The sequence below is a fragment of the Polaribacter porphyrae genome (genome assembly GCF_002954685.1).
GTDB classification, from domain to species: Bacteria; Bacteroidota; Bacteroidia; order Flavobacteriales; family Flavobacteriaceae; genus Polaribacter; species Polaribacter porphyrae.
The window spans coordinates 3,464,400-3,522,070 of the sequence record NZ_MSCN01000001.1 but is presented as its reverse complement, the minus strand read 5'-3'; the positions used below and the strand labels follow the sequence as shown (position 1 = coordinate 3,522,070).

At 29.5% G+C, this 57,671-nt stretch carries 44 protein-coding genes and 1 tRNA gene (1 of these 45 only partly in view); 26 read left to right on the top strand and 19 right to left on the bottom strand.

Translation table 11 applies throughout. The features are described from left to right. The 11 genes from BTO18_RS15725 to BTO18_RS15675 form a co-directional block, all read right to left on the bottom strand. On the bottom strand, positions 1-1,074 hold the 5' portion of the coding sequence (locus BTO18_RS15725; RefSeq protein ID WP_105017142.1) for a formimidoylglutamase. 87 nt of this gene lie to the left of the window's left edge; the window shows 1,074 of its 1,161 coding nt (coding positions 1-1,074); the start codon lies at positions 1,072-1,074; its stop codon lies beyond the left edge, outside the window. Between the two features lie 33 nt (positions 1,075-1,107). Continuing rightward, entirely contained in the window at positions 1,108-3,591 is a 2,484-nt protein-coding gene (topA, locus tag BTO18_RS15720; RefSeq protein WP_105017141.1) for a type I DNA topoisomerase, read from the bottom strand. 122 nt (positions 3,592-3,713) lie between these two features. Further along, a complete protein-coding gene (bglX, locus tag BTO18_RS15715) occupies positions 3,714-6,029 on the bottom strand; it encodes a beta-glucosidase BglX (RefSeq protein ID WP_105017140.1) in 2,316 nt (771 codons plus the stop codon). A gap of 4 nt (positions 6,030-6,033) precedes the next feature. Beyond that, positions 6,034-6,876 carry an endonuclease/exonuclease/phosphatase family protein gene (locus BTO18_RS15710; protein WP_105017139.1) on the bottom strand — a complete coding sequence of 281 codons (843 nt, stop codon included), beginning with the start codon at positions 6,874-6,876 and terminating at the stop codon, positions 6,034-6,036. 2 nt (positions 6,877-6,878) lie between these two features. Continuing rightward, positions 6,879-8,459 carry a glycerophosphodiester phosphodiesterase family protein gene (locus BTO18_RS15705; protein WP_105017138.1) on the bottom strand — a complete coding sequence of 527 codons (1,581 nt, stop codon included), beginning with the start codon at positions 8,457-8,459 and terminating at the stop codon, positions 6,879-6,881. Positions 8,460-8,532: 73 nt separating this feature from the next. Beyond that, a complete protein-coding gene (locus tag BTO18_RS15700; RefSeq protein WP_105017137.1) occupies positions 8,533-10,140 on the bottom strand; it encodes a RagB/SusD family nutrient uptake outer membrane protein in 1,608 nt (535 codons plus the stop codon). Between the two features lie 11 nt (positions 10,141-10,151). Continuing rightward, the gene (locus BTO18_RS15695; protein ID WP_105017136.1) at positions 10,152-13,217 is read right to left on the bottom strand and encodes a SusC/RagA family TonB-linked outer membrane protein; all 3,066 of its coding nucleotides are present in this window, start codon (positions 13,215-13,217) and stop codon (positions 10,152-10,154) included. A gap of 291 nt (positions 13,218-13,508) precedes the next feature. Continuing rightward, the gene (locus tag BTO18_RS15690) at positions 13,509-16,298 is read right to left on the bottom strand and encodes a helix-turn-helix and ligand-binding sensor domain-containing protein (RefSeq protein WP_105017135.1); all 2,790 of its coding nucleotides are present in this window, start codon (positions 16,296-16,298) and stop codon (positions 13,509-13,511) included. A gap of 29 nt (positions 16,299-16,327) precedes the next feature. Further along, on the bottom strand, positions 16,328-17,071 hold the full coding sequence (locus BTO18_RS15685) for an MIP/aquaporin family protein (RefSeq protein ID WP_105017134.1): 744 nt from the start codon (positions 17,069-17,071) through the stop codon (positions 16,328-16,330). 17 nt (positions 17,072-17,088) lie between these two features. Continuing rightward, entirely contained in the window at positions 17,089-18,579 is a 1,491-nt protein-coding gene (gene glpK, locus BTO18_RS15680; RefSeq protein WP_105017133.1) for a glycerol kinase GlpK, read from the bottom strand. Between the two features lie 63 nt (positions 18,580-18,642). Beyond that, the gene (locus tag BTO18_RS15675; RefSeq protein WP_105017132.1) at positions 18,643-20,124 is read right to left on the bottom strand and encodes a sulfatase family protein; all 1,482 of its coding nucleotides are present in this window, start codon (positions 20,122-20,124) and stop codon (positions 18,643-18,645) included. Between the two features lie 156 nt (positions 20,125-20,280). Here BTO18_RS15675 and miaB point away from each other — a divergent pair, with 156 nt between their 5' ends. The 9 genes from miaB to BTO18_RS15630 all read left to right on the top strand — a co-directional run bounded on the left by miaB (position 20,281) and on the right by BTO18_RS15630 (position 29,747). Next, positions 20,281-21,735, top strand: a complete 1,455-nt coding sequence (miaB, locus tag BTO18_RS15670) for a tRNA (N6-isopentenyl adenosine(37)-C2)-methylthiotransferase MiaB (RefSeq protein WP_105017131.1) — start codon at positions 20,281-20,283, stop codon at positions 21,733-21,735. Between the two features lie 82 nt (positions 21,736-21,817). Then, positions 21,818-23,041 carry a sigma-54 interaction domain-containing protein gene (locus BTO18_RS15665; RefSeq protein WP_105017130.1) on the top strand — a complete coding sequence of 408 codons (1,224 nt, stop codon included), beginning with the start codon at positions 21,818-21,820 and terminating at the stop codon, positions 23,039-23,041. 2 nt (positions 23,042-23,043) lie between these two features. Further along, entirely contained in the window at positions 23,044-23,235 is a 192-nt protein-coding gene (locus tag BTO18_RS15660) for a hypothetical protein (protein WP_105017129.1), read from the top strand. 9 nt (positions 23,236-23,244) lie between these two features. Next, positions 23,245-23,751, top strand: a complete 507-nt coding sequence (locus BTO18_RS15655; RefSeq protein ID WP_105017128.1) for an LptE family protein — start codon at positions 23,245-23,247, stop codon at positions 23,749-23,751. A gap of 24 nt (positions 23,752-23,775) precedes the next feature. After that, the gene (locus BTO18_RS15650) at positions 23,776-24,528 is read left to right on the top strand and encodes a DUF8458 domain-containing protein (RefSeq protein WP_105017127.1); all 753 of its coding nucleotides are present in this window, start codon (positions 23,776-23,778) and stop codon (positions 24,526-24,528) included. After that, the gene (gene secG, locus BTO18_RS15645) at positions 24,525-24,857 is read left to right on the top strand and encodes a preprotein translocase subunit SecG (RefSeq protein ID WP_105017126.1); all 333 of its coding nucleotides are present in this window, start codon (positions 24,525-24,527) and stop codon (positions 24,855-24,857) included. Before BTO18_RS15650 ends, secG begins: the two co-directional genes overlap by 4 nt. Before the next feature lie 174 nt (positions 24,858-25,031). After that, positions 25,032-25,307: a co-chaperone GroES gene (locus BTO18_RS15640; protein WP_105017125.1), complete on the top strand. Its 276-nt coding sequence runs from the start codon at positions 25,032-25,034 to the stop codon at positions 25,305-25,307. A gap of 116 nt (positions 25,308-25,423) precedes the next feature. Then, positions 25,424-27,061, top strand: a complete 1,638-nt coding sequence (gene groL / locus BTO18_RS15635) for a chaperonin GroEL (RefSeq protein ID WP_105017124.1) — start codon at positions 25,424-25,426, stop codon at positions 27,059-27,061. Between the two features lie 277 nt (positions 27,062-27,338). Then, complete coding sequence (locus BTO18_RS15630; RefSeq protein ID WP_105017123.1) at positions 27,339-29,747, top strand: hypothetical protein; 2,409 nt, start codon at positions 27,339-27,341, stop codon at positions 29,745-29,747. 7 nt (positions 29,748-29,754) lie between these two features. Here the strand turns inward: BTO18_RS15630 and BTO18_RS15625 are convergent, their stop codons facing one another. The 3 genes from BTO18_RS15625 to BTO18_RS15615 all read right to left on the bottom strand — a co-directional run bounded on the left by BTO18_RS15625 (position 29,755) and on the right by BTO18_RS15615 (position 33,061). Beyond that, positions 29,755-30,159, bottom strand: a complete 405-nt coding sequence (locus BTO18_RS15625) for a heavy-metal-associated domain-containing protein (RefSeq protein WP_105017122.1) — start codon at positions 30,157-30,159, stop codon at positions 29,755-29,757. 110 nt (positions 30,160-30,269) lie between these two features. Next, positions 30,270-32,513 carry a TonB-dependent receptor gene (locus BTO18_RS15620; protein WP_105017121.1) on the bottom strand — a complete coding sequence of 748 codons (2,244 nt, stop codon included), beginning with the start codon at positions 32,511-32,513 and terminating at the stop codon, positions 30,270-30,272. Positions 32,514-32,656: 143 nt separating this feature from the next. After that, positions 32,657-33,061 (bottom strand): HYC_CC_PP family protein, encoded by a 405-nt coding sequence (locus tag BTO18_RS15615; RefSeq protein WP_105017120.1) that lies wholly within the window; start codon positions 33,059-33,061, stop codon positions 32,657-32,659. A 51-nt stretch (positions 33,062-33,112) separates the two neighbouring features. Between BTO18_RS15615 and BTO18_RS15610 the strand changes: the two genes are divergently transcribed. From BTO18_RS15610 to rodA, 9 genes are all read left to right on the top strand, one after another. Further along, positions 33,113-35,512 carry a T9SS type A sorting domain-containing protein gene (locus BTO18_RS15610; protein WP_105017119.1) on the top strand — a complete coding sequence of 800 codons (2,400 nt, stop codon included), beginning with the start codon at positions 33,113-33,115 and terminating at the stop codon, positions 35,510-35,512. A gap of 121 nt (positions 35,513-35,633) precedes the next feature. Next, a complete protein-coding gene (locus tag BTO18_RS15605) occupies positions 35,634-36,086 on the top strand; it encodes a GAF domain-containing protein (protein WP_105017118.1) in 453 nt (150 codons plus the stop codon). 24 nt (positions 36,087-36,110) lie between these two features. Continuing rightward, positions 36,111-37,268, top strand: a complete 1,158-nt coding sequence (locus BTO18_RS15600; protein WP_105017117.1) for a PD-(D/E)XK nuclease family protein — start codon at positions 36,111-36,113, stop codon at positions 37,266-37,268. A 119-nt stretch (positions 37,269-37,387) separates the two neighbouring features. Further along, entirely contained in the window at positions 37,388-38,914 is a 1,527-nt protein-coding gene (gene purH / locus BTO18_RS15595) for a bifunctional phosphoribosylaminoimidazolecarboxamide formyltransferase/IMP cyclohydrolase (RefSeq protein ID WP_105017116.1), read from the top strand. A 76-nt stretch (positions 38,915-38,990) separates the two neighbouring features. Beyond that, positions 38,991-40,019, top strand: a complete 1,029-nt coding sequence (locus tag BTO18_RS15590; RefSeq protein WP_105017115.1) for a rod shape-determining protein — start codon at positions 38,991-38,993, stop codon at positions 40,017-40,019. Positions 40,020-40,036: 17 nt separating this feature from the next. Further along, on the top strand, positions 40,037-40,864 hold the full coding sequence (gene mreC, locus BTO18_RS15585) for a rod shape-determining protein MreC (RefSeq protein ID WP_105017114.1): 828 nt from the start codon (positions 40,037-40,039) through the stop codon (positions 40,862-40,864). Beyond that, positions 40,857-41,363 carry a hypothetical protein gene (locus BTO18_RS15580; RefSeq protein ID WP_226789018.1) on the top strand — a complete coding sequence of 169 codons (507 nt, stop codon included), beginning with the start codon at positions 40,857-40,859 and terminating at the stop codon, positions 41,361-41,363. The genes mreC and BTO18_RS15580 overlap by 8 nt, the downstream gene beginning before the upstream one ends. Next, positions 41,363-43,249 carry a penicillin-binding protein 2 gene (gene mrdA / locus BTO18_RS15575; protein ID WP_105017605.1) on the top strand — a complete coding sequence of 629 codons (1,887 nt, stop codon included), beginning with the start codon at positions 41,363-41,365 and terminating at the stop codon, positions 43,247-43,249. The genes BTO18_RS15580 and mrdA overlap by 1 nt, the downstream gene beginning before the upstream one ends. After that, positions 43,230-44,510 (top strand): rod shape-determining protein RodA, encoded by a 1,281-nt coding sequence (gene rodA, locus BTO18_RS15570; RefSeq protein ID WP_105017113.1) that lies wholly within the window; start codon positions 43,230-43,232, stop codon positions 44,508-44,510. The genes mrdA and rodA overlap by 20 nt, the downstream gene beginning before the upstream one ends. Positions 44,511-44,568: 58 nt before the next feature. Here the strand turns inward: rodA and rpsT are convergent, their stop codons facing one another. From rpsT to proS, 3 genes are all read right to left on the bottom strand, one after another. Continuing rightward, positions 44,569-44,820: a 30S ribosomal protein S20 gene (gene rpsT, locus BTO18_RS15565; protein WP_105017112.1), complete on the bottom strand. Its 252-nt coding sequence runs from the start codon at positions 44,818-44,820 to the stop codon at positions 44,569-44,571. Positions 44,821-44,851: 31 nt separating this feature from the next. Further along, a tRNA-Glu gene (locus BTO18_RS15560) sits at positions 44,852-44,923 on the bottom strand. Between the two features lie 85 nt (positions 44,924-45,008). Beyond that, on the bottom strand, positions 45,009-46,484 hold the full coding sequence (gene proS, locus BTO18_RS15555) for a proline--tRNA ligase (RefSeq protein ID WP_105017111.1): 1,476 nt from the start codon (positions 46,482-46,484) through the stop codon (positions 45,009-45,011). Between the two features lie 149 nt (positions 46,485-46,633). Between proS and BTO18_RS15550 the strand changes: the two genes are divergently transcribed. From BTO18_RS15550 to porT, 5 genes are all read left to right on the top strand, one after another. Continuing rightward, on the top strand, positions 46,634-47,755 hold the full coding sequence (locus BTO18_RS15550; RefSeq protein WP_105017110.1) for a hypothetical protein: 1,122 nt from the start codon (positions 46,634-46,636) through the stop codon (positions 47,753-47,755). A gap of 31 nt (positions 47,756-47,786) precedes the next feature. Next, on the top strand, positions 47,787-49,169 hold the full coding sequence (locus BTO18_RS15545) for an OmpP1/FadL family transporter (RefSeq protein WP_105017109.1): 1,383 nt from the start codon (positions 47,787-47,789) through the stop codon (positions 49,167-49,169). 99 nt (positions 49,170-49,268) lie between these two features. Next, positions 49,269-50,177: a NifU family protein gene (locus BTO18_RS15540; RefSeq protein ID WP_105017108.1), complete on the top strand. Its 909-nt coding sequence runs from the start codon at positions 49,269-49,271 to the stop codon at positions 50,175-50,177. Positions 50,178-50,180: 3 nt separating this feature from the next. Beyond that, positions 50,181-50,912, top strand: coding sequence for a bifunctional demethylmenaquinone methyltransferase/2-methoxy-6-polyprenyl-1,4-benzoquinol methylase UbiE (gene ubiE, locus BTO18_RS15535; protein ID WP_105017107.1), 732 nt, complete (start codon positions 50,181-50,183; stop codon positions 50,910-50,912). A 2-nt stretch (positions 50,913-50,914) separates the two neighbouring features. Further along, entirely contained in the window at positions 50,915-51,613 is a 699-nt protein-coding gene (porT, locus tag BTO18_RS15530) for a type IX secretion/gliding motility protein PorT/SprT (protein WP_105017106.1), read from the top strand. A 63-nt stretch (positions 51,614-51,676) separates the two neighbouring features. Here porT and BTO18_RS15525 read toward each other — a convergent pair whose 3' ends face one another. Both BTO18_RS15525 and BTO18_RS15520 read right to left on the bottom strand, forming a co-directional pair. Further along, positions 51,677-52,093, bottom strand: coding sequence for a hypothetical protein (locus tag BTO18_RS15525; RefSeq protein WP_105017105.1), 417 nt, complete (start codon positions 52,091-52,093; stop codon positions 51,677-51,679). A 47-nt stretch (positions 52,094-52,140) separates the two neighbouring features. Next, positions 52,141-52,869, bottom strand: a complete 729-nt coding sequence (locus tag BTO18_RS15520; RefSeq protein ID WP_105017104.1) for a TrmH family RNA methyltransferase — start codon at positions 52,867-52,869, stop codon at positions 52,141-52,143. 69 nt (positions 52,870-52,938) lie between these two features. Between BTO18_RS15520 and tamL the strand changes: the two genes are divergently transcribed. The 3 genes from tamL to accD all read left to right on the top strand — a co-directional run bounded on the left by tamL (position 52,939) and on the right by accD (position 57,647). Continuing rightward, the gene (gene tamL / locus BTO18_RS15515; RefSeq protein WP_105017103.1) at positions 52,939-55,452 is read left to right on the top strand and encodes a translocation and assembly module lipoprotein TamL; all 2,514 of its coding nucleotides are present in this window, start codon (positions 52,939-52,941) and stop codon (positions 55,450-55,452) included. Positions 55,453-55,551: 99 nt separating this feature from the next. After that, a complete protein-coding gene (fbaA, locus tag BTO18_RS15510; protein ID WP_105017102.1) occupies positions 55,552-56,619 on the top strand; it encodes a class II fructose-bisphosphate aldolase in 1,068 nt (355 codons plus the stop codon). Between the two features lie 155 nt (positions 56,620-56,774). Further along, the gene (accD, locus tag BTO18_RS15505) at positions 56,775-57,647 is read left to right on the top strand and encodes an acetyl-CoA carboxylase, carboxyltransferase subunit beta (protein ID WP_105017101.1); all 873 of its coding nucleotides are present in this window, start codon (positions 56,775-56,777) and stop codon (positions 57,645-57,647) included. Positions 57,648-57,671 lie beyond the last annotated feature (24 nt).

Sequence of the window (57,671 nt, the reverse complement as noted above, 5' to 3'; positions counted from 1 at the left end):
TAACGCATGTCTTTTATATTTATTATCTGATAATATATTAATCTCCATCCACCAACGACCTGTTTTATTGCTTTTATAAAAAACTATTGGATCATCGTCTTCCATTAAAACTATATACTTCTCATAATTTTCTTTTCCTGAAAACGGATAATCTTTTGCCCTAAAATTAACACCCTCAATAAAATACCAAATCATCTGTGCTATTAAGTTGGCAGTTTGATGATTGTTATCGTATTTGGAATTGTATTCGTAAATTCCAAATGAGGAAACTTTATCACTTATACCTGCATATCTAGTAATTGCACAGATTTCCTCACCATAAAAACCATTAGGCGATGCATTATTATTTGCAGGAGCCTCACTTTGTCTAATGGCTCCAATATCAATAGAAACAATATCTGCATTTCTAAATGATGGCTCAATATTTTCTAATTCTCTTGCTTTACCAAGTCTACAAGTATCAAAAAACAAGGTATCAAACAATTCAATTTCTTCTTGAGAATTAAAATAAGTTTGATAGCCGACGTTACTGTAATTAAACAAATTACTTGGCTCTTGCATTATTATTTTACTCAAATACGATTGTGAAGTGAGTTCGTTTTCTAAATCACCTAAATCAAAACGACTATCTACTGCAGCAATATTTACAGATTGTTCTAAAGTATCATAAGCTCTATAATTAACATAGGTTATGTCTTGTCCTCCACCAATAATTATAGGAATTATCTCTTCTTTTAATAAATAAGATATAATTTCTTTTACAGCAAAATAAGTATCTGCTACAGAGTTTCCTTTTAAAACATTCCCTAAATCTGCAATTTCTGCACTCCAATTTCCTGGATATAATTCGTAAAGTTTTCTTCTGATAAAGTGTAAGTCATCCCCACAACCAAAATTATTTTCTGAGTTTCTATCTTCTTGAACACCCAAAATAGCTAGTTTTATGCCTTCTAAATCAGGAAATCCATTTTGTTGGGTATGTATTCGAATTCTATTCCCTAAACATAAAGGATGATGTAATACTAAATGTGCAAGAGCAATTTCTTTTACAGGGGATAAAAAATCTTGATTCATTAATTTTAACTTGGCATTAAAGATACAAAATACTTATTTCTTTTTTGTTGTTTTTCTTTTGGTAGTTTTCTTTTTTGGTGTTTTAGCCTCAATCATTTTAATTGCTTCTTCTTTAGATAGTTTTTCGATTTTTGTAGTTTTTGGTAATTCAATTTTAATTTTACCTTTAATAACATTGAATCTTCCCCATCTTGCTTTTTCTACCTTAATCCCAACATCTTCCCAATTATGAATAACTTTATCAATCTCTTTTTGTTTCTTTTCTTCTATAAGAGTAACAATATCATCATCAGAAAGGTTATCAAAATCATATTTTTTATTTACGTTGATAAACATTCCATTCCATTTCAAAAATGGTCCAAAACGCCCTACACCTTTTTGTACTGGTAAATCTTCATGATGATAAATTGGAGCATCAGCTTGCCTTTTGGCTTCAATTAATTCTTTAGCTCTATTAATATCAACTTCGAAAGGGTCTTCTCCTTTATCAAGTGATACAAACATTTTATCGAACTTTACATAAGGCCCAAATCTTCCATTAGCAACGATAACCTCTTTATCTTCGTAGACACCTACTTTTTTTGGTAGCAAAAATAATTCTAAAGCTTCTTCTAAAGTTATTGTGCCTAAATTTTGATCAGGATTTAAACTCGCAAATTCTTTTTCATCATCTTCTGGAGCTCCAATTTGTGCTATAGGTCCGAATTTTCCAAGACGAACTAATACAGTTTTACCACTTTGTGGATGTTTTCCTAAAATACGCTCGCCACTTTCTCTTTCTGCGTTTTCTTTTACATCTTCTACATTATCATGAAATTTTGTATAAAAACCTTTTATCATTTTTATCCAATCTTCATCACCTTCAGAAATATCATCAAAAGAATTTTCAACTTTCGCTGTAAATCCGAAGTCTAAAATATTCGAGAAATTTGCAACAAGAAAATCGTTTACAATATTTCCAATATCTGTAGGTACTAGCTTATTTTTATTAGAACCTGTTTTTTCTGTCAACAATTGACTTTTAACAGCACCAGAAGTCAAAATCATTTGTTCATAATTTCGTTCTTCGCCTTCATTTTGCCCTTTTTCTATATAACCTCTTCTTTGTACTGTAGAAATTGTTGGTGCATAAGTAGATGGACGCCCAATACCTAATTCTTCTAACTGTTTTACCAAAGAAGCTTCTGTAAACCTGTAAGGTGGACTCGTAAAACGTTGTGTTGCATTAATAAAAGCGTATTCTAATTTATCATTCACTTTTAGATTTGGCAACATTCCTGCCTGCTCCTCTTCATCATCATCTTTACCTTCTAAATATACTTTTAAAAACCCTTCAAACTTAATCATTTCACCATTCGCTGTGAAGATTTTATCGTTTTCAGAATTTTCAATCTTAACGTTTGTTCTTTCTAATTGTGCATCACTCATTTGTGAAGCTAATGTTCTTTTCCAAATTAAATCATACAATCTATTTTGATCATATTCAGTAGAAATGGAATGCATTTTCATGTTTGTTGGACGAATTGCTTCGTGAGCTTCTTGTGCTCCTTTTGCTTTTGATTTAAAAACACGTTGTTTACTATATTCTTTTCCATAAGAAGCTGTAATTTCTTCTTCAGCTTCGTTTCTTGCATCTACAGACAAATTTACACTATCTGTTCTCATGTATGTAATTAAACCAGCTTCGTACAAACGTTGTGCAACTTGCATAGTTCTACCCACAGCAAAACCTAATTTACGTGATGCCTCTTGTTGCAAAGTTGATGTGGTAAATGGTGCTGCAGGAGATTTTTTTGCTGGTTTTTTTGTTAAATCAGCAATAGAAAAATCAGCATTTGCACACGATTTTAAAAAATCTTCTGCTTCTTTTTTAGAATCAAAATTCTTTGGAATGGTTGCTTTAAACTTTTTACCTTCGTTATTAGAAAATTCTGCAACTACCTTATAATGTGTTTCTGCTTTAAATTCTTGAATGCTTCTTTCTCTTTCTACAATTAAACGTACTGCTACAGATTGCACTCTTCCTGCAGATAAGCCACCTTTAACTTTTCGCCATAAAACTGGTGACAATTCATAACCCACAAGCCTGTCTAAAACTCTACGTGCTTGCTGTGCATTAACCATATTATAGTCAATATCTCTTGGGTTATCAACTGCTCTTAAAATTGCCTTTTTGGTAATTTCATGAAAAACAATACGTTTTGTATTTTCATCTTTTAAATCTAATTGCTCTTTTAAGTGCCATGCAATTGCTTCTCCTTCTCGATCCTCATCACTAGCTAACCAAACTGTTTTTGCTTTTTTTGCTAAGCTCTTCAGTTTTTTTACAACTGGTTTTTTATCATCTGATATAATATATTTAGGACTAAAATCTCCATCTACATCTATTCCTAATTCTTTTGAAGGTAAGTCTGCAATATGTCCATAACTAGATTCTACTTGAAAGTCTTTTCCAAGAAATTTTTCTATAGTTTTTGCTTTTGCTGGTGACTCAACTATTACTAAATTCTCTGCCATTTATTCTTTTTTTCGCTCTAAAACGCTTTAAATATGCGTAATTTCAGAATGCAAAAGTAGTTAGTTTTTTGTTAAAACCTATTGTTGTATTTTTTTTTAAAGAATTTTTAATACAATTTCAATTACAAAACTGTGATTTTTGTTTTTAGTTTTGTTGATGAATTACCACCTACAAATAATTGAAAATCACCAGATTCTACTTCCCATTTTCTATTTATTGTATAAAAATGGAGTACTTCTTTATTTATTGCAAAAGAAACTTTTTTGGTTTCTCCAGGTTTTAAAAAAATCTTTTTAAATCCTTTTAGTTCTTTTACTGGTCTTACAATACTTGCTACAAAATCTCTGATGTACAATTGTACTACTTCTTCTCCATCAACTTTACCTGTATTTTGTATATCAACAGATAAAATTACCTCATCTTCTTTAGACATTGTTGATTTGGTAAGTGTTAAATTAGTATAAGAGAAATCTGTATAACTTAAACCAAAACCAAAAGGGAATAATGCGTCTTTTCTAGAATCTCTAAAACCAGAAAATGTAACGTGCTTTCCACTGTATGGTCTACCTGTATTTTTTTGATTGTAATACAATGGCTCTTGACCTACGTTTCTTGGAAAAGAAACTGGGAGTTTACCAGAAGGATTGTAATCTCCAAACAATACGTCTGCAATACCATTGCCTGCTTGTGAGCCTAAATGCCAAGTAGCTAAAATTCCAGGTAAAATTTCGTTTGCTCTAGAAATATCCATGGGTCTACCACTCATTAAAACCAAAACAATATTTTTATTTACCTCGTAAACCGCCTCTAAAAGCTCATTTTGCAACCCTGCAAAACCAATATTTACTTGACTTCTTCCTTCGCCTGTTTGGTAAGCATCTTCTCCTAATGCAAGTATTACAAGTTCAGATTTTTTTGCAACCTCAACAGCTTCTGCTATTTTTGATTTGTCTGTTGTGTTAAATTTTAAAGGGTATAAAAATTGATTGTAGCCCGGTTTAATTGTGGGTATAGTTAAGTCTATTCCTTTTGCATAACGTACTTTTGTAGATACAGAGACTTTTTCTTTAATTCCTTCTAATAGAGAAACTGCGGAATTGTATTTCCCTTTCCCTCTCCAATTTCCAAGTGGCGAATTCTTATCGTCTGCTAGAGAACCTATAACTGCAATACTTTTAATGTTTTTTGATACTGGTAAAATATTATCCTCATTTTTTAAAAGTACAATAGATTTTTTTGCAGCTTCTCTAGCAATTTTTAAATGCTCTTTGGTATAAATATTATTTTTTTCTCTGTCTTCGCTACAATATCTATAAGGATCATCAAACAATCCTAACTGAAATTTTAAGTTTAGAATACGTTTTACAGCATCATCTATAACCTCTAAAGCAACGCTATTTTCTGATACTAATTTTTTTAAATAAGCTTCGTAAGCATAAGACTCCATATCTATATCACTACCAGCATTTGCAGCTATTTCTGCAGCATGTTTTTTATCTTTTGCATAGCCATGAGCTCTCATTTCTCCAATAGAACCCCAATCTGAAACCACCACTCCTTTCCAGTTCCAATCATCTTTTAAAATTTTTCTCTGTAAGATTTTATGACCAGTTGCAGGGATACCATCCACATCATTAAACGAATTCATAAATGTAGCAACACCTGCGTCTGCTGCTGCTTTAAAAGGTGGTAAAATACTATTGTGCAGTTCAAATTCTCCTACAGTAACTGTGTTGTAATCTCTTCCAGATTCTGCAAAACCATATCCTGCAAAATGTTTTGCACAAGCTGCAATAGTATTTGGGTTTGATAAATCTGTACCTTGAAAACCTTTGATTCTAGCAACACCAATTACACTATTTAAATAAGGGTCTTCTCCACCACCTTCCATAATTCTGCCCCATCTTGCATCTCTAGAAACATCTATCATAGGAGCAAAAGTCCAATTTAAACCAGATGCAGCAGCTTCTTTAGCTGCTATAGATGCAGATTTTTCTATTAGTTCTAAATCCCAACTTGCAGATTCTGCTAAAGGTATTGGAAAAATGGTTTTTAAACCATGAATTACATCATAAGCAAATAACATAGGAATTTTTAATCGAGAATTCTCCATAACCAATTCTTGCACTTTTCTAACCTCTTCTACAGAAACTACATTTAACACAGAGCCCACCAACCCTTTTTTCATTTTTTCTAACTTGTCTTGTGCGCTTTTTGACGATGCTGGCCCTGTTAAATCCCAACCAGCAGAATATTGAACCATTTGTCCGATTTTTTCATCTAAAGTCATTAAACTTAAAACAGAATCGACCTTTTCTTTGTAGTTGTTGGTATTACCAGAATTTGATGTAGCACTTATTTGTTGTTTTTTAGTAGTACAATTAAAAAAACAACAGAATATTGCTATAATTACTATAGCTGTTTTATAATTTTTCATGTAGTTAGTTGTTGACTTTGAGTTCTGAGTAAACAGGCAAGTGATCTGAAGGATATTTTAAATCTTTAGAATCACTTAATATGGCAAATTTTAACACCTCTAAATTGCTGTTTTTAGAAACCATTATGTGATCTATTCTTCTTTTTACAGGTTCATTGAATTTAAAACCGTTAAAAGTACCTTTTGGACCAAAAATATTATTACCAGCAGCTATTTTTGTATCTTTAAAATTAGTAGATAATTGTTGCATTAGTTTAGAGGATGGTTCTACATTAAAATCACCCATGATAATTACTGGATATTCTTTAGTATTAATTTGCCTAATTTTATCTTCTATAAGCTTCATCCCTTTTAATTTTGCTTCTTTACCTACATGATCTAAATGCGTATTAAAAACCCAGATTTTTTTATCAGAATCTAAAATCGTCATTAAACCATAAGTGCAAATTCTTGGATACGCTGCATCCCAACCTTTAGAAAATTTTTCTGGTGTTGTAGATAACCAAAATGTATTTTCTTTACTAAAACTTACCTTTGTTTTGTCGTAAAATATAGCTGAATATTCGCCCTTATTTCCTCCATCTCTACCATGACCTATAAAATTATAATTGGATAAACCAGCACTCATTTCTGCTATTTGATTAGGTCTACCCTCTTGTGTACCTAAAACTGTAGGTTCGTAAAACTTGATTTGCGATAATAAAAAATCTTTACGATTAGACCATGCATTTTCTCCATCTGAAGCAACATCTAATCGAATATTATAAGTCATTACTTTTATAGTATTTTCTTTTTTAACTGTGGTACAACTTGCACATATTGCAATTAAGAAAAATAATCTCTTCATACTTATTTGTAGTTTTCTTTTTGATAAATACGAACATAATCTACCACCATTCTTTGAGGAAAAATACTATCATCAATCCCTTTTCTGCCTCCTAACATGCCTCCAACAGCAACATTTAAAATTAAGTAAAATTTCTGATCAAAAGGCCACTCTGCAGTTGTTTTGTGTTCGTTTGCAAAAGTATTGTACACTATATCGTTTAAAATAAAATCTATTTTTTCTGGAGTCCATTCTATGGCAAAAGTATTAAACTTATTATTTGGGTTATTGATAAAGATACTTTTCCCTTTCTGGGTATTTTTCATATGATTGAATGCTTTTGTATGCACTGTACCAAAAATAGAATCATTATTAAAACCCACATGCTCCATAATATCTATCTCACCAGCTTCTGGCCATCCAACTTTTGTTTTATTATCTCCCAACATCCAAATAGCTGGCCACATACCAGTTCCTTTAGGGAGTTTTGCACTAACCTCAATTCTTCCATATTTCCAGGAAGCCAAATCTTTTGTTGTTAATCTTGCAGAAGTATATTTACCCACTTTTCTTTCTGCAGCATATTTTTTCCATGATTTTTTTAAAATTTCTGAATTGTTGTAATCTTTATTTTTTATAGTTTCTTTGTGAGCTTCTATAATCAAGGTTCCTTCTTCTACCCTAGCATTTTTTAAACTATCTGTGTAATATTGATTTTCTCTATTGGCTATAAAACCGTATTGAAAATTCCATTTTGTTGGGTATGGTTTACCTATGTAATTAAATTCATCGCTCCAAACTAGTTGATATCCTTTTTGGGTGGGAGATTTTTTTAATCTTTCAAAAACCAATTCTGGCTCATTAGTAGTTATATAATTAAAATTATTTGCTAATAACCAATCTATATCTTCTGTTGTGTTTACTGTCCAAGCATTTAGTGTTAAATTATGTTCTTTTGCAGAATTTATCCAATGTGGACGCTTTTTAAATTTATAGGCTAAATAGTCTAATCCAGAGATTCCTAATTTTTTTAATTGTTCTGGAGATTTTGAACCATCTAAATATTGGGTTTTTGCATTTGGTTGTTGCTCTACAATTCTTTTTAAAATATCTAAACTAAAACTTATATAAGATGCTATATACTTGTCTGCTTCTAAATCTTCTACTAACGCTAAAACTCTATCTGTAATTGCTATATTTCTTTCTTTAGAAGTTGTTGGTTTTATTTCTAAAACTAACCCTGTAGAGGTATTGTTTTTCATACCAGCAAGAATAAACTCTTTTAACGTTGGCAATACTTCTCCATTAGACAGTTTTTTTTCTGCTAATTCATTATAATTGGTTTTTGCAATTAATAAATTATTATACTCATTATCATGTGTTACAATTAGCACACTGTCTTTGGTCATTCTTACATCAAACTCGCTACCATAACAGTTTAATCTGATGGCTTCTTTTAGGGCAGCAATAGAATTTTCTGGAAGATTTTTAGTTTTCCAGGCACCTCTGTGAGCTATTACTGGGTTATCAGCAAAATTTAGTTGATTGTCTTCTTTACAAGAGAAAAAAACCATCAGTATTATAAATGTAGAGAATATGCGCATTTAAGAGTTTTTAAACAAAAAAGTATTGATGCATTTACTAAACATCAATACTTTTTAAGCAAATTAACAAAATTTAATATCCTGGATTTTGTGGATAATTAGGTCCTAATAGATCTAAATCTTCTTGAAAAATTGGCCAGTTGATATAATGATCTTTCCAGTTTGTTCTTGGGTCTTTTGCACCTCTGTTTGCTGGGAAAAAATCGCCATCTCCAGCAAAACTTGTTATTTGACGATTTATAACAGTTTGCCCCATTCTTTTTAAAGTAAACCAACGTTGGCCTTCAAAAGCCAATTCTCTAGCTCTTTCGTCTAAAATTACTTGCTCGTTAACAGTAGTTACTGGTGCAGCTTTTGCTCTTGTTCTAATTGCATTAATATATGGTAATGGATCTCCAGAAGAACGCATTATTGCTTCTGCTGCTATTAAATAGGTTTCTGCTAATCTGTAAACCATAATATTACTTCTTTGTAAATACGACTCTGCATTATCGTCTTCTTCTGCAAATTTAATACAAGAAGGATGCAATCTTTGGTAGTATCTTTGGTACTGAACTCCATTAGGATTTGCAGGAGATATTGGCTTGTAAATTTCTATTTTTTGACCTGCATTTGGTCCTGATGTATAGAAATATTCTAATCTAAAATAAGTGTCATCATCTCTTGTATCATTTGGGTCATCTGCTAACAACCCTAATAAATAATTATTTGGCAATACTCTAGAAAAACCTCTACCTCCTTGCTCTACATTAGATTCTATTCCTGAAATTTGGAAATATTGAGTTACAAAATTTGCGTTCATCATTGTTGTGTTTCCTCCACCCAAAACATCATCTTGAGATTGCACAACAAATAATTGTTCTGAATTATTTTTATTGCCTTTAAAAACATCTGCAGTGCTAGAGACTAAACTATGAGGACTCATAGGATTTTCTATTACATCTAATGCTTGATTTTTTGCTTCTAACCAGTCTCCCTGCCACATAGCTACTTTAGCTTTTACGTGTTTTGCAGTTCCTTTAGAAACTCTTCCAAAAGTAACATCCCAGTCTAAATTTTCTATTGCGTAATCTAAATCGCTATTTAGTATTGCAAATATTTCTTCTTTCGTAGAACTTGTTTCAACAACATCAAAAGCATTATCTACAGTAATTGTTTCTGTGCTTACGTAAATGTTATTATACATTCTATACAAGAAAAAGTAAGAATTGGCTCTAAAAAATTTTGCCTCTGCAATTATTTGTTTTTTAGAATCTTCGTTTAAACCTTCTAAATTTTCTGCAGCATTAATAATACTTGTTGCTTTGTTTGTTATGTTGTAGAAATGTTTCCAGAATAATCTTGATGTAAAATTTGTTCCTAAATCAATAGGAGAAATTCCTCTTTGGTATCTGCCCATTAACCCAGTATAACCAGTTCTGCTAAAAGCTAAATCGCTTCTAGATTGCAACAAAACTGCTCCCATAAAATCTTGGACTCTAGTGTCATACCTATCTCTATTAAACTTATACAGACTTACAACTCCAGATTTTAAACCATCTTCTGTAGTATAGATGTAATCTGAATCTATTAATGTACCTGGATCTTCATCAAGAAAACCTTCACAAGACGTTAGTAAAAGTGATACTGATAAGAACAGCATTACTTTATAACTTATTTTATATAACATATTTGTTTTCATAATTTCTTTTATTATAATTTTAGTTTTAAACCTACTGTAAATGCTGTTGCATCTGGATACCCAGTATCTGCGTTAGAAAATGTACTTCTAATATTTACTTCTGGACTATAACCAATATAATCTGTTCTTGTAAATAAGTTTGTGCCTGTTACATAAATTCTTACGTTATCTATATTTAATTTAGAAGTGATAACATCTGGTAATGTATATCCTAAACTAACTGTTCTTAATCTTAAGTATGAAGCATCTTTTACTGCCAAAGCATTTAAATACCTTGGAGCGTTATCAAAATTTGGTCTTGGAAAAGTATTTGATGGGTTTTCTGGAGTATAATAAGGTACTTTTACACCATTTAATTTACCAGATAATGTACCTCCATTATTAAATTCTGATAAAAAAGGATTTACTTTTGTAGCTCCTTCTACAGCATAAAAATCTAAAAACAAATCAAAACCTTTGTAAGCTAAAGTAGTTGAAAAAGAAGCAAACCAATCTGGGTTTGGATCTACAAAAACTCTATCTTCTTGTGTTATTTTTCCATCTGGCACACCTGTAATATTTCCATTTGCATCAACTCCATTTACATCTCTAATTTTAATATCTCCTGGTCTTAAATCTGGTTGAGGGAACTCTGAATCTGGATTTGCTTGAGGTGCATTTGCAAAGTCATCTCCAACTTGCCAAATACCATCAAATTGATACGTTCTTATTACGTTTGTAGGCTGACCTACAAAATAATTGAAAACATCATCTTCTAAAACATTGTTTCCATTACCATCTGTATATAAATCTAGGAGTTCATTTCTGTTAGATGACCAAATTGTAGAAACAGACCATCTAAAATCTTTTGTGTTGATAAGATTTGCTGTTAAACTTAATTCTACACCTCTGTTTTGAACTTCACCTGCATTAAAATACGTGGATGTAAACCCAGTAGTTGGTGGCACAGGTCTTCTTAATAATAAACTTTCTGTTCTTGCATCATAATATTCTATAGCTCCTGATATTTTATTATCAAATAAGATAAAATCTAAACCTGCATTTAAAGTTTTAACTCTTTCGTGTCTCAATTCTGTGCTTGGTAAAATTTGAGATGGCGAATAACCAGATGCAGTTTGCCCATCAAATATATAATTTTGCCCAGATGCTGTAAATAAAGATCTATATGGGTTTGTTGATTCGTTTACCAAAGAACCGTAACTTATTCTAGCTTTTAGTTGCTGAATTGCTTCAACATTTTCTAAAAAAGATTCATTATGAATTTTCCATGCAACTGCAACTGCAGGATTTGTGGAGTATTTAAAGTTGTTCGCATTTACAGAAGAACCATCATGTCTAACTGTTCCTGTAAACAAATACTTATCAAATAAATTATAACGAACTCTTGCCATAAAACCTAATCTTCTATAAGATGATTCTAATCTTTCCACAAAAACACCATTAATAGCATTTGTAATGTTGTTATAACCCAAATCTTCATTTGGAAAACCTCTACCCTCTGTAAATGTTTGCGTAAACTTATCTTCGCTAACAGTTTGTGCTAGAGTTACATCAAACTTATTATTCTCGTTTATTACTTTATCATAATTTATAATATTCTCTACAAAATAAGCTTCTTTTAGTTGATTTGTGATGCTTGCAATGCCTCTATCTGTATCTCCTGCAGCACTTAAAGAAGATTGGTAACGTCCTCTTTCTGAAGTTCTTCTTGTAAAAGATGTGGTTAGTTGATATTTTAAATTGTCTGTTATTTGATAAGTTGGTATAAAGTTGATTACAAAATCATTTCCTTTTTCATCATCATCAGATTCTCTTAAATTCCATAAAGGGTTAAAAGCAGATCCATCTTCTCCACTAGGAAATTGAGTTATAGTACCATCATCATTATAAGCTCTTCCTAAAGGAGATCTTGTAATTACATTAACATTGGCTGCTCTTTCTGTAAATTCGTTTAAAATATTGATATCGAATCTTGCAGAAATTTTATCTGTTATTTTCTGATCTATATTTAATCTTAAATTTTTTCTTGTGTATGTAGATGAAGGAATAATACCTTCTTCTCTAAAATAGTTTAAACTACCATATATTTTCGTTAATTCTGTACCTCCTAAAATACCCATAGAGTGGCTATTTACAATACCAGGACTAACGAGTTCATTCTCCCAATCTACAAATTCGTTATTGGCAAGAGAATTCAATTCTAAAGTACTAAATATTGTAGCATCATCTGGATACATATCATTAGCATCTGTGGCTCTAACAGCTTCTCTTCTTAATTGTGCAAATTCTGGCCCACTATATACATCAAAATTTCTTTCCAAACTTTTAGTAGTTAAAAAACCATGGTAAGAAACAGATACTTTATTTTTTTTACCTCTTTTAGTGGTAATCAAAATAACACCATTAGCTCCTAAACCACCATAAATAGCTTGCGCTGATGCATCTTTTAAAACTTCTATAGATTCTATATCGTCTGCATTAATATCTTCTATTCCTCCATCTCTGATAATACCATCTACTACATAAATACCACTATTGTTTCCTTCAATAGAATTTCTACCTCTTAGCAAGATTTCTGAATTTCCTCCAGGTCTTAAAGAACCACCTCCAACATCAACTTGTAAGCCTGCAACTCTACCTCTTAGCATTTCTGTTACATCTGCAGTTGGCAAAAGTGTACCTTTTGATAAATCTACTTTTGATACAGCACCAACTAAATCGCTTTTCTTTCTTTTACCATAACCTACTACAATAATTTCATCTAATGAATTATTTTCTATCTCTAACTGAACTCTAATTTTTGATGAAGACGCATTTACTTCTTGCGTTTTATATCCTAAATATGATATTACTAGTTTAACATCTAAACTCTTAACATCAATAGAAAAATTGCCATCAAAATCTGACAGCACTCCATTTGAAGTTCCTTTTTCCTGAATTGTAGCTCCAGGAAGAGGCTGATTTGTTTCATCTACTATTATACCTTTTACATTAGATTGTGCTTTTGTAGCAAAACTAAAAGCAATAATAAAAAAGCAGAGAAAAAAATGTTTTCTTTTTTTGATTGATTTTAACATTATGTATTTTATTTGGATTGTTTTTATTGTGCAATGCTATAAAATTATATTAAGTAAAACTTTAACAAAACATTACAATATTGTAAATATATGTATATATGTAGTTTGGTTACTAAAACCTACCCTTACAAAAAATCTACATCTCTTTTTAGAGAAAGTAAAACCGCTAAAAACATTAATATAATTGGTATTTTAAGAGTATTTCTGAAAAAGTATTTTGTGTACAAAAAAAATGGAACGATAAAAAAATGTAGAGGTAATGTAGAGGTTGTTAATGGCTAAAATTTAGAACTATATGCTTAAAATATAATCTATTAAATTGGTACCGTGAGAAATTTTGAGTTTTTTGCGTAGCCTGTATCTTCTAATTTCTACACTTTTTACAGAAATATTTAATAGTGGTGCTATTTCTTTTGATGTTAAATTCAGCCTTAAATAGGCACAAAATTTTAAATTATTATGTGTTAATTCTGGGTGTAATTCTTTTGCTCTTTTTAAAAAATCTTTATCTGCGTTATTAAAAGCATCCATGAAAAATTTCCAATCTTTAGAGCTGTTTAGGTTTTTATCAATCAGTTTAAAAACTGGATTTGTTTTTTCAATTTGAGTATTAACTTTTAATTCCTTTTTTATACTTCTTAAAAACTCATTTCTTTTTATAATACTCATTGTAGAAATTGCCAATTCTCTATTTTTACTTTCTATTTCTTGACTTAATTTTTCGTTTTTAAGCCTAATAACTTGTTGATCTGAATGAATTTTTTGCAATTCTAATTTTTGTATATTTTCATTTAATATTTTTTGATGCTGTTTTCTGTAGTATTTCTTATACATTTTATGTACAACATATGCAATAAAGAAAACTAAAACAGCATACAAAAAAATAAAAAAATTACTCAATAAAAGATGAGGTTTTATGCTAAAATTAAATGTTACTATATTTTTAGACAGTTCCTTACCTATCAACGATCTTATTTCTAGTTTGTATGTATTTGCATCTAAATTCTCTAATAATAATGTAGATTTTTCCCCTAGACTTTTCCATTCTTTATGTAAAGGAGCTAGTTTATATTGATAATTTACAGGTTCATATTTGTTGTAATTTGGTGTACTAAAATTAAATTCTAAAGAATTTTGATTGTGGTTAAATTCCTGATTATTGCTAACAGAAATGTACGTAGAATCTTTATGTTTTAAAATTACGTTGTTTAAAAAAATAGAATGTGTAGTATTTTTTCTCTTATCTAAATCTAATAACAAATATCCATTTGTTTTACCAATAATATAAGTATTGTTATTTAGATTGGTTATGTTTTCGAAACTAATTGTAGTTTTTCTAAAATAATTTTGAATTGGTATAAACTTTATACTTAATTTATCTGGAATTGGGCCATTTTCTGCATAACTAATCGTGTTTTTATTAAAAGACCAAAGTCTGTTTTTGTTATCAACAATTAACTTACCAGAAACGTATTGATCTAGAGAATACAAATTACTTAAGTTGTTTATTTTTGTAAGAGAATCTGTATGTTTATGTAGTAGATATATTCCGTTTTTAAAACTATATAAAATCTTGTTATTGTAATTAACTAAAGCAGATCCTTTCCCTTTTTCAATATGATTTAAAAGTGTAACATTAGTAAACTTGTTAAATTCTTTAGCCATTTTTAGTTTGTAAACGCCTTTATATTCATGATTTACCCAAACATTATCTTTAAAAATTTCAAAAAAACGAACAGAATTATCAAAGCCTTCTATTCTATTTTTAAGTTGCCATTTTTTATTTTTTTTCTCTAGAACACTCATTCCAGAATAATGTCCTTGCAGAATAAGGTTGTTGTTTGTGGCAAGTTTTTTAAAATTCCAAGTACCACTATAATTTGTAATTCGTGTTGCAGATGCTCCGTTTATTTGTAAAGTTCCAGAGGTATGCCCACATAACAAATCTCCATCAACTTTAAACAAAGACCAAACTTGTCCTTTAGTACCTTCTACTAGTTGTAAAGGTTCATTTTTATCAATTTTTTTATAAAATAGGCCTTGGTTGGTGCCAAAATAAATATTATTTTTATAAATTGTAGAACAATATGTTGTTCCAAATGTGCCACCATCATCATTATATTCTTTGATAAAAGATTGCATATTTAAGCAGTTTATACCATTATCTAAAGCTGCCCAAACATTACCATCAATATCTTCAAAAAGTTTTAAGACAGTATTATTGGCTAAACCTTTGTATTGATCTACTTTGTTTATTTTTTCTCCCTCTGGCGATAGATGAATAATGCCATTAGAAATTGTGCCTAATAAAATTTCTTTATTTTTTAATTGAATACCACAAAAAACCTGCAAATGCTCTATTTGATTAGAGAATGGAATTTCTCTTTTAGTAATTATGCCATTTTTTAAAGTAAAAAAACCTTTTTTTCTTGTTAAAAGAATCAACTCATCATTTCTTTTAAAAATATTTAATACAATTTCTACCTTGTATTTTTTTGGGAAATTTGCCAGCAATTTTTCTTTACCATTCTCTAAAGTAGATAAACCTCCATCATTTTTAAATATGTAGATTTTATTTTGGATATTAAAAACCCTGTAAATATTCTTTTTATCGGTTATAAAACTAATTTCTTTGGTGCTTGTATCATAAAAATAGATTCTATCAAAAGACTGAAACAACAGCCAACTATCTATTTTTTTAATATTCCATATATTCTCGTCTTCAATTAAATTTTCTTTTAATGTTTTAGAGATAGATGTGTAATAGAGATGCCCTTTATTATTTCTTTCCCAAAAGCCAAACTCCATGTAAGCACCTGAATAAATACGATTATTATCTGCTAATAAAGATCTGATTATGGTATTATTGGGTGAGTTATAGATAGTCCATTCAGCACCATTATATTCTAAAAGACCAGCATTATTAGCAACATAAATAAACTTGTCTTTATTTTGAGTTATTGCCCAGTTTTGGTTTTCTGAATGATAATCTTCTGGCGTAAATTTTAAAATAGGAGGTATTTCTTGACCAAAAAAATTACTAGAAATTGATAGAAAAATAAAGAGGTAAAATATCCTCATGAAGGTTTTCTTTAAAACTAATTTGTATACTATAATGTTGTTAGAAATATTGATAATAAAGCAGCTGCTACTGCACCAATTATAGGTCCAATAATTGGTACCCAAGCGTAACTCCAATCACTAGAAACTTTATTTTTAATCGGTAAGATTGCATGTACAATTCTTGGCCCAAGATCTCTTGCAGGATTGATTGCATAACCTGTTGTGCCACCTAAAGACAAGCCAATACCCCAAACCAGAATTGCTACAGGAAGCGCACCTAAAGAACCTAATCCAATTGGGATTTGCCTATTATCTACATCATTTAAATTAGCATCAGTAAAATATAACACTACAAATACCAACACAAAACAACCTATAATTTCACTAATTAAGTTACTTGAATAATTTCTAATTGCTGGTGCAGTACAAAAAACTGCTTTTTTAAGCTCTCCATCTGCTGTTACTTTAAAATGATCTCTATACATTACCCAAACTAAAAAAGAGCCTAACATAGCTCCAATAAATTGTGCAATGATGTATCCCAATACTAAATTCCACTCAAATTTTTCTGCAACTGCTAATCCTATGGTAACAGCAGGATTCAGATGTGCTCCACTATAAGGTCCAGCTACAGAAACCCCTACAAACACTGCAAAACCCCAAGCAGTTGTAATTACCATCCATCCTAAATCGTTAGATTTTGTTTTTTCTAAAACTACATTAGCAACAACACCACCTCCAAGTAATATCAATAAAAAAGTACCTATAATTTCTGCTACAAATGCTGACATGCTTATTGTTTTTTAATTTATTTTGTCCAATATTCTAAAGCGTTAATTGCTTTATACCATCCTTTAATTTTTTGATTGATGTTTTCTCTTTTTGTAGTTGGCATAAAATTCTTATCAATCTGCCAAATTTTTTGAATTTCTTTTTCGTCTTTCCAAAAACCGACAGCCAATCCTGCTAAAAAAGCGGCACCCATTGCTGTGGTTTCTACAACTTTAGGTCTAATGGTTTTTGTATCTAAAACATCTGCTTGAAATTGCATTAGAGTATTATTAACAGTAGCTCCACCATCTACCCTTAATTCTTTAATAGAAGTATTCGCATCAGATTCCATAGCTTTTAAAATATCCATAGATTGGTATGCAATTGCATCTAAAGTTGCTCTGGCAACATGTGCTTCTGTTGTACCTCTTGTTATTCCAAAAATAGTACCTTGAGCTTTTTGATTCCAGTAAGGTGCTCCTAAACCAGCAAAAGAGGGTACAAAATAAACACCATCTGCATCTTTTACAGAATTTGCTAACGCTTCTACTTCTGATGAGTTTCTAATAATTTTTATACCATCTCTTAACCATTGTACAGCTGCACCTGCAATAAAGACACTACCTTCAAAAGCATAAGTAGTTTTATTGTTAATTTTCCAAGCAACTGTGGTTAGTAAGTTGTTTTTAGATTGAATTGGTTTATCACCAATATTCATTAACATAAAACAACCTGTACCATAAGTGTTTTTTACCATCCCTTTTTGGGTACACATTTGCCCAAAAAGTGCTGCTTGTTGGTCTCCTGCAATTCCAGAAATAGGTATATTACAATCAAAAAAAGTAGACTTTGTATGCCCATAAATTTCGCTAGATTGTTTTACTTCTGGTAACATACTTTTGGGGATGGTAAATAAGTCTAGCAAATCATCATCCCAAGACATTATGTTTATATTAAACAACAAGGTTCTAGATGCATTAGAAACATCTGTAATGTGTTTTTGTTTTTTTGAGAAATTCCAAACCAACCAAGAATCGATAGTTCCTAACAATAATTCTCCATTTTCTGCTTTTTCCCTTGCACCATCAACATTATCTAATATCCATTTTACTTTAGTTCCAGAAAAATAAGCGTCTATTACTAATCCTGTTTTTTTCTTAATCATTTCAGATTTTCCATCAGTCTTTAAAGAATCGCAATAATCTGCAGTTCTTTTATCTTGCCAAACTATAGCATTATATACAGGTTTTCCAGTATTTTTATCCCATACAACTACAGTTTCTCGTTGATTGGTAATGCCTATTGCAGCAATATCTTCCATATCTAAACCTTTGCTTGCAATAGCTTCTGCAGCAACTCCTGCTTGTGTACTCCATATTTCTATAGCATCGTGTTCTACACAGCCTGGTTTTGGGAAAATTTGTGTAAACTCTTTTTGAGCAACAGATTTTATGTTGCCTTTTTTATCAAAAACAATAGCTCTAGAACTTGTGGTCCCTTGGTCTAGTGCTAATATATATTTGCTCATATTTTTTAAATTTTAGCTAAACAGTAGTAGTTTTATTTTTACTTTTTAGAAACAAGAATAAAATTAATATTTCCCATAGTTATTTTTATACCAATTTGTATACTCTGCTTCTAATTCTTTTACAATCTCTGGGTGTTTATCTGCTAAATTTACTCTTTCTCCAGCATCTTTGCTTATATTGAACAACTTTAATTCTTTATTATTTACAATCGGTGCAATATAATATGCTGTAGGTTCGCTTTTCCAATGATTTTCTTTAGCGTTCGTTAACTTCCAATCTCCTTTTCTTATTGCCCAATTTTTTTGCCATTTCCAAACTAAAGCTCTAGAATTATTGGGTTTAGAAAGTAAGTTTTTGCCATCTAAATTTACATCCGTTAGCTTTATGTTAGCTGCTGCTGCAAGTGTTGGAAAAATATCTGTGGCAGAAACATATTCTTTCTGAATTGTATTGGGCTCTACTTTGCCTTTCCAAACTAAAGCAAGTGGCACTCTAATACCTCCTTCCCAAAGGGAATATTTACCTCCTGTTAATGGGGCATTGTTTGCGCCTGTCAATGGAGATCCACCATTGTCTGAAACAAATACTATAATGGTATCTTCTTGTAAATTTTCTTCTGAAAGCGCATCTAAAACTCTACCTATATTATCATCTAAACAATTTAAATTTGCTAAATAATACTTTCTTAATTGGTCTGATTTTAAATCACCAACTCGTGAGTATTTATCATAATAAGCAGCATACGTACCTGCTTTTCTTTTTCTAAAACCAACTAAACTATCTGGGTGATAATTAGGTATCTCCTTTACACCATATTTGTCTAAATATTTTTTAGGCACTTCGTGTATAAGATGATGAACTGCGCTATAAGACAACATTAAAAAGAATGGTTTTTCTTTATCAACATCTTTTAAATAAGAAATAGCTTCGTTAGAAAAAATATCTGTTAAATACCCCTCTTTGTAGCTTTTTTCTCCTTTATTATGCATTAAAGGACCTAAAAGAGCACTTGTACCATAAGGATCTGGAGTTATATCTTTTATTTCTTGAGAATTTAACCAGTAATCGTGTGCATGAGCACTAAATCCTAAAAACTCATCAAAACCATGGTTTAGAGGATACTCTCTTACATCATTTCTATGAAATTTTCTACCCAAATCATTTTTTCCAATTTTTGCAGTATTATAACCAGCTTCTTTTAAATATTCTGCAATTGTTTTTACATTATCAGGTAAACCTGGTCCCCAACTTGCGGGTTTATCCCACCTAAATTGATTTTTTCCAGTAAGAATACCAGCTCTAGAAGGGCTACAAACTGGAGCTGTAACATAAGCTTGTGAAAAAACGGTTCCTTCTTTGCCCAATCTGGTAATATTTGGCGTAGAAACATTAGCACTACTTTTACCAAATGGAGTAAAATCTGCATACCCTTGGTCATCTACCATAATTAGTAAAATGTTTGGCTTTTTTTTACGGGAGTTTTTATCTTTTTGACAAGAGATGAACAAAGTAGACAGTACTAAAGTGATTAAAAATTTGTTCATATTAATTCGGGTTGATTAAGAGTTAAAATAAATATTTTTTAAATTTATAAAAATCATTTTTAAAATGATAAAATTAATAATTCTTTTTCTGCCAATTTGTCATAAAAAATAATTTTTGGTTGTATCTTTGTAGTCCTCCAAATGATAAGTATAAAGATGAATCAGGTAGAAAAAATCATTGACGAAAAAATTCAAGGAAAGGCTCTTATAACTCAAGATAAGAAAGAAAACACCAAAAAACTTTTTATAGAAAGTTATGGTTGCCAAATGAACATGAATGATAGTGAAATTGTTGCATCAATCCTTGATAAAGAAGGATACAACACTACTCAAATTTTAGAAGAAGCCGATTTAGTTTTGGTAAACACTTGCTCTATTCGTGAAAAAGCTGAAACAACAGTTAGAAATAGACTTAAAAAATATAATGCTGTAAAAAAGGTCAACAAAAACATGAAAGTTGGTGTTTTAGGATGTATGGCAGAGCGTTTAAAAGAAAAATTTTTAGAAGAAGAAAAAATTGTTGATTTGGTTGTTGGCCCAGATGCCTACAAAGATTTACCCAATTTATTAGAAGAAGTTAGTGAAGGTAGAGATGCTGTGAATGTAATTTTATCTAAAGAAGAAACTTATGGAGATATTGCTCCTGTTCGTTTAAATTCAAATGGAGTTTCTGCATTTGTATCAATTACAAGAGGTTGTGATAATATGTGTACTTTCTGTGTAGTCCCTTTTACAAGAGGACGTGAAAGAAGCAGAGACCCCAAAAGTATTTTAGAGGAAATTCAGCAAATGGTTGATAAAAATTTTAAAGAAATTACTTTACTGGGTCAGAATGTAGATAGCTTTCTTTGGTATGGAGGAGGTTTGAAAAAAGATTTCAAAAAAGCATCAGAAATGGCTCAAGCAACAGCTGTTGATTTTGCTCAATTATTAGATATGTGTGCGACTCAATTTCCGAAAACACGATTTCGTTTTTCTACTTCTAATCCTCAAGATATGAGCTTAGATGTAATTCATCAAATTGCAAAACACAAGAATATTTGTAAATATGTGCATTTGCCAGTTCAAAGTGGAAGCAACAGCATTTTAAAGGCTATGAACAGACAACACACTAGAGAAGAATATAAAACGCTTATTGATAATATTCTAGAAATTGTTCCAGAAATGGCATTCTCTCAAGATATGATAGTTGGTTTTTGTGGAGAAACTGAACAAGACCATCAAGATACTTTAGAATTGATGGAATATGTAAAATACGATTATGGTTTTATGTTTGCTTACTCTGAAAGACCAGGAACTTTAGCTGGTAAAAAAATGGAAGATGATGTACCAAATGAAGTAAAAAAAAGAAGATTGCAAGAAGTAATCGATTTGCAAAGAAAACATGGTTTGTATAGAACACAACAGCATCTTGGAAAAATAGAAGAAGTTTTAATTGAAGGAACTTCAAAGAAAAACCCTAATGAATGGAAAGGAAGAAATACTCAAAATATAGTAGTAGTTTTTCCTAAAGAACATTATAAATTAGGTGATTTTGTAAATGTCAAAATTAATGACTGTACTTCTGGAACATTAAAAGGAGTTGCTGTTGAATATTCTGATAATAACTAATTTTTAGAAAAGAGAAGCAAGAGACAAGAACAAAGACCAAATCTTTTCTCTCTATTCTTTTTTCTCTATTCTAAATAAAAAAATGGAAAACCTACAAGCAATAAAACAACGTTTTGGAATCATTGGTAATGATGTTCAACTTAATAGAGCTTTAGAAAAAGCAACTAGAGTTGCACCTACTGATATTTCTGTATTAGTAACTGGTGAAAGTGGTGTTGGTAAAGAAAATATTCCTAAAATAATTCATTCTTTATCTCACAGAAAACATTCTAAATACATTGCAGTAAACTGTGGAGCAATACCTGAAGGCACTATTGATAGTGAATTGTTTGGACATGAAAAAGGTGCATTTACTGGAGCTACTCAAGACAGAAAAGGATACTTTGAAGTTGCAGATGGTGGTACTATTTTTTTAGATGAAGTTGGTGAGCTACCATTAACAACTCAAGTTAGATTATTACGTGTTTTAGAAAATGGTGAATTCATTAAAGTGGGTTCATCAAAAGTATTAAAAACTGATGTAAGAATAGTTGCTGCTACAAACGTAAATATGCAATCTGCTATCGAAAAAGAAAAGTTTAGAGAAGATTTATATTACAGATTAAGTACAGTAGAAATTCATTTACCTGCTTTAAGAGAGCGTAATCAAGATATTCATTTATTGTTTCGAAAATTTGCAGCAGATTTTGCACAAAAATATAGAATGCCTTCTATTAGGCTTGATGAAACTGCTATTAATATATTATTGAATTATCGTTTTCCAGGTAATATTCGTCAGCTAAAAAATTTAGCAGAACAAATTTCTGTAATTGAAGAAAATAGAAATATAACAGGTCAAAAATTACAACAATATTTACCTAACAATTCTGGAAATTTACCAGCTATTGTTGGTGGTAAAAAAGAGAATGATTTTTCTACAGAGCGTGATATAATGTATAAAATTTTATTTGATATGCGTAATGACATCAACGATCTAAAGAAACTTACTTTAGATTTGATGAAGAATGACAACTTGAAAGAAGTTCAAGAAGAGCATCATCAATTGATAGAAAAGATTTATGGAAATCAAGAATCACAGAAAACAAATGTTGAAGTACTAAATATTCCTCAAAACACTACTTCAGAAAAAGATTATGATTTTATTGAAACAATTGAAGAAGACGAATCTTTATCTTTACAAGACAAAGAAATTGAAATGATTAAAAAGTCTCTTGAAAAAAATAATAATAAACGTAAATTGGCAGCAAAAGAATTGGGCATTTCTGAAAGAACATTATACAGAAAGATAAAACAATACGATTTATAAAAATGAAAGCAGTAGAAATTTTTAGAATAAGAAGATCTTTTGGACCAAATAGTTCAGAAAAAATTAGAATTGAAGCTGAAGATTTAATTAATGAAAAACATTATAAAGGTTATCGTTTAGTTTCTGCATCATTTACTGTTGAAGGTGGTTATTTTTATGCATTTATTACCATGAAAAAACCGAATACCTATTAATTTAATAAAATGAAAAAAAAAATATTCATCGCTTTTCTTATAATAAGTACAATCTTTTTAGTTGGTTGTGGGGCTTACTCTTTTACTGGAGGTAATACAGGTGATGCAAAAACCTTACAAGTTGACTTTTTCCCAAATCAAGCACCTTTAGTGGAACCCGTTTTAACACAACGTTTTACCAATGACTTACAAGATTTGTTTACGCGTCAAACCAATCTAACTTTAACAAATGCAAATGGAGATTTATATTTTAGTGGAGAAATAACCGATTATAGGGTAACACCTATGAGTGGTACATCAGATCAAACAGCTGCACAAAATAGACTAACAGTTACTGTTAATGTACGTTTTGTAAATAAACTCAACGAAAAAGATGATTTTGAAAAAACATTTTCTTTCTATTCAGATTTTGCTGCAAATGCTCAATTAACAGGAGGAGTTCTAGATAATGCTTTAGATGAAATAGTAGAAAGGATAACTCAAGATATTTTTAATGCTTCAGTTGCAAAGTGGTAGTTTTAATTAGAAGTTAGAAGAAAATTGAAAAAAGACACATTCATATCAATATTAGAAAATAAAACTCAAATTCAGCAATTAGAAACTGTTGAATTAAAATCTATTATAGATGAATTTTCTTATTTTCAAACTGCTAGAGCTTTATATTTAAAAGGTTTAAAAAATCAAGATAGTTTTAAATATAATAAAGAACTTAAACAAACTGCAGCTCACACAACAGACAGAACTGTTTTATTTGATTATATCACTACTAAAGATTTTTCATCATCAAAAAAGAATATTCATCAACAAATAAAAGAAAAAATAATAGTAGATATTGAGCCTAAAGTAGCTATTCTAGAAATAGAAAAACCAATAACTATTGCTAAAAAAGAAATTGAAGAAAATCTAGAAATAGGTAAACCACTTTCTTTTACAAAAGCAGAGAATTTTTCATTTAATCAATGGTTGCAGTTATCCTCAAAAAAGCCAATTCAAAGAGAAAGTAATTCTGCTTCAACTAAAGTTGAAAAACAAGATGCTATTGAACAATTTATTCAAAATAATCCCAAAATAGAACCCCTACCTAAAAATAAAAAAATAACTATAGAAATCTCTGAAAATAAGCAAGATGATTCCTTAATGACAGAGACTCTAGCCAAAGTTTATCTGGAACAAAAAAAGTTTGATAATGCAATTCAAGCTTATAGAATTTTAAGTTTGAAATATCCAGAAAAAAGTGGTTTCTTTGCAGACCAAATTAAAAGAGTACAAATTTTACAAAAACATAAATCATGAGTTATACAGCATTTTTAATCCTAATTTTAATTGTTGCAATTGCTTTAGTGCTAATTGTTATGGTTCAAAATCCTAAAGGAGGAGGATTATCTTCTTCATTTGGAGGTGGTGGAGCATCATCATTAGGTGGGGTTCAAAACACAAATAACTTTCTTGACAGAACAACTTGGACATTAGCCATTGCAATGTTTGCTTTAATATTATTATCTAATTTTGCAATACCTAGGCAAGGTGATAATAATGTGAATTTAAATAATACTTTAGATGGTGTTCAAACAACGGCTCCTGTTGAAAATACAGCTCCTGTAACAAACGATACTATCAACTAAAAATCGACTTACAATTTAATGAATGCCAACGAAAATGACACGTTGGCATTTTTTATTTCCAAAAATTAAGTGATAAAAATAATCAAAGAAAAATTGTCAGTTTTTAATTGATGGCATAATTTCTGACTATTTATTGAAAGTGAAAATAATTTAATTAATCAAAATTTATAAAAAATGGGATTAAACATTAAACCTTTAGCAGATAGAGTTCTTGTAGAACCTGCACCTGCAGAAACAAAAACAGCATCTGGATTAATTATACCAGATAATGCAAAAGAAAAACCACAAAAAGGAACTGTAGTAGCAGTTGGAAATGGAAAAAAAGATGAGCCTTTAACTGTAAAAATTGGTGACACTGTTTTATATGGTAAATATGGTGGAACTGATTTAAAATTAGAAGGAAAAGATTATTTAATGATGCGCGAATCTGATATTTTGGCGATAATTTAATTTCGCTATTTGCTTTTGGTTTAATCGCCTCTAGCAAAATCAAAAAATAAAATTTATAGTAATTATTTTTAGCGAAAAGCGAATTTGCAAACAGCTAAAAGCAAAATTTAAAGAAAATGGCAAAAGATATAAAATTTGATATAGAAGCTAGAGATGGCTTAAAACGTGGAGTGGATGCATTAGCAAATGCAGTAAAAGTAACTTTAGGACCAAAAGGAAGAAATGTAATTATTTCTAAATCTTTTGGAGCACCAACTGTTACTAAAGATGGTGTTTCTGTAGCAAAAGAAGTTGAGTTAGAAAACGAGCTAGAAAATATGGGAGCTCAAATGGTAAAAGAAGTAGCTTCTAAAACTAACGATTTAGCTGGTGATGGAACTACAACTGCAACTGTTTTAGCACAAGCAATAGTAAAAGAAGGATTAAAAAACGTTGCTGCAGGCGCAAATCCTATGGATTTAAAACGTGGAATTGACAAAGCAGTTACTGCAATTGTTGCTGATTTAGAAAAGCAAACTCAAAAAGTTGGTAATTCTTCTGATAAAATTCAACAAGTGGCTTCAATTTCTGCAAATAACGATTCTGTAATAGGAGACTTAATTGCAACTGCTTTTGGTAAAGTTGGTAAAGAAGGAGTTATTACTGTAGAAGAAGCAAAAGGAACTGATACCTATGTAGATGTTGTAGAAGGTATGCAATTTGATAGAGGTTATTTATCTCCTTATTTTGTCACTGATGCAGATAAAATGATTGCAGATTTAGAAAACCCTTATGTGTTATTATTTGACAAAAAGATTTCTAACTTACAAGAAATTCTTCCAATTTTAGAGCCAGTTTCTCAATCAGGAAGACCTTTATTAATTATTGCTGAAGATGTAGATGGACAAGCATTAGCTACTTTAGTAGTCAACAAATTAAGAGGTGGATTAAAAATTGCTGCTGTAAAAGCACCAGGATTTGGAGACAGAAGAAAAGCAATGTTAGAAGACATCGCAATTTTAACTGGTGGAACAGTGATTTCTGAAGAAAGAGGTTTTTCTCTTGAAAATGCTACTTTAGATTTATTAGGAACTGCAGAAAGTATCACTATAGATAAAGACAATACAACAATTGTAAACGGTTCAGGTGATGCTGATACTATTAAAGCAAGAGTTGGTCAAATAAAATCTCAAATAGAAACCACTACTTCTGACTACGATAAAGAAAAACTACAAGAACGTTTAGCTAAATTAGCTGGTGGTGTTGCAGTTTTATATGTTGGTGCTGCTTCTGAAGTAGAAATGAAAGAAAAGAAAGATAGAGTTGATGATGCTTTACACGCAACCAGAGCTGCTGTAGAAGAAGGTATTGTTGCTGGTGGTGGAGTTGCTTTTGTGCGTGCAAAAAAGGTATTAGAAAAATTAGCCACAGATAATTTAGACGAAACTACAGGTGTACAAATTGTAAACAAAGCAATTGAATCTCCTTTAAGAACAATTGTAGAAAATGCAGGTGGAGAAGGTTCTGTAGTAATCAACAAAGTTTTAGAAGGTAAAAAGAATTTTGGTTATGATGCTAAAACTGAAACTTATGTTGATATGTTAGAGGCTGGAATTATTGATCCTAAAAAAGTAACAAGAGTTGCTTTAGAAAACGCAGCTTCTGTGGCAGGAATGATTTTAACCACTGAATGTGCTTTAGTAGATATTAAAGAAGATGCTCCTGCAGGTGGTGGAATGCCTCCAATGGGTGGTGGAATGCCAGGAATGATGTAATGGTATTATACAAATATAAATATCTTAAGTAAGATATTGTTTATTAAAAATCCGATAGTAATTCTATTGGATTTTTGCTTTTATAATAACTTAACAAAAGTAAAAATTCTTTGAAAATTCGTTTGTTCGAGAAAGTATTAATTCTTAAATAATTTATTACCTTACTGAATTTTGACAGTATATTTATTTCAAGATATGTGAAAGCTTATAATCAAGCTTAAAATAAAGATTTTTATATTCCTAAAAAAATATTAAATTTAACCTTAAAATTTTTGTTATGAAAAAAACTTTTTTTTATATTTTCTCTGGTTTTTTAAGTATCAATTTATTGGCACAAAAACAGAAAAGTTTAGATTCAATTTATTCTAGTTATTTTGAGAATACTCGTGAGATACCATACCTACATTTAAACAAAACTTCATTTCTTTCAGGAGAGGAAATCTGGTTTAAAGCATATATTTTAGAGCAAAACTCCAACAAGTTACATCCAACATCTTCTAATCTATTCGTGTCAGTTTTTGAAGAATCAGGTAAGATGAAAAGTCAACATTTAATAAGGGTAAAAAAGGGAGTCGGCAATGGAAACATATTAATTGACTCGACTTTTAATAAAGGAACTTACTATATTAAAGCATCTACAAACTGGATGAAAAACTTCAACGAAGATCAATCTTTTACTCAAAACATAAACATTAGTAATATATTAATAGATAAAAAAAGTAAAACATTAAATGAAGAGAACTTCTTCGAATTTAAATTATTCCCTGAAGGAGGCCATTTACTAGCTAATTCTATTAACAAAGTTGGAATACTTGTAAAAAACTCTAAAAACATAGGTATAAAAATAATTAAAGGAACTATAACAGATCAAAATAATAATTTTATAAGTAATTTTTCTACAAATAGTCTTGGTTTAGGGCAGGTATCTTTTTTATTTAAAAAAAACACATCCTATACTTTTATAGCTAAATTAGCTAATGGTACTGTTCTTTCAAAGAATACATTACAACCAAGAAGTATTGGAATTATTTTAACAACAAAAAAAGACAACAATTTCTTAAATCTTAATATTGTAACTAACAAAAAATCGTTACAATTATTAAAAAAAGAGAAATATACTATTCTTTGGCACAATACTAAAAAGTATAAAAAATTCTCTTTCAACTTATATGATACAATAAATATCATAGCCTTTAATAAAAGTAAATTATTTGATGGTATAAATATTTTTACCCTTTTTAATCAAAAAAATATTCCTATCGTAGAAAAATTATATTTTAATGAAGGTGAAAAATTATTTACAGAATTAAATATTTCTAAAAGTAGTGTTATTAATGACTCTTTATCTATAACAATTGTAAACAACACAAATCAAAATGTTAATTTTAGTTCTTCAGTATTACCTTCACAAACAAAATCTTATAATCCTAAACATAACATCAAATCTATTTTTTTACTAAAGCCATACATAAAAGGATACATTCAAAACCCTAAATACTATTTTAATAAGTTTAATAAAAACAGAAAAGAAGATTTAGAATTACTTCTGTTAACTCAAGGCTGGAGTAAGTATAGTTGGAAAGATATTTTTCACAATCCTCCAAAAACAATCTATGATTTTGAGAACGGAATAGATATTGGAATTAAACTTAATAGAAAACTTGGTAAGTATTGGTCAGTACTCTTATATTCAAAAGAAAACAATTTATTGAGTACCTTAAAGGGTAATAAAGACCTATATAATTTGAAAAATACTTTTGTGAAAAAAAATACTTTTGTAAACTTCTCTTTAAGATATAATAGTAACAGCTATGAAATAAAACCAATACTTAATTTTTCTAAAAATAATTTAGTTGATAATTTTAACTTACACAAAAAAGAACCTTTAAGAAAAATAGAATTATCTGTTAAAAATTTTAAACCCTTGCCAAAAGTTGTAGAAGAATTAGATGAAATTACCTTAAAAACGAACCTTAAAGAAAAAATAGAAAAACCATTTGGCGCTGAGACTATGTACACCAAAGTTAGACTCGAAAACATAATATTTGGTGCTGGAGAAACTGTAGTAGATTTATTAAACTCCAAAGGATTTAAAATTTCAACAACCCATAACATAGCTTTAGGTAAAGGATCAATGAAATCTCTTACTCATGCAATTGCTGAAAAAATGTATTCTACCAATGATATAGTTAAAAACAATAATAGTAAAGATAAATATATTTCAGATAACGGCTCAAATATTAATAGAAATTTTGGTCAACAGTCTTCAAGAAATCTTTTAATAACTTTAAATAACAATGTAATTTCAGAAACTCTATGGAATTTAGAAAGTATATACCTAGATATGGTAAAAGAATTATATATTTCATCTTTTTATGGAATTCACATTTACACATACAGCTCAAAAGAAATGATAAAGAAAAATTATAGTTCATCCCAAATAAAAATTTCAAATGGGTTTGAAACTCCTAAAGAATATTATATTCCAAAATATACATCTTTATTAGACGACAATTTTAAGACTTTTGGAGCTGTTTACTGGACACCTAACAATAATATAAAACCAAAATCAGAAATGAAACTAACAATACCTGCGAATCTTCAGAAAAATTTTAGGGTTTTTATAGAAGGAATATCAGAATCTGGTAAATTACTATCTAAACAAGAATTAATAATTGTAGATTAAACCCATCTTAATTCTTCTTCTTTTTCATTTCTCCTTGATGATCTAAAATAATTTCTTCATCTCTATATTTACAGCAAGGATGCACAGAATTATAAGCTTCTTCTGAAGCTTCAACTTTCTTATTATCAGACCCAAAAACATCATGACCAACTTTTAAAATATTCTGTTGAACAGCTTCAACATTTGTTTTTCGTTCATCCATAATTAGGTTTAGATTGTGCGTTTTTAAATTCCAAACAGCAAATTTTACGCCTTTCGTTTTCAATGCAGCAGTTTCTATTCTTTTTTTACACATTCCGCAAATACCATCAACTTTAAAAGAAATTTTTGCATTTTTTTTCTTTTTTACTTCTTGAGATTGAGCTGTAAAACCAATCATCATTAAACTTAATACAAATACTATTTTTTTCATTTTTATTGTTTTTAATTATTACAAGTCTTTGCGAGTTTACGAAGCAATCTCTTAATTAATAAACAGATTGCTTCAGTCATTCTTCCTTCGCAATGAACTACGTTTTTATTCTACTTTATCTTAAATCGTAATCCTGCATAAATTGAGCGTCCAAAAATTGGTGCATATACAATTGTGGTATCAAAATTTGAATCAAAAGGATTATCACTACCCAAAATAGGATTATTTTGCTGTACGTTTGTTAAGTTTTCTCCACCAACATAAACCTCAAATTTTTCAGAAAACACTTTAGTTACTTGCGAATTTATCAGTTGAAATGGATTTGAAAATTCTGGTAATTGATACTGAATAGGGTTTGATTTTGTGTTAGGTAAACGTTGTTTCCCGATATTATTAAAAGTTGCATCAAATCTCCATTGACTGCCATTTTCTTTTACTTCTGTTTCGTAAGAAAGGTTTGCAAAAAAACGATCTCTTGGCTGAATTGGCTTTTGCAAATTTCCACTTTTATAATCAGTAGTGATATCAAAATACTTATAAGCCGTTCTTAAATTGAAGTTTTTAGCCAAATTATAACTTACCTCAACTTGAAAACTATTAGCAATACTTTTTCCATCCAAATCATAAAAAGAAATTTCCTGCGGATTTTCCCAATCTACAATAACCTGATTCTGGAAATTAGTTTGATAAAAATCAAAAGTAACATCTCCTTTCTTTTCGAATAAATTAAATTTTTGAGAATAAGAAACTCCATAATTCCATGCAATTTCAGGATTTAATCCATAAATATTTCCACCAACATTATCAATGTTTACCTGTCTAGAACTGGCAAATAATTGTTGATTTTCAGCAAAAATATTCGCACTTCTTTTTCCTCTTCCTGCTGATGCTCTAAACACTCCTTTTTCCCAAGGAACATATCTTAAATGCACGCGAGGAGTAATAAAAGTTCCTAATAAATTATGCGTATCAACTCTTAATCCTGCAGTTAAGCTAAAATTATCTAAATTATCAAAAGCATATTCAAAAAATGCACCTAAAGAATTTTCATTTCTATTGAAATTAGTTGTGTTTACTAACTCATCATATTTATCATAAGTAAAAGACAAACCTGTTTTAAATTTGTTTCTTGTATCTCCAATAATAGAGTTAAACATTAAGTTAGAATAGACACTTTCGTGTTGAATATCATACACATTTAAGCCAAAATAAGAATCTTGTTGATGATTGCTATATGCCATTTGAAAACCAAAACTTTGGTAAGGTAATTCTGGAAAAACATAACCTAATTTTGCTGATGCATCAAAACGTTTGGTATCTATTTCACTTCCCCAATTATTTGTTGTTCCTTTGTCAACATCAGGATTAAAATCGAGCTCTCCTGTTTGTTTTTCATCGTTCATAAAACGCACATTTATAAAACTAACCCAACCTTTTTCTGCATCAGTAAATTGCCATCTGTTCATTACATTTAGTTGATTTGCCAAAGGCATATCTAAAAAATTGTCGTTATTTCTATCAAATTTTTGTCCTCTATAATTTCCGTGAACATACAAACCTGTTTGCCATTTATCAGACACTTTTTTATTAAAATGTGTATTCAGCTCCAAACGTCCCATTTGTGAAGCATACGCATTTACAAAAAGTTGATTATCTGTTAAAGGCTTTACCAATTCTGCATTTATTTGTCCAGAAATACTTTCAAATCCATTTACAACAGAACCTGCTCCTTTACTTATCTGAATACTTTCTACCCAAGTTCCTGGCGTAAATGTCATTCCAAAAACCTGGCTTGCTCCTCTTACAGAAGGAATATTTTCTTGAGTAATTAACAAATAAGGGCTTTGTAAACCCAACATTTCTATTTGTCTTGTACCTGTTAAAGCATCAGAAAAACTAATATCTATAGAAGGATTTGTTTCAAAACTTTCTGCCAAATTACAACAAGCTGCTTTTAATAATTCTTCTTGATTTACGGTAAAAACATTAACAGTTGATAAAAAAGAACGCTGTATAGATTTTCGTTTACTTTTTATAGTAATTTCTTCTAAATCTGTTTCTGGAGTTATAAAATGATGGATTGGTTCTAAACTTGTAATTGTAATTGTATCCGTTTTATATCCTATATAACTTACTACTAACTTTTTACAAGTTGGTTTATAATCGATAGTAAACCAGCCTTTTGTGTTCGTAATTGCACTAACGTTTGTGTTGAGCCAATGCAAAGTTGCACCTTCAACCCCCAAATTGTCTTTGGGATTATTTTTATCCATAATCATCCCTTTAAAAGTTGTTTGAGAGAAAATTATGAATGGCATAAATAGCAAAACACTATTTATAATATATTTTTTCATTTTGTATTGATTTTAAATTTATAACAAGACTACTTATCATCAAAAAAGATGATTTGTTCGAGTTAGATTCCTGTTTTCGCAGGAATGACAATCTCACAGGATTTATATTGTAAAAACAATATAACCTTGTTTTAAATTTAAAATCAGATTAAAAAAGATTGATAAATGACTTGGTAATTCTGTTGAATTTCGGGTGGAGGATAAACACGTTGAAAGCTTTTTTCTGTTTTTTTATCTAGCAATAAATCTTGATAAGAAAAAGCAAATGCAATTAAAAGCTGTTGGTTTTCAAAAGTAATTTCTTCAAAAGAAGTCAGTTGTAATTCATCTTGACCTTCAAATTGATGCGTTTCATCTTTACAACAATTTTTCTTTTTGGTTGGTGCTTTAGCATCCATTTGCATTCCACAACCTTCAGTTTCTCCAGTAAATGAAATATCCACTAAAAAATCGCCACAATAATGCTTGTCTACATTGAATGAAAATGTGGAAAATAGTACTAATACAGATAGTATTATGGCTGATATTTTTAAGAAAATATTATTCATTTTAAAATACAAAAATACATAAATTTGTATAATTATTTTTCATTATCAATTATGTTTAAGTATTTCTTAACTTTCTTATTAATTACATCATACACTTCATTTGCACAAACAGAATCTTTTTCTGAAAAAAGAGTTGGAAGCACAGGTGATTTCACTTCTCAACCTATAAGCCCTAGGTCTCAATTTTCTCATTCGCAAACTATTTATTACAAAGAAGATTTAGAATTTAAAGGAGAAATAAATGAGATTCGTTTTAGAAATGCTTTTCGTAGGTCAAAATCAGAAAATTCTGGAAATTGGATAGTAAGACTGGGGCATACTGATAAAGAAGAATTTTCTACAGGAGAATCTTTTTTAAATGCACAGACGTTAACTGAAGTATTTAATGCTGGTGTATCTATAGATGGTGATTACACAATTATTCGATTTACTACACCATTTGTTTATAATGGAACTCAAAACTTATTGCTTGAAGTACAAGATACCCATGAAGGTTTTACTACCAGTTCTACAATTGGTTATAGAGGCCAAGAAAATTTTAATAATCCGCCTTTAAGAAGTAAAATGACATTTACACATAATGGAAAGACTACAGGTGTTTATGAAAACTCTTTTGCACACACCCAGTTTATTGGTAATTTAGAGAGGTGTCCCATTAATTTTACCTTAAAAGAAGATATAATTGATGAAAATCAAGCATCTTTTACAATAGAAAACCCAAATGAAATCAATGGATTTCAATATAAAATTGCATTAGAAAAAGATGATGAACCCACAGATTTTGAAACCACTGAAAATGACATCACATTATCCAACTTAATCCCTGGGAAAAACTATATTTTGTATTATAAGTCTAATTGCGATGTTGTACCAACTGCATATAAAAAATATTATTTTAACACAAAACCTTTAGCGTTAACCATTCCTTCTTCCATAGATTTTGAAACAGATACAAACAATTATTATGCTGAAGAAAGTCAAGGTGCTTTTATAAAAGTTTCAGATGAATCTGGCTTAAATAGCTCTTCAAAAGGTTTAATTTTAAATGGTTCAACCGATTTTTCATTTTACAATTGGTGGGATAATGATAATGATTTATGGAAGACAAATGACAATTTTATTGGTAGAGTATATTTTACTCTCGATTTGACTCAAAATGCAACCCAACCAGTTTTTGAATTTAGTTTAAAACAATTTCGCTTTTCTACCTTCTTAAGATTAAATATTGATGGGCAATTACAGGAATTTGAATATAAAAGTGATGATATTTCTGAAGAAACAACAAGAAAAATATCTGTTGATTTATCAGACTTTGTAGGAAAAAAAGTAGTATTAGTTTTAGAGCATTTGGCAAGAAATTATAATCACAAATCTTATATTGATGATATAAATTTAAGAAATGCCACATGTTCTGTTCCAAGTAATATCAATTTTACAACAACCACAAACAGCATTACTGTTAATTGGAATTCTGACTCCACTAATTGGGAAATTGCCCACACCAAACACGATGAAGAATTTAATAATATTGGTACTGCTATTGATTCAAAAACATATACTTTCTCTAATTTAGAAAAAGCAAAACCCTATAATATTTATATTCGTTCTAAATGTGATAACTCAAACTCTCCTTGGCTAAAATTATACAAATCAACAGATCCAGATGTTTTAGAGGTACCCTATGAAAATGATTTTAGAAGATCAGATGCATTTACGAATACAGATTTTACCATAAACCATAACAGATACTCAAAGGTTTATCAAGATTTTTATAAACTACTATATCTTGACCAGAAATGGTCTAGAAATACATATGGTTGGACTGGAGGATTAGATCCAACAGAAGATGAAGCATGGAATGCAAATAAAAACTTTATAAGTAGCGTTTATTTTTTGATTAATGCTACAAATTTAGTTGATTTGAATGCCACCATTACGTTTAAACAACATCGCTACACTAATCCTAAAACCTCTTGGTTCCGAGTTAAGGTAAATGGAGAGCAAATTGGAAACAGTTATAATCCTGAAACATCAAGATTTGACCCTTACACTGATTTAACTTTAGATTTATCAAACTATGTTGGTAATATTATAAAACTTACTCTAGAGCAAACTGGTTTTGTAGGACCTAGTAGAAAAAACTCAATTACAAATGGAGGAGATTTTACAATTTTACGCTCTGTGAATTTTAATAGTCCAACCTTAAATATAGATAATTTAAATGCTAGTCAAAATTCAATTTACCCAAATCCAACTGATAATTTTCTGTATATCAAAACAAAACAGCCTATACATAAAGTTGAAATTTATGATATAAATGGAAAACTACTGATAACAAATTCAAAAGAAGAAAATCAAATAAATGTATCTAAACTAAATAATGGAATGTATTTTGTCAAAGTTTTTACCAAAGAAAAAATAGTGTTTCATAGTAAGTTTATCAAAAATTAATTTTTGATCATTCTTGTAAGTTATTTTGATATCAATCAACAAAGCATCAAAATAAATCCCTATTCTACACTAGAATTTTAATTTAGTTTTGCATCTCATAAACAAATCAATTTATAAACAAATGAATATCTCTTTTTTACAACAAGAAATTAGTACAATTATAGCATCAAAAAGCACTAAAGAAGAAAAACTACAAACTATTTGCGATTTTCTAGAAAGTAAAATTTCATATTATGATTGGGTTGGTTTTTACTTTAAAAACGGAAATAAAGAAGAACTAAAATTAGCACAATATACAGGAGAAGAAACTGAACATACAATTATCCCTTTTGGAAAAGGTATTTGTGGACAAGTTGCAGTAAGTAACGAAAACTTTGTAGTTCAAGATGTTTCAGAACAAGACAATTACATTTCTTGTGGCTGGAAAGTAAAATCTGAAATTGTAATTCCGATTTTTGTGAATGGCGAAAATATTGGTCAAATTGATATTGATTCTCACACTGCAAATACGTTTACAGATAATGATACTATTTTATTAGAGTATGTTTGTAAAAAAGTTGCTGGGATTTTGTAGGTTTATAACACAAATTATAAATTTATGAATGAAAAAGATAAATTTATTAAGAAGTTAGATGATTTAGCAGATACATATAATTATAATTCTGTTGAAAAGTTCAATATTTTTAAAGTTCTACATAAACCAACAGATGAAAGAAGATTACATTCTAGGTTTATTTCAAATTTATTAGCACCAAGTTCCAACCATGGAAAAGGAGTTTTTTTTCTTGAAAAATTTTTAGATTTATTAAAAGAAAGAAATAAAAATATAGATTTTGATCTCTCAAAAAAAATAACAGTAAAACCAAACGAATTAAAAAAATCAGAATGGAAAGATATTGATATTTATATTGAAATTGAGAATCAAGTAATTATCATAGAAAATAAATTTTTTGCAAAAGACAGTAACAAAATTGATAATGAAGGAAATCAAATTCCACAGTTATTTGGCTATAAAACAAAAATAGAAGAGTATTTTAATAAAGATAAAAATTTAGAAATTTATCTAATCTATTTAACTCTCGACGCAAAAGAACCTACGCTATTAAATTCTTTTAGGAAAGAAAAACTTAATGTAATTCTCATAGATTATATTAAATTTATTCAAGATTGGTTAAATAATTGTTTAATTGATTTAAAAAAATCTTATCTATCAGATACAATAAATCAATATAAAGCACTATTAGTTGAGATAACAAATGATTATAAATTAGCTAATGACTTAAAGAAATTAATTGAAAAAAATATAAACACTTCATTCAACTTTTATCTTAATACTAAAGAACGAAAAAATACTGTTTTTGAAACAGAATTTAAACACGTAAAATGGCACACAGTTTACGAATTTTGGCATGAATTAAAATTAAAAATTGATACTAAATTCAATGTGAAAAGTGTATGTCCAACAAATGCTCTAATTACAAAAGTAACCCATAGAAGTTATAGGAAATTAATATATATAACTTTTTCAATCAAATCTAGAATTTATTATGTTTCAAATGATCAAAAAGGTTTTTCTTGGGGATACAATTCAGAAATTGAAGGTAAAAAGTGGGGATATTTTAAATTTGAAGAATCAAGAAGCATTTTTTTATCAAATTTTAAGAATATAGAAACATTCAAATTGATAGATACAGTTTATAGAGATAAGATAATCTCATCGATAATTAATGAATTGATAATTAATATTAATGGGTGAATTTGTGGCAAAAAACAAAACAAATGTTTTGTTAATTACTCTCCAATTTTGTTACTATCTTTTTATTGTCTTTTCCTCTTTGATTGTTTAGATTTGCGTGCTTAACAACACAACACAAAATGAGCACTTCAAAAACTATTAAATCAGCCTTAATTTCTGTATTTCACAAAGATGGTTTAGCACCAATTGTAAAGAAATTAGACGAACTTAATGTAACTATTTATTCAACAGGAGGAACAGAAAAATTCATCAAAGAATTAGGAATAAACGTTGTTCCTGTAGAAGATGTAACCTCTTATCCATCAATTTTAGGAGGACGAGTTAAAACATTACATCCTAAAGTTTTTGGTGGTATTTTAAACAGACAAGATCATAAAGGAGATGTTGCAGAAATGCTAGAATATGAAATTCCACAAATAGATTTAGTAATTGTAGATTTATATCCATTTGAAAAAACAGTTGCTTCTGGTGCATCAGAACAAGATATTGTCGAGAAAATTGACATTGGTGGTATTTCTTTAATTAGAGCATCAGCAAAAAACTTTAAAGACACATTTACAGTTTCTTCTATGGAACAATATGATGCCTTTTTAGAAATTTTATCAGAAAATAATGGAGAAACTTCTCTAGAACAAAGAAAGAAATTTGCTGCAAAATCTTTTAATGTTTCTTCTCATTACGATACTGCCATCTTCAACTATTTTAATGAAGAGGAAGTAGTTTTTAAAGCTAGCGAGCAAACTTCTAAAGTTTTACGTTATGGAGAAAACCCGCATCAAAAAGGATATTTCTTTGGTAATTTAGAGGCAATGTTCGACAAATTACATGGTAAAGAATTAAGCTACAATAATTTATTAGATGTTGATGCTGCTGTAAATTTAATGAACGAATTTATTGGAGAAGACCCAACATTTGCTGTTTTAAAACATAATAATGCTTGTGGTTTTGCACAAAGAGCTACTATAAAGCAAGCTTATATAGATGCTTTAGCTGGAGATCCTGTTTCTGCTTTTGGTGGAGTTTTAATTGCCAACACAGCAATTGATACTGAAACTGCAACAGAAATTCATAAATTATTTTGTGAAGTTGTGATTGCGCCAAGTTACACAGAGGAAGCTTTATCAATTTTAAAAGGAAAGAAAAATAGAGTATTGTTAATTCAGAAAATTACTGAATTGCCAAATCAAAATGTAAGAACCGCTTTAAATGGTTTGTTAGTGCAAGATAAAGATGCAAAAACGGATACTATTGATGATTTAAAATACGTTACTGATACTAAACCATCAGAAAGCGAAATTAGTGATTTATTATTCGCATCAAAAATTTGTAAGCATACAAAATCGAATACCATTGTATTTACAAAAAACAATCAATTATTAGCAAGTGGTACAGGACAAACAAGTAGAGTTGATGCTTTAAGACAAGCTATTGAAAAAGCAACTAGTTTTGGTTTTGATTTAAATGGAGCTGTAATGGCTAGCGATGCATTTTTTCCATTTCCAGACTGTGTAGAAATTGCAGATAAAGTTGGAATTAAAAGTGTAATTCAACCAGGAGGTTCTATAAAAGACCATTTGAGTATTGATTATTGTAATGCCAATAATTTATCAATGGTTATGACTGGTACAAGACATTTTAAACATTAATAAAATTAACGGTTTTACAAGATTTATTTTATTAACTTTGTAATACTTTACACTTCAAATACAAGAAAGATATTTTATGGGTTTTTTTGATTTTATGACGGAAGATATTGCGATTGATTTAGGAACCGCAAATACGTTAATAATTCACAATGGAAAAGTGGTTATAGATAGCCCATCTATTGTTGCCAGAAATAGAATTACTGGTAAAATCATTGCCATTGGTCAAGAAGCCAATTTAATGCAAGGAAAAACGCATGAAAATATTAAAACAATTCGTCCTTTAAAAGATGGAGTTATTGCAGATTTTCAAGCATCAGAAGAGATGATTAAGGAGTTTGTAAAGAAAATTCCATCGATTAAAAAGAAATTATTTCCACCAGCATTAAGAATGGTTATTTGTATTCCATCAGGAATTACAGAAGTTGAAAAGCGAGCTGTTCGTGATTCTGCAAAACATATGAATGCCAAAGAAATATATCTAATTTACGAACCAATGGCTGCTGCAATTGGTGTTGGTATTGATATTATGGAGCCAAAAGGTAATATGATTATCGATATAGGTGGAGGTACAACCGAAATTGCTGTAATTGCTCTTGGTGGTATTGTTTGTGATCAATCTGTAAAAGTGGCTGGTGATTTATTTACTAGTGATATTATGTATTACATGCGTACACAACACAACTTACATGTTGGTGAAACTACCGCAGAAAAAATAAAGATTACTATTGGTGCTGCTACCGAAGATTTAGATGACGCTCCTGAAGAAATGTTAGTACAAGGTAGAGATTTGTTAAGTGGTAAACCCAAACAAGTTCAAGTGTCTTATAGAGAAATTGCAAAAGCATTAGACAAATCAATTTTAAGAATTGAAGATGCTGTTATGGAAACGTTATCTAAAACGCCACCAGAATTAGCCGCAGACATTTACAATACAGGAATTTATTTAGCAGGTGGTGGTTCTATGTTAAGAGGTCTAGACAAACGTTTATCTCGTAAAACAGATTTACCTGTTTATGTTACTGAAGATCCTTTAAGAGCTGTTGTTCGCGGAACTGGAATCGCTTTAAAAGAATTGAACAAATACAAAAACGTATTAATGAACTAGTATTTTAAGTCTTACGAATGCAACAACTTATCTATTTTTTTCAAAAATTTAAGTATTTTCTTTTTTTTTTATTGTTGCAACTCATTGCTTTAACATTAATATTTAACAATTTAGATTTTCATAAAAGTAAGTTTATAAACTCTGCTAGTGTAGTGACTGGTGGTTTATATTCAGGGTCATCAAATATTTCAGAATATTTTAGTTTAAAGTCTGAAAATAAAATACTTGCAGAAGAAAATGTAAGATTAAAAAATCTACTTGAACACAACATTTCTATCAATTTAGATATAGATTCTACAATGATAGATAGCATAAAATATCATCAAAAATATACTTTTACTAGCGCTAAAATTATTAAAAACAGCTATTCAAAATCATTTAATTTTATCACAATCAATAAAGGTAGAAACCAAGGAATAGAAAAAGAAATGGCTGTAATTAATAGTAAAGGTGTTATTGGTATCACTGATAATACTTCTGGTGGATATGCAAGAATACAATCAATTTTAAATAAGAATAGTAAAATCAATGCACGTTTAAAAAATACTAATTATTTTGGTTCATTAAGTTGGGATGGAAAAAATTATAGTGTTGTACAACTTGCTGACATACCTAGGCAAGCACCTTTAAAAATTGGAGATACAATTGAGACTGATGGGAAATCAGCTATTTTTCCTGAAGGAATTTTAATTGGTACAATTTCTGAAATAAACAAAGGTAATACTGCAGATAATAAAGTAAATGTTACTCTCTTCAATGACATGAGTAATTTAGGATATGTGTATGTCATCAAAAATTTTCATAAAGAAGAAATAAAAGCTCTAGAAAATTTAGAAAATGAATAACAAAACAGTTCATTTAGTAACCTCATTTTTTTTCCTGTTGTTTTTACAGGTTTTTGTATTGAATAATATTCTTTTTTTAGACTACATTAATCCTTACTTGTACATCGCTTTTGTTTTTTTATATCCTTTAAAAGAAAACAGATTTTCTTTTTTATTTTATAGCTTCTTACTTGGGCTCTTAATTGATTTTTTTTCAGATACAGGAGGAATTCATGCATTTTCTATTCTTTCAATTGCTTATGTAAGGCTTTTTTTTATAAAACTTTATTTCAAAAAAGTAACAGCAGATTACCCTTTTTTTGATTTAAAATTAGAGCCATTTGGAAAAGTTTTTAACTATATAGTAACTTTAACAATAATACATCATCTTATCTATTTTTCTTTTATTAATTTTAGTCTCCAAAATTTTTCTGATGTACTTTTAAACACATTGTTTTCAGGTATTTTCACATTAGTATTATATTTTTTAGGAACTTATATTTTTATGAAAAGTCAATGATGCAAAGAAGTTTTTTATTATATTTTTTAATCACTTTAACAGGATGTATTTTCATTGGCAGACTGTTTCAACTTCAAATTATTAGAGGTGATAATTATGACCCAATACACAATGCAGCTGTAAAAATTGAATATGCTTATCCAGAAAGAGGATATATTTATGATAGAAATGGTAAACTTTTAGTAGCCAATCAACTTTCTTATGATGTAATGGTGCAACCAAATAAAGTTAAACCACTAGATACCCTTGAATTTTGTAGGTTATTAAAAATTGATAAACAAAATTTTTTAAAACGATTTAAAAAGGCAGAAAAATATGCTACTTATTTACCATCAGTTTTTTTAAAACAACTAGCTAAAGAAGATTTCGCCTATTTACAAGAAAAACTACACAAATATGCTGGTTTCTATATCCAAAAAAGAATTATTAGAGATTACCCAATAAAAGCTGCTGCCAATGTTTTAGGTTATATTGGTGAGGTTAATGAGGAAAAAGCTAAAAAAAGCAATTATTATCAACAAGGAGAATTAGAAGGAAAAGACGGTGTAGAAAGACAATATGAAAATATTTTGAGAGGTAGAAAAGGTAAAAAATATTTTCGAAGAAATAATTTAAATAAAGTCACTGGCTCTTTCGAAAACGGAAAGTATGATACTTTAGCTCAAAATGGTCAAGATTTAACATTAACTCTTGATATTGACTTACAAATCTATGCTCAAAAATTAATGACAGGAAAAAGAGGTGGTATTGTTGCAATTGAACCCTCTTCAGGAGAAATACTAGCTTTAGTTACAGCACCATCCTATGACCCTAATATGTTGGTAGGCCGAAAAAGATCTAAAAACTCTGTCATCCTATTTAAAGACAGTATTACAAAACCAAGTTATGATAGAGGTTTACTTGCAGCCTATCCTCCAGGTTCGCCTTTTAAAATGATGAATGCTTTAATCGGTTTACAAGAAAATGTAATAAACCAGAAAACAACTTTTAGATGTTATGGAGGTTTTAGATATGGATATAGAAAAGATGAGTTTATGAAATGTCATTGTGATATATATGCAAGACCAATTAAACTTAAAACTGCAATTGCTAAATCATGCAACAGCTACTTTTCAAATACATATAAGAGAATTTTAGAAAAAGATAATAAACCTACTGAAGGTCAAAATAATTGGAGCAAGCATGTTAAAAGTTTTGGATTAGGTAATTATCTAGGATATGATTTACCTGCAGGTGTACCTGGTTTAATCCCAGATGGTAAATATTACGATGATAGATTAAATTATAGTTGGAATGGTTCATCAATTATTTCAAATGCAATTGGGCAGGGAGAAATTTTAACAACACCTATTCAATTAGCTAATTTTACTGCTGCAATTGCCAACAGAGGTTATTTTTACACTCCACATATTGTTAAGAAAATTGATAATGAAAAAATTGATAATGAAAATTTTACAACTAAAAAAAATACCACAATAGATAAAGAATACTTTAAACCTGTTGTTGAAGCAATGTTTGAAGTTTTTAAAACAGGAACTGGAAAATATAGCCAAGTAAAAGGGATAAAAATTTGTGGCAAAACTGGTACAGCAGAAAATTTTATTTTAGTTGATGGTGAAAAAGAGCAGTTAGAAGATCATTCCATTTTAGTTGCATTTGCACCTAAAGACAATCCCAAAATTGCTCTAGCAGTTTTTGTTGAAAACGGAGGGTATGGCTCTACAATTGCAGCTCCAATTACTAGTTTAATTATAGAAAAGTATTTAAACGGGCAAATATCTTCGAGAAATAGATATAGAGAACAGAATATGCTAGCTATTAGTTTACAAGAAGTTTACGACAAACAAATTCCAAAACAAGAAGAAATTGCGTCAGGAACGAAATAATATTTTTGCAGGTATTGATTGGATTTTAGTAATTCTATTCTTTGCATTAGTTGCTTTTGGCTGGTTAAATATTTATGCAGCATCAAAAACTGAAACTGACACTTCTTTATTAAGTTTTTCTACAAAATATGGTAAACAACTTATTTTTATAAGTTTAACTATACCATTAATAGTAACAATTCTTTTTTTCAACTCCAAGTTTTACGAGCAGTTTGCAAGTATCTTTTATTTTCTCTCAATTTTCTTGCTACTTATGTTATTTCCTTTTGGTAAAGAAATCAATGGTGCAAAATCTTGGTTTAATTTTGGTGTTTTAGGATTGCAACCTTCAGAGTTTGCAAAGGCTTTTACAGCATTAGCAATTGCAAAGTTATTAAGTGATCGACTCTACAGCCTAAAATTGATTAAAAACCAAATTAAAGCGTTTATTATCATATTTTTTCCAGCATTCTTAATTTTCTTACAGCCAGATGCAGGTTCTGCAGTTATTTATTTATCATTTTTCTTTGTATTAAATAGAGAAGGGCTAACTTCTAATTATATACTACTTGGAACTGCATTTATCATGCTATTTATATTAACAATCTACTTCGGTTATAAATGGATGATTTTATCAACATTTTTGCTCCTCACAATTCTTGTTTTTTATTTAATCTATAGAGGAGGGAAACGTTTTTTTAGATTTAATTGGCATAAAATAATTAGTGTTTATTTAGTAATCGGTTTATTTATTTTCGGAACTGGTTATGTTTATAAAAATATACTTCCTTCACACCAAAAAGATAGGTTTGATATTTTATTAGGAAAAAAAATAGATAAAAGAGGAATTGGTTATAATTCCTATCAATCACAATTAACCATAAGTTCTGGAGGGCTTAAAGGCAAAGGATTTTTAAAAGGAGATTTAACACAAGGAGATTTTGTACCAGAACAACATACGGATTATATTTTTAGTACTGTTGGTGAAGAATGGGGCTTTATTGGTACTAGTCTTGTAGTAATTCTATTTATGGCATTAATGTATAGGATTATTTATTTAGCAGAAACTCACACTAATAAATTTGGGCGAATATATGGCTACAGTGTGGCTTCAATACTTTTTTTTCATGTAATTGTAAACATAGGTATGGTCATTGGTTTACTACCAACAGTTGGTATTCCACTCCCCTTTTTTAGTTATGGTGGATCTTCTCTTTGGGGTTTTACAATACTTCTCTTTATTTTTATAAGACTAGACGCTCATAAAAACTATGATTGGTAACAAAAAAACTCTGAATAAAAATTCAGAGTTTTACTTTATTTTGAGTGAAAATTAAATTCTACAATGCAGCTACGTGCTTTGTTAATTTAGATTTTAAATTAGCAGCTTTATTCTTATGAATAATATTGTTTTTAGCTAACTTATCTAACATAGAAATTACACTAGATAATTTTCCCTCTGCATCTTTCTTGTCTTCAACTGCACGTAAATCTCTAACAGCATTACGAGTAGTTTTATGCTGATATTTATTACGTAACCTTTTAGCTTCGTTACTTCTAATTCTTTTTAATGCTGACTTATGATTTGCCATTATTTATTATTCTTACGTTATTAAAACTTTGTAGTCCGTACGGGAATCGAACCCGTGTTACCAGGATGAAAACCTGGCGTCCTAACCCCTAGACGAACGGACCATAGCAATTAAATATCTCTTAATTGCGGATGCAAATATACAACGTTTTTAAAAATCTGCAATAAATTTTTAATAATTTTTATTTTTTAATAGGCTTTTGCAAAAAGTACTCTTTTTGAGGAAGGTTTTCCTGTTAAAACACAAACCCCAGCTTCCTCAACTACATCATTTGGAATACACCTTATTGTTGCTTTTGTGTATTCTTTTATTCTATCTTCTGTTTCTTCAGTACCATCCCAGTGTGCAGAAATAAAACCTCCTTTTTTTATTGCTTTTTTAAACTCTTTAAAATCATTTACAACTGTAGTATTCTCTTTTCTAAAATTAATTGCCTTTTTAAATAAATTTTCTTGAATTTCATTTAATAAACTCTCAATTGTTGCTACTACATCAGATTGGTTTATAGTTTGTTTTTCAAAAGTATCTCTTCTTGCTATTTCTAGAGTTCCATTTTCTAAATCACGATTTCCAATAGCAATTCTTATTGGTACACCTTTTAATTCATATTCAGCAAATTTAGCTCCAGGTCTATATGTATCTCTACTATCAAACTTTACAGAAATTCCTTTCTTACGTAAATCATTTACAATTTTATTTACTTTTTCTGATATAGCTTCTAATTGCTCCTCACCTTTGTAAATAGGTACAATTACAACTTGAATTGGCGCTAATTTTGGAGGTAAAACCAAGCCATTATCATCTGAATGTGTCATAATTAAACCTCCTATTAAACGTGTAGAAACTCCCCAAGAAGTAGCCCAAACATGCTCTTGTTTACCTTCTTTACTGGTAAACTTAACATCAAAAGCTTCTGCAAAGTTTTGTCCTAAAAAATGACTCGTACCAGCTTGTAAAGCTTTTCCATCTTGCATTAAAGCCTCAATTGTATAAGTATCTTCGGCACCTGCAAAACGCTCGCTATCAGACTTAACACCTTTTATTACTGGCATTGCCATAAAATTTTCTGCAAACTCTGCATAAACTTCTTGCATTTGTTTAGCCTCTGCTATAGCCTCATTTTTTGTAGCGTGGGCTGTATGCCCTTCTTGCCATAAAAACTCTGCTGTTCTTAAAAATAAGCGAGTTCTCATTTCCCATCTTACAACATTTGCCCATTGATTTATTAACAATGGTAAATCTCTATATGACTGAATCCATCCTTTATAGGTATTCCAAATAATCGCTTCAGAAGTTGGTCTTACAACCAATTCTTCTTCTAACTTTGCTTCTGGGTCAACTCTTAATTTACCTTCTTTTTCAGGATCATTTTGTAAACGATAATGAGTGACTACAGCACATTCTTTAGCAAAACCTTCTGCATTTTTCTCTTCAGCTTCAAACAAACTTTTAGGAACAAATAAGGGGAAATATGCATTTTGATGCCCTGTTTCTTTAAACATTCTATCTAATTCTGCTTGCATTTTTTCCCATATAGCAAAACCATAAGGTTTTATTACCATGCATCCTCTAACTGCAGAGTTTTCTGCTAAATCAGCTTTTACTACTAGCTCATTATACCATCTAGAATAATCATCTGCTCTTTTTGTTAACTTCTTGCTCATCTTTTAAACTTTGGCACAAATATTGTTATCTTTAAAGTGAATTTTTTGTTAAAAAATCGTTTTACACAAAAAACGGTACAAAACTACTATAATTTAGTGTTTTAAAACAATTATTCTAGAATAATAAGTTTCACTTAAACAATATCATTATGAAAGCACAATATAAAAAACTCAACTTTAAAAAAGTTATACTTTTAATGACAGTTAATATGCTTTTATTTTCTTGTGGAACTTACCAAAGTGTTTATAGCGATGATGGTATTTATGGAGATGATACAATTAAAAGAGAAAATAAACAAGTTATAGTTTTAGAGGATAAAGATGAAGTTGAAGAGTATGAAGATAACTATTTTTCTAGAAAACTAGAAGAATTTAGATTCGACAATAGTGATATATTACTAAATGCAGATGACTATAATTCTAATGAAATAGTAAATGATTCTTTAGTTTATGATTCTAATCAACCTTGGGGTTATGAAGAAAATGATGTAGTTGTAAATATTAACCTTGTTAACGATCCTTTTTGGGGTGGAGGCTTCAATAATGGATGGAATAACTGGGGATGGGGATTTAATGATCCATGGGCTTTTAACAATTGGGGAGTTTGGGGCAATCCTTTTTGGGGAAATCGTTTTTGGGGTGGAAACCCTTTTTGGCACCCTTTTCATAACAACTGGGCTTGGGGTGGAGCTTTCTGGGGAGGAAATAGATTTTGGGGAGGAAATAGATTTTGGAATAATTGGGCTTGGAACAACAATCGTTTTAATAGAAATTTCAGATATGGTAGAAGAGGTATAAATAATGTATATAGTAGAAGAAATGGAATAGCTAGTTCTAGAAATCGTTTTTCAACCAATAGAAGAAATAATTCTGCTATTAGCAGAAGATCTAACACTAATGCAAGGAGAAGCTCAACAATATTAAATTCTAGAAGAAGTTCAACAACTAGAAGAAGTTCTGGCTCAACAGCAAGGAGAGGCACAGGTTCTACCAGAAGAAGTAGCACAATAAGAAGAAGTGGTACATCTAGAAGTAATAATAACAGTTCTAGAGTAAGAAGATCCTCTTCAAGTAGAAATAACAGAAGCTACACACCTTCTAGAAGTTCTACTCGTAATAGAAGTGCAAGATCATCAAATAGAAACAGTTCTAGAAGTTATACACCTTCAAGAAGTTCTTCTAGTAGAAATTCTAGTACAAGATCTTCTTCATCAAGAAGTAGTTCTAGAAGTTCAGGGAGAAGTTCATCATCTAGAAGAGGTAGAAACTAATAGTTATATTTAAGTAAAAAAATCCATCAACATGAGAAAAATTATATCAATAGCGATATTATTCGCAGTAACTTTTACATCCTATTCTCAATCATTAGGATACCAAGATTTAGGTCTTTTATTTTCGCAAGATGATAATAATGGTACAGCTCGTTTTACAGCAATGGGTGGTGCATTTGGGGCTTTAGGTGGAGATATTTCAGCAATGAATATCAATCCTGCAGGAATTTCAATTTTTAACAATAGCATCTTTTCAGGTACTTTAAATTCTAGAAATTCTGATATAAATACTAGTTATTATGGAAACTCATTGTTGACTCAAAATCAGTTTATAAATTTTTCTCAAGCTGGTGCTGTTTTAGTTTTTGATAGTGCTTTTAGCAATGACTGGAGTAAGTTTGCTATGGGGTTTAACTACAGAATTACAAAAGACTTTGAAGATAGTTTTTTAGCACAAGGAAATAGTGGTGTTGCTACTTTTACAGAATTTCCATTAGACAATAATAATCCTGCTTTAAATTATAATATTGCAGATGAACAACGTTTTACAAATGATTATAGGGGAGAATTAAGTGAATTAAACGTTGCGTTTTCTTCTGTACATCAAAATAGATTATATTTAGGATTAGGGTTAAATTTTTACGACCTTAATTTCAGCCAACAATCTAATTTAACAGAATTTAATAGGGATGCAAATGATAATGAACTAGATGCTAATTTTTATCAAGAGAACTTTATAACTGGCACAGGGTTTTCTGCAAATTTTGGATTTATTTACAAAGCACATCCTAACTTTAGATTCGGTTTATCATACCAAACACCAACTTGGTACACAGAAATAATAGAGGATAGTAACATTACTAATAATGATGGTTTTGAAGGGGATACTGAAATAATAGTGAGTAATGACAACAGAATTTATGACAATACAGCTGGTGGTTTTTTCCCATCACAAAGTTTTATATATAGGTTGAGAACACCTAGTAAAATTACTGCAAGTGGTGCTTTAATCTTTGGTAAATTTGGATTATTAAGTTTAGATTACAGTAGAAAAAACTTTGGAGGAATCAACTTATCTGGTGCTGATTTTTCGGTTGAAAACCAATCTATACAAGACAATTTTAGAAGTACTAACAATTTTAATGTAGGTACAGAATGGCGTTTTGATAGATTTAGTTTAAGAGGAGGATACAGGTTTGAAGAAAGCCCTTTAAATGATGCACTACAAACTGATAACCTACAAGCATATTCTATTGGTGGAGGTTATAATTTTGGTAGCTTTAAATTAGATTTCGCATATAGCGATAATAACAGAACTGCACCTTATAACTTTTATGCTGGTTTCAATGTAAACCCTGCAAACTTAATTTTAGACAACAGAGTTTTTACAGCAACAGTTTCTATAAGTCTATAATTTAAAAAAATGAAAAGACCTTGTATGTTTTAGAAATACAAGGTCTTTTTTATTGCAATTCAGTTTTTTGACGTAATTTTGCAACTTACTTTTTAGATTATGCAAGAGATAAAAATTACCATTCAAGAAACTACCAATAATACAATTATAAAATTCAACAGCACAAAGATTTTAATTAATGGTGGTAGTTATGAATTCGCTAATATTGATGAGGCAAAAAATTCTCCTTTAGCACAACAATTATTTTATTTACCATTTGTAAAAAAAATATTTATCACAGCTAATTTTATTGCAATTCAACGTTTTGATATTGTTGAATGGATTGATGTTCAAGAAGAGGTAAGAGAGCAAATAGAAACCTATTTAGCGAATGATGGTATTGTAGTTAATGAAACCTCAACATCTACCAAAAGAGAGCCAATTGAAGTGTATGCAGAAACCACTCCAAACCCTTCTGTAATGAAATTTGGCACTAATAAAGCATTAACGCAAACAGATGTCGAATTTAAAAATATTGATGAAGCTAGTAAATCATCGCCTTTAGCACAGTCATTATTTAATTTTCCATTTATTAAAGAAGTTTTTATTTCTGATAATTACATTTCTATCACCAAATATGATATGGTAGAATGGAATGAAGTTTTTGCAGAAGTGAGAACTTTTATTCGAGAATATTTAGTTGAAGGTAAAACTATAATCAAAGAATTGCCTAGTAAATCATCTTTAGAAAAAAAAGATGAAAAAGTTACTCAAAAGGTTGAGCTCGAAGGTGTGTCTGCACAGATTGTAGACATTTTAGACGAATACATAAAACCTGCAGTTGCTGGTGATGGAGGTAATATTGCTTTTCGCTCTTATGATGAACAAAATAAAGTGGTAAGTGTAATATTACAAGGTGCTTGTAGTGGTTGCCCATCTTCTACTGCAACATTAAAAAATGGAATCGAAACCTTGTTAAAAGAAATGTTACCTAATCAAATTAATGAAGTTGTAGCCATTAACGGATAAAAAATGTCAGCAGAAAAAATAAACCCATATAAAGATTCTAAACTTGGTAAAAAAGAACAAGTTGCACAAATGTTCGATACTATTTCTGGCAATTACGATGATTTAAATCGAGTAATTTCTTTAGGAATAGATGTAAAATGGCGAAAAAAAGTTGTTGAGATTGTTGGTAAAAATAATCCTAAACAAATACTAGATATTGCCACAGGAACAGGCGATTTAGCAATAATGATGTCTGCCTTAAAACCAGATAAAATAGTTGGTTTAGATATTTCTGCTGGAATGTTAGAAGTGGGTAAACAAAAGATTTCTAAAGCAAATTTATCAGATAAAATAGAAATGATTGTTGGCGATTCTGAAAATATGCCTTTTTCTGATAATACTTTTGATGCAATTACAGTTTCATTTGGTGTAAGAAACTTTGCAAATCTTAATAAAGGGCTAAAAGAAATTGCTAGAGTTTTAAAACCAACAGGTGTTTTGGTAATTCTTGAAACATCTAACCCAACAAAATTTCCATTTAAACAAGGCTATAAATTTTATACTAATTTTATTCTTCCTATAATCGGAAAAATATTCTCGAAAGACAAAGTTGCATATTCATATTTATCAGAATCTGCAAATTCTTTTCCTTTTGGTAAAGCTTTCAACAATATTTTGCAAAAAAATGGGTTTACACATACTAAAGATACACCTGTAACTTTTGGAGTTGCAACAATTTATACTGCCACTAAATAAGCATGAGTAAAAAATATTTTCTTGTCGGTTTTGCCATTTTATTTGCTGTTAAAGCTTACACACAAAGAGAACGTGTAGAAAACCTACCTACTTTTGATGATAGAAAAATACATTATGGTTTTTATCTGGGTTTGAATCAAAATGATTTTAAATTAAATTTAAGAAATAGTAGTATTCAAAATGCGAATATCACAGTTTCTCCTTCAACAGGATTTAATGTAGGTTTAATTGCAGATTTACGTTTGCATAAAAACTTAAACTTACGTTTAGAACCTGGTTTAATGACCAATTCTAAAAATATCTATTTTAATCATTTAACTACAGAAAGAGATAGTGTTAGAGAAGTAAGTTCTACTTTTTTGCATGTACCAGTTATTTTAAAGTTTAGTACTGATCGATATAAAAATATTCGTCCTTATTTGTTAGCTGGGGTTTCTTATAATTACAATTTTACCAGTAATGAAAGTAATCAAGAAGATAACTCTCAAGGGCAATTTAGAATGAAAACACATAACTTTATGTACGAGGTTGGTATTGGTATAGATATTTATTTGTATTTCTTTAAGTTCTCACCTTCAATTCGTGGTATTTTTGCTATTAATAATGAAATAAAATATGATAACGACCCCAATAGCCAATGGACAGCTCCAGTAAACTATATGGGAACAAGAGGTGTGTTTTTGAATTTGGCTTTTGAGTAAATTTAGCTGTAAAGTAAAAAAATTGTAAAGTTTTTCTTTCTTTTAATCTGATTGAAAATTTATTTATTTTCTTAATTCTTTAATTATCTTTTTTATCAAATAAAAATTACACCAAGTAAAAAGTATTGGAAGTAAAAAGAAAATTAGCTCTTCTTTAAATCCATAATCAAAAGTGAAAGTAAAATACAAATAATATAATGCCATCACAAAAGTTAGAATAGCAAAGATTAAAAGCAAGCAAGAAATTACTTTATTAAAAGATTGACCAAATTTACCTCGTTCTTCGTACAATCCACTAAAAATAAACGCTAAAAGTATTAAAATTGAATATATTACCTCTTCACTAGTAATCACAAACTTGTGACCTGTTGCTCCTTTTAACACAAAGTAAAAAAACAAAGTAAAAGCTATTGTTATTTGATAAATAATCAGATGCAATTTTTCTGTTAGATTATTAATTTTTAGAATGATTTTCTTCATATAATCTTTTCTCAAACCAGCTTACTAAAAACTGCTACTAATTGCTGTTAACCTCTTCTAAACTCACTCAATAAAATAGCAGTTGCAGTGGCTACATTTAAGCTTTCTGTTTCTTTAACTTGTCCAAATCTTGGAATAGCGATTGTATTTAAAATACTTTTTTTAACCTTTTCTGAAACTCCATTTGCTTCATTTCCCATAATCAAAACTCCTTCTTTAGGTAATTTAGATTGATAAATATTAGCACCATCCATATCAGCAACAAAGGTTGGCAAAGTAGTTTCTTGTATAAAGTTTTCTAAATCTGTGTAAATAATAGAAACTCTTGTTAAAGATCCCATACTTGACTGTACAACTTTAGGATTATAACAATCTACTGTATCTCTTGAACATAGTAATTGTGTAATTCCAAACCAATCACATAATCTTATAATAGTACCCAAATTACCAGGATCATTAATACCATCTAATGCAACAACTAACCCTTTATGTTGAATCTTTTTTTCTTCAGGAATTTTAAATACTCCCAAAATCTTATTGGGTGATTTTAAGTTGCTGATTTTTTTTAATTCAGTTTCAGATATTTTTACAACTTTGTCTAAATGAATATCGAGTTCAAGATCATCAACCAAAAAAATATTTTCTATTTCTAAAGATGATTTTAGAAATTCTTGTACCACTTTTATACCTTCAGCAATAAATAATCTATGCTTAAGTCTATACTTTTTTTGCGATAAACTTGTTATTAATTTTAGTTGACTTTTAGAGATATTCATTAATTGATTGTAAATAAGAAAAAACCGTTAAAATATACTATTTTTGATATTCTTTGCATCGCTAAAGTAATGAAAAAATACACCACTTATTTTTTACTAATTGTATTTTTTGCTTCATGTAATTCTACTAAACATGTAGCAGATGGTGATTTTATGCTCACAAAAAATATTATTTTATTAGATAGTGTAAAAACTAGTGGCAGAGACTTACAAAAATATATTCTTCAAAAGCGAAATTCGCGTTTATTAGGATTGCCTTTAGGATTATATATTCACAATTTAGGGAATCATGATAAACCAAAAACACCAAAAGAATGGGCAAAAGAGAATCCTAACTCATACAAATTTGTAAAAAATATTTTTTCAGAAAAACAAAGTATTGCTTATGCTAACTCATTTATTAATTTAAATAAATGGCTTTTAAATTACGAATCACCCCAGATAGTAAGTAAACTAAAAGTAAAAAAAACACGTGATAATTTATGGGCATATTACAAAAATCAAGGTTATTTTAAATCTTCTGTATCAACAGAAATCGAAAGAGATTCTATCAATAAAAAAGCAATTGTAAAATACATCATCAATAAAGGGAAGCCTACAACTTTAGACACCATAAACATAAAAATCGAGTCACCTGTTTTAGACTCTATCTATAAAAACTCAAATCTAAAAACTTTACTAAAAAAAGGAAATCAGTATAAAGATCAAACTTTTAGAAATGAAGCTTCAAATGTTGTAAAATTATTTAGAAACAATGGTATTTATAATTTTACAGAATCTGCTTTAGGTTTTTATATATATTTAGATTCTACTAGAACAGATAATAAAGTTAATGTAGATTTTATAATGTCTGCCAATAAACTAGAAGAAAAAGATGGTAAGTATAATGAAAAACCTTATAAAGTTCACACCATAAAAGAAGTAAACGTTTACACAGATTATTCTTTTACTAAAATTGGAGAGCCCTACAGAGATACTTTAAGATATAAAGGAATCAACTTTTTAGCTCATGATAAAGTAAAATACAATCCCAAATATTTATCTCAATCTATTTTTTTAATAAAAGATGATGTGTATAAAGATACCTTAAGAAATTTAACAAGAACTCATTTAAAGTCATTACAAAATTTTAAAACTACAAATATTAATTTCTCCAGTTTTTCTGATGATGAAAGTGAATTAAAAATGGATATTCGTCTTGCACCAATTGAAAAATATACCATAGGTTTTGAAACTGAACTTACACATTCTAACATAAGGAATATTGGTACTTCTGCAAAATTTTCTATTACAAATAGAAATACATTTAAAGGTGCTGAATTATTAAAACTATCAATGTTAGGTTCTTGGTTCAATTCTAATAATGGCCCTGGATGGGAAATTGGTACTGATGTTTCTATTGAAGTACCAAGATTTGTAGCTCCTTTTGGGTTGGGTAAATTGGTACCCAAAAGAATGTCTCCTAGAACATTATTTTCTGCAGGGTTTAGTTTTCAAAAAAATATTGGTTTAGATAGGCAAACATTTACATTCTTAACAGATTATAAATGGCAATACAATCCAAAAAAAACCATACAATTAGAAGTACTAAATGTACAATACATCAAAAATTTGAACGTAAACAGTTACTTTAATATATATAGTTCAGAATTTGAAACATTAAATAATGTTGCTCAAGTTTATGATAATGTAAATAATACGAATACCAATTTTCCACTTGCTAGAGATAATACACAAGTTGCATCTTCTTTAAATTTTATACGCAGAGTTGCAGGTGATACTGGTTTCAGAAATTCAAATCCAGATGAATTCAATACCTCACTTAATATCTTAAATCGATTTAATATTATTACATCAGATTTTTTAATTCCTGTAATTGCATATTCTTACACATACAATAACCAATCGAATTTTGAAGACAATGATTTTTCATTTTTTAAAATAAGAGTCTCTAATTCTGGAAACATATTGGGGTTACTCTCTAAAAAAACAAATGCAAATAATAAAAAAACATTTATAGGCATTCCATTAGCTCAATATTTTAAAACTGATATTGAGTATAAGAAATTCTGGAGCATTGGTACAACAAACTCTGTATTTGGTTTTAGAACTTTTTTAGGTGCAATTGTAACCTATGATAATTCTGATGTACCTTTTGTAAAAAGTTATTTTGCTGGTGGTTCTAATGATATTAGAGCTTGGCAAACTTACGAACTTGGACCAGGTAGAAGAAATTCTGGATTAGAATTTAATACAGGTAGTTTTAAATTTTTAACAAGTGCAGAATATCGTTTTGATGTTATTAGTAGATTAAAAGGAGCTTTATTTATTGACGCTGGTAATATTTGGGATATTTCTGGTTCTAGCTTTGTAGAAAATGATGCAAAACTGAATAGCTTATCATCCTTGCAAAATATTGCAGTTGGTTCTGGTTTTGGAGCAAGATTAGATTTTAACTTTTTAATTGTTCGTTTTGATGTTGGTTTTAAAACTTATGAACCCTATTTAGATGGAAATAAATGGTTTAAAAACTATAACTTTACCAATGCTGTATATAATATAGGTATTAACTATCCTTTCTAAAAAAGATAACGTTTTCGTTATTTATAAAGCTTATTGTTAAAAAAGAGTACATATTTTACTATTTTTGGGGAGATAAATATCAAATAAAAAAACGTTACAATGAGTCATAATATTAAACCTGGTGTAGCAACAGGTAAAGAAGTTCAAGAAATTTTTAACTACGCAAAAGAAAAAGGTTTTGCTTTGCCAGCAGTTAATGTTGTTGGTTCTAATACAATTAATGGTGTTTTAGAAACTGCAAAAGAATTAAATGCACCAGTAATTATTCAGTTTTCTAATGGTGGTGCTCAATTTCAAGCAGGTAAAGGCCTGTCTAATGAAAATCAAAAAGCTGCAATAGCAGGAGGCATTGCTGGTGCTAAACATATTCATGAATTAGCTGTTGCTTATGGAGTACCTGTAATTTTACATACAGACCATTGTGCAAAGAAATTATTACCATGGATTGATGGTCTTTTAGACGCATCAGAGAAGCATTTTGAAGAAACAGGGAAGCCATTATACAGTTCTCACATGATAGACTTATCAGAAGAACCATTAGAAGAAAACATCGAAATATGTAAAGAATACTTGGCTAGGATGAGCAAGATGGGTATGACTTTAGAAATTGAATTAGGTATTACAGGTGGTGAAGAAGATGGTGTTGATAATTCTGATGTAGATGCTTCTAAATTATATACACAACCAGAAGAAGTAGCCTATGCTTATGAAGAGTTGATGAAAGTTTCTCCACAATTTACAATTGCTGCTGCTTTTGGTAATGTTCATGGAGTTTACAGACCTGGAAACGTAAAATTAACTCCTAAAATTTTAAAGAACTCTCAAGAATTTATTACAAAAAAATATGGTGTTGAAGAAAATCATATTGATTTTGTTTTTCATGGAGGATCTGGTTCTACTTTAGAAGAAATTAGAGAAGCTATTGGCTATGGTGTAATTAAAATGAATATTGATACAGATTTACAATTCGCCTTCACAGAAGGAATTCGTGATTACATGCAAGGAAAAGCAGATTATTTAGCAACTCAAATTGGTAATCCTGAAGGATCAGATCAACCTAACAAAAAATATTATGATCCTAGAAAATGGTTACGTTTAGGAGAAGAGACTTTTAAAACAAGATTAAAACAAGCATTTGCAGATTTAAATAATGTAAATACATTATAAATTTTAAAGAATAAATCTTTAAAAAAGCATTTTGAAAAATTTCAAAATGCTTTTTTTTTGTTTGCAGTAAATACTTAACAAAATTCTGTTACATTTGTATTTGGTTTCTTTTTTAAGGAATAAAAACAAACAACAATTTTTAAACAAACAAATCTATGAGTGCTTGGTTTAAAAGAACAGATAAAGGAATTCAAACTCCAACAGAAGATAAGAAAGACACACCCAAAGGTCTTTGGTATAAAACTCCTAGTGGAAAAATTATAGATACTGAAGAACTAAAAAAGAATTTATATGTAAGCCCAGAAGATGGTTATCATGTAAGAATTGGTAGCAAAGAATATTTCGAGTTATTTTTTGATGATAATAAATTTGAAGAGTTAAATGAAAAATTAACTTCTAAAGATCCATTAAAATTTGAGGACACCAAAAAATATACAGATAGAGTTAAAGCAGCTCAAGAAAAAACAAAATTAAAAGACGCTGTAAGAACTGCAGTTGGTAAATCTTTAGGTAAAGATTTGGTAATTGCAGCAATGGATTTTGCTTTTATTGGAGGTTCTATGGGTTCTGTAGTTGGCGAAAAAATTGCAAGAGCTATTGATTATGCTATTCAAAATAAAATTCCTTTTTTAATGATTTCTAAATCTGGAGGAGCTAGAATGATGGAAGCATCACTTTCTTTAATGCAATTAGTAAAAACCTCTGCAAAATTAGCTCAACTTGCAGAAGTTAAAATTCCTTATATCTCATTATGTACTGACCCAACAACTGGTGGTACAACTGCTTCTTATGCTATGTTAGGCGATATTAATATTGCAGAACCAAATGCATTAATTGCTTTTGCTGGCCCAAGGGTTGTTAAAGACACCACTGGTAAAGAATTACCAGAAGGTTTTCAACGTTCAGAATTTGTTTTAGAACATGGATTTCTAGATGCTATTTATGAAAGAAAAAATTTAAAAAAACAAGTAAACTTATATATTGATTTAATTCAAAATATTCCTGTCAGACAAGAAAATAAGCATTAAAAAAAGCCAGCAATAGCTGGCTTT

Excerpts from the sequence above, each read along its gene's own strand:
- BTO18_RS15665 (WP_105017130.1), top strand. The coding sequence starts at position 21,818 with ATGGAAAACCTACAAGCAATAAAACAACGTTTTGGAATCATTGGTAAT.
- BTO18_RS15600 (WP_105017117.1), top strand. The coding sequence starts at position 36,111 with ATGAATGAAAAAGATAAATTTATTAAGAAGTTAGATGATTTAGCAGAT.
- bglX (WP_105017140.1), bottom strand. The coding sequence starts at position 6,029 with ATGAAAAATTATAAAACAGCTATAGTAATTATAGCAATATTCTGTTGT.
- BTO18_RS15710 (WP_105017139.1), bottom strand. The coding sequence starts at position 6,876 with ATGAAGAGATTATTTTTCTTAATTGCAATATGTGCAAGTTGTACCACA.
- BTO18_RS15615 (WP_105017120.1), bottom strand. The coding sequence starts at position 33,061 with ATGAATAATATTTTCTTAAAAATATCAGCCATAATACTATCTGTATTA.
- BTO18_RS15610 (WP_105017119.1), top strand. The coding sequence starts at position 33,113 with ATGTTTAAGTATTTCTTAACTTTCTTATTAATTACATCATACACTTCA.
- BTO18_RS15705 (WP_105017138.1), bottom strand. The coding sequence starts at position 8,459 with ATGCGCATATTCTCTACATTTATAATACTGATGGTTTTTTTCTCTTGT.
- miaB (WP_105017131.1), top strand. The coding sequence starts at position 20,281 with ATGAATCAGGTAGAAAAAATCATTGACGAAAAAATTCAAGGAAAGGCT.
- BTO18_RS15580 (WP_226789018.1), top strand. The coding sequence starts at position 40,857 with ATGAATAACAAAACAGTTCATTTAGTAACCTCATTTTTTTTCCTGTTG.
- purH (WP_105017116.1), top strand. The coding sequence starts at position 37,388 with ATGAGCACTTCAAAAACTATTAAATCAGCCTTAATTTCTGTATTTCAC.
- rpsT (WP_105017112.1), bottom strand. The coding sequence starts at position 44,820 with ATGGCAAATCATAAGTCAGCATTAAAAAGAATTAGAAGTAACGAAGCT.
- BTO18_RS15675 (WP_105017132.1), bottom strand. The coding sequence starts at position 20,124 with ATGAACAAATTTTTAATCACTTTAGTACTGTCTACTTTGTTCATCTCT.
- tamL (WP_105017103.1), top strand. The coding sequence starts at position 52,939 with ATGAAAAAATACACCACTTATTTTTTACTAATTGTATTTTTTGCTTCA.
- BTO18_RS15660 (WP_105017129.1), top strand. The coding sequence starts at position 23,044 with ATGAAAGCAGTAGAAATTTTTAGAATAAGAAGATCTTTTGGACCAAAT.
- BTO18_RS15625 (WP_105017122.1), bottom strand. The coding sequence starts at position 30,159 with ATGAAAAAAATAGTATTTGTATTAAGTTTAATGATGATTGGTTTTACA.
- groL (WP_105017124.1), top strand. The coding sequence starts at position 25,424 with ATGGCAAAAGATATAAAATTTGATATAGAAGCTAGAGATGGCTTAAAA.
- BTO18_RS15545 (WP_105017109.1), top strand. The coding sequence starts at position 47,787 with ATGAGAAAAATTATATCAATAGCGATATTATTCGCAGTAACTTTTACA.
- proS (WP_105017111.1), bottom strand. The coding sequence starts at position 46,484 with ATGAGCAAGAAGTTAACAAAAAGAGCAGATGATTATTCTAGATGGTAT.
- mreC (WP_105017114.1), top strand. The coding sequence starts at position 40,037 with ATGCAACAACTTATCTATTTTTTTCAAAAATTTAAGTATTTTCTTTTT.
- BTO18_RS15695 (WP_105017136.1), bottom strand. The coding sequence starts at position 13,217 with ATGTTAAAATCAATCAAAAAAAGAAAACATTTTTTTCTCTGCTTTTTT.
- mrdA (WP_105017605.1), top strand. The coding sequence starts at position 41,363 with ATGCAAAGAAGTTTTTTATTATATTTTTTAATCACTTTAACAGGATGT.
- BTO18_RS15630 (WP_105017123.1), top strand. The coding sequence starts at position 27,339 with ATGAAAAAAACTTTTTTTTATATTTTCTCTGGTTTTTTAAGTATCAAT.
- BTO18_RS15640 (WP_105017125.1), top strand. The coding sequence starts at position 25,032 with ATGGGATTAAACATTAAACCTTTAGCAGATAGAGTTCTTGTAGAACCT.
- BTO18_RS15550 (WP_105017110.1), top strand. The coding sequence starts at position 46,634 with ATGAAAGCACAATATAAAAAACTCAACTTTAAAAAAGTTATACTTTTA.
- BTO18_RS15685 (WP_105017134.1), bottom strand. The coding sequence starts at position 17,071 with ATGTCAGCATTTGTAGCAGAAATTATAGGTACTTTTTTATTGATATTA.
- BTO18_RS15540 (WP_105017108.1), top strand. The coding sequence starts at position 49,269 with ATGCAAGAGATAAAAATTACCATTCAAGAAACTACCAATAATACAATT.
- topA (WP_105017141.1), bottom strand. The coding sequence starts at position 3,591 with ATGGCAGAGAATTTAGTAATAGTTGAGTCACCAGCAAAAGCAAAAACT.
- BTO18_RS15620 (WP_105017121.1), bottom strand. The coding sequence starts at position 32,513 with ATGAAAAAATATATTATAAATAGTGTTTTGCTATTTATGCCATTCATA.
- glpK (WP_105017133.1), bottom strand. The coding sequence starts at position 18,579 with ATGAGCAAATATATATTAGCACTAGACCAAGGGACCACAAGTTCTAGA.
- porT (WP_105017106.1), top strand. The coding sequence starts at position 50,915 with ATGAGTAAAAAATATTTTCTTGTCGGTTTTGCCATTTTATTTGCTGTT.
- BTO18_RS15700 (WP_105017137.1), bottom strand. The coding sequence starts at position 10,140 with ATGAAAACAAATATGTTATATAAAATAAGTTATAAAGTAATGCTGTTC.
- BTO18_RS15525 (WP_105017105.1), bottom strand. The coding sequence starts at position 52,093 with ATGAAGAAAATCATTCTAAAAATTAATAATCTAACAGAAAAATTGCAT.
- ubiE (WP_105017107.1), top strand. The coding sequence starts at position 50,181 with ATGTCAGCAGAAAAAATAAACCCATATAAAGATTCTAAACTTGGTAAA.
- accD (WP_105017101.1), top strand. The coding sequence starts at position 56,775 with ATGAGTGCTTGGTTTAAAAGAACAGATAAAGGAATTCAAACTCCAACA.
- secG (WP_105017126.1), top strand. The coding sequence starts at position 24,525 with ATGAGTTATACAGCATTTTTAATCCTAATTTTAATTGTTGCAATTGCT.
- fbaA (WP_105017102.1), top strand. The coding sequence starts at position 55,552 with ATGAGTCATAATATTAAACCTGGTGTAGCAACAGGTAAAGAAGTTCAA.
- BTO18_RS15590 (WP_105017115.1), top strand. The coding sequence starts at position 38,991 with ATGGGTTTTTTTGATTTTATGACGGAAGATATTGCGATTGATTTAGGA.
- BTO18_RS15690 (WP_105017135.1), bottom strand. The coding sequence starts at position 16,298 with ATGAGGATATTTTACCTCTTTATTTTTCTATCAATTTCTAGTAATTTT.
- BTO18_RS15655 (WP_105017128.1), top strand. The coding sequence starts at position 23,245 with ATGAAAAAAAAAATATTCATCGCTTTTCTTATAATAAGTACAATCTTT.
- BTO18_RS15605 (WP_105017118.1), top strand. The coding sequence starts at position 35,634 with ATGAATATCTCTTTTTTACAACAAGAAATTAGTACAATTATAGCATCA.
- BTO18_RS15520 (WP_105017104.1), bottom strand. The coding sequence starts at position 52,869 with ATGAATATCTCTAAAAGTCAACTAAAATTAATAACAAGTTTATCGCAA.